Annotated in this window: 53 protein-coding genes (2 of these 53 only partly in view); 44 read left to right on the top strand and 9 right to left on the bottom strand. The window is 63.4% G+C overall.

Annotated elements, in window-relative coordinates; all coding sequences use genetic code 11:
- On the top strand, positions 1–21 hold the 3' portion of the coding sequence (locus PLO63_12310; protein ID HOI74917.1) for a hypothetical protein. It extends 2,439 nt beyond the left edge of the window; only the last 21 of its 2,460 coding nucleotides appear in the window; its start codon lies off the left edge, out of view; the stop codon is at positions 19–21.
- Positions 1–1,030: the 3' portion of a phosphatidylserine decarboxylase gene (locus tag PLO63_12305; protein ID HOI74916.1), read on the top strand. It extends 56 nt beyond the left edge of the window; the window shows 1,030 of its 1,086 coding nt (coding positions 57–1,086); its start codon lies beyond the left edge, outside the window; its stop codon occupies positions 1,028–1,030. The genes PLO63_12310 and PLO63_12305 overlap by 77 nt, the downstream gene beginning before the upstream one ends.
- On the top strand, positions 1,027–1,533 hold the full coding sequence (locus PLO63_12300) for a TraR/DksA family transcriptional regulator (protein HOI74915.1): 507 nt from the start codon (positions 1,027–1,029) through the stop codon (positions 1,531–1,533). The genes PLO63_12305 and PLO63_12300 overlap by 4 nt, the downstream gene beginning before the upstream one ends.
- The gene (locus PLO63_12295) at positions 1,530–2,588 is read left to right on the top strand and encodes a prolipoprotein diacylglyceryl transferase (GenBank protein HOI74914.1); all 1,059 of its coding nucleotides are present in this window, start codon (positions 1,530–1,532) and stop codon (positions 2,586–2,588) included. The genes PLO63_12300 and PLO63_12295 overlap by 4 nt, the downstream gene beginning before the upstream one ends.
- 94 nt (positions 2,589–2,682) lie before the next feature.
- Positions 2,683–4,560: a bifunctional diguanylate cyclase/phosphodiesterase gene (locus PLO63_12290; GenBank protein HOI74913.1), complete on the top strand. Its 1,878-nt coding sequence runs from the start codon at positions 2,683–2,685 to the stop codon at positions 4,558–4,560.
- Positions 4,557–5,330, top strand: a complete 774-nt coding sequence (locus PLO63_12285; GenBank protein HOI74912.1) for a DUF3047 domain-containing protein — start codon at positions 4,557–4,559, stop codon at positions 5,328–5,330. Before PLO63_12290 ends, PLO63_12285 begins: the two co-directional genes overlap by 4 nt.
- Positions 5,331–5,341: 11 nt before the next feature.
- Positions 5,342–6,316 (top strand): alpha/beta fold hydrolase, encoded by a 975-nt coding sequence (locus PLO63_12280; protein ID HOI74911.1) that lies wholly within the window; start codon positions 5,342–5,344, stop codon positions 6,314–6,316.
- 73 nt (positions 6,317–6,389) lie between these two features.
- Positions 6,390–7,448, top strand: a complete 1,059-nt coding sequence (pstS, locus tag PLO63_12275) for a phosphate ABC transporter substrate-binding protein PstS (GenBank protein ID HOI74910.1) — start codon at positions 6,390–6,392, stop codon at positions 7,446–7,448.
- A 71-nt stretch (positions 7,449–7,519) separates the two neighbouring features.
- The gene (locus tag PLO63_12270; protein ID HOI74909.1) at positions 7,520–9,520 is read left to right on the top strand and encodes an ATP-binding protein; all 2,001 of its coding nucleotides are present in this window, start codon (positions 7,520–7,522) and stop codon (positions 9,518–9,520) included.
- Here PLO63_12270 and PLO63_12265 read toward each other — a convergent pair.
- Both PLO63_12265 and PLO63_12260 read right to left on the bottom strand, forming a co-directional pair.
- Positions 9,476–10,480: an inorganic phosphate transporter gene (locus tag PLO63_12265; GenBank protein HOI74908.1), complete on the bottom strand. Its 1,005-nt coding sequence runs from the start codon at positions 10,478–10,480 to the stop codon at positions 9,476–9,478. The two genes, PLO63_12270 and PLO63_12265, sit on opposite strands and share 45 nt — an antisense overlap.
- Positions 10,477–11,217 (bottom strand): hypothetical protein, encoded by a 741-nt coding sequence (locus tag PLO63_12260; GenBank protein HOI74907.1) that lies wholly within the window; start codon positions 11,215–11,217, stop codon positions 10,477–10,479. The genes PLO63_12265 and PLO63_12260 overlap by 4 nt, the downstream gene beginning before the upstream one ends.
- A 270-nt stretch (positions 11,218–11,487) precedes the next feature.
- Between PLO63_12260 and PLO63_12255 the strand changes: the two genes are divergently transcribed.
- The 3 genes from PLO63_12255 (at position 11,488) to PLO63_12245 (ending at position 15,461) form a co-directional block, all read left to right on the top strand.
- Positions 11,488–11,829: a hypothetical protein gene (locus PLO63_12255; protein HOI74906.1), complete on the top strand. Its 342-nt coding sequence runs from the start codon at positions 11,488–11,490 to the stop codon at positions 11,827–11,829.
- Positions 11,830–11,981: 152 nt separating this feature from the next.
- A complete protein-coding gene (locus PLO63_12250) occupies positions 11,982–14,564 on the top strand; it encodes a GAF domain-containing protein (protein ID HOI74905.1) in 2,583 nt (860 codons plus the stop codon).
- Positions 14,565–14,576: 12 nt separating this feature from the next.
- Positions 14,577–15,461 (top strand): DMT family transporter, encoded by an 885-nt coding sequence (locus PLO63_12245; protein ID HOI74904.1) that lies wholly within the window; start codon positions 14,577–14,579, stop codon positions 15,459–15,461.
- Positions 15,462–15,474: 13 nt separating this feature from the next.
- On the opposite strand, the gene PLO63_12240 is transcribed toward PLO63_12245, so the two are convergent.
- Together PLO63_12240 and PLO63_12235 are read right to left on the bottom strand one after the other, a co-directional pair.
- On the bottom strand, positions 15,475–16,083 hold the full coding sequence (locus PLO63_12240) for an SOS response-associated peptidase (protein ID HOI74903.1): 609 nt from the start codon (positions 16,081–16,083) through the stop codon (positions 15,475–15,477).
- Positions 16,084–16,094: 11 nt separating this feature from the next.
- Complete coding sequence (locus PLO63_12235; protein ID HOI74902.1) at positions 16,095–17,102, bottom strand: tRNA 4-thiouridine(8) synthase ThiI; 1,008 nt, start codon at positions 17,100–17,102, stop codon at positions 16,095–16,097.
- Between the two features lie 233 nt (positions 17,103–17,335).
- On the opposite strand from PLO63_12235, the gene PLO63_12230 reads away from it, so the two are divergent.
- A complete protein-coding gene (locus PLO63_12230; protein HOI74901.1) occupies positions 17,336–17,749 on the top strand; it encodes a hypothetical protein in 414 nt (137 codons plus the stop codon).
- A gap of 22 nt (positions 17,750–17,771) precedes the next feature.
- A complete protein-coding gene (locus PLO63_12225; GenBank protein HOI74900.1) occupies positions 17,772–18,560 on the top strand; it encodes a hypothetical protein in 789 nt (262 codons plus the stop codon).
- A gap of 8 nt (positions 18,561–18,568) precedes the next feature.
- Here the strand turns inward: PLO63_12225 and rpmB are convergent, their stop codons facing one another.
- The 4 genes from rpmB to purM all read right to left on the bottom strand — a co-directional run bounded on the left by rpmB (position 18,569) and on the right by purM (position 22,206).
- Entirely contained in the window at positions 18,569–18,766 is a 198-nt protein-coding gene (gene rpmB, locus PLO63_12220; protein ID HOI74899.1) for a 50S ribosomal protein L28, read from the bottom strand.
- 275 nt (positions 18,767–19,041) lie between these two features.
- On the bottom strand, positions 19,042–20,358 hold the full coding sequence (locus tag PLO63_12215; GenBank protein ID HOI74898.1) for an ATP-dependent 6-phosphofructokinase: 1,317 nt from the start codon (positions 20,356–20,358) through the stop codon (positions 19,042–19,044).
- Positions 20,359–20,408: 50 nt separating this feature from the next.
- A complete protein-coding gene (purN, locus tag PLO63_12210; GenBank protein ID HOI74897.1) occupies positions 20,409–21,071 on the bottom strand; it encodes a phosphoribosylglycinamide formyltransferase in 663 nt (220 codons plus the stop codon).
- Positions 21,072–21,156: 85 nt separating this feature from the next.
- The gene (gene purM / locus PLO63_12205) at positions 21,157–22,206 is read right to left on the bottom strand and encodes a phosphoribosylformylglycinamidine cyclo-ligase (GenBank protein HOI74896.1); all 1,050 of its coding nucleotides are present in this window, start codon (positions 22,204–22,206) and stop codon (positions 21,157–21,159) included.
- A gap of 107 nt (positions 22,207–22,313) precedes the next feature.
- Here purM and recG point away from each other — a divergent pair, with 107 nt between their 5' ends.
- The 10 genes from recG to PLO63_12155 all read left to right on the top strand — a co-directional run bounded on the left by recG (position 22,314) and on the right by PLO63_12155 (position 34,937).
- Positions 22,314–24,776, top strand: a complete 2,463-nt coding sequence (gene recG / locus PLO63_12200) for an ATP-dependent DNA helicase RecG (GenBank protein HOI74895.1) — start codon at positions 22,314–22,316, stop codon at positions 24,774–24,776.
- A gap of 64 nt (positions 24,777–24,840) precedes the next feature.
- Positions 24,841–25,482: an HAD-IA family hydrolase gene (locus PLO63_12195; protein HOI74894.1), complete on the top strand. Its 642-nt coding sequence runs from the start codon at positions 24,841–24,843 to the stop codon at positions 25,480–25,482.
- Positions 25,483–25,525: 43 nt separating this feature from the next.
- Complete coding sequence (gene tilS / locus PLO63_12190; protein HOI74893.1) at positions 25,526–26,938, top strand: tRNA lysidine(34) synthetase TilS; 1,413 nt, start codon at positions 25,526–25,528, stop codon at positions 26,936–26,938.
- A gap of 106 nt (positions 26,939–27,044) precedes the next feature.
- On the top strand, positions 27,045–28,871 hold the full coding sequence (ftsH, locus tag PLO63_12185; GenBank protein ID HOI74892.1) for an ATP-dependent zinc metalloprotease FtsH: 1,827 nt from the start codon (positions 27,045–27,047) through the stop codon (positions 28,869–28,871).
- Between the two features lie 159 nt (positions 28,872–29,030).
- Positions 29,031–30,266 (top strand): dihydropteroate synthase, encoded by a 1,236-nt coding sequence (folP, locus tag PLO63_12180; GenBank protein ID HOI74891.1) that lies wholly within the window; start codon positions 29,031–29,033, stop codon positions 30,264–30,266.
- Positions 30,263–30,682, top strand: coding sequence for a holo-ACP synthase (acpS, locus tag PLO63_12175; GenBank protein ID HOI74890.1), 420 nt, complete (start codon positions 30,263–30,265; stop codon positions 30,680–30,682). Before folP ends, acpS begins: the two co-directional genes overlap by 4 nt.
- Positions 30,669–31,157 (top strand): tRNA (adenosine(37)-N6)-threonylcarbamoyltransferase complex ATPase subunit type 1 TsaE, encoded by a 489-nt coding sequence (gene tsaE, locus PLO63_12170; protein HOI74889.1) that lies wholly within the window; start codon positions 30,669–30,671, stop codon positions 31,155–31,157. The genes acpS and tsaE overlap by 14 nt, the downstream gene beginning before the upstream one ends.
- Positions 31,158–31,195: 38 nt before the next feature.
- Positions 31,196–32,416 (top strand): aspartate kinase, encoded by a 1,221-nt coding sequence (locus tag PLO63_12165; protein ID HOI74888.1) that lies wholly within the window; start codon positions 31,196–31,198, stop codon positions 32,414–32,416.
- Between the two features lie 391 nt (positions 32,417–32,807).
- Complete coding sequence (locus PLO63_12160) at positions 32,808–33,467, top strand: helix-hairpin-helix domain-containing protein (GenBank protein HOI74887.1); 660 nt, start codon at positions 32,808–32,810, stop codon at positions 33,465–33,467.
- Between the two features lie 303 nt (positions 33,468–33,770).
- A complete protein-coding gene (locus PLO63_12155; protein HOI74886.1) occupies positions 33,771–34,937 on the top strand; it encodes a methyl-accepting chemotaxis protein in 1,167 nt (388 codons plus the stop codon).
- 213 nt (positions 34,938–35,150) lie between these two features.
- On the opposite strand, the gene PLO63_12150 is transcribed toward PLO63_12155, so the two are convergent.
- Complete coding sequence (locus PLO63_12150) at positions 35,151–35,756, bottom strand: lytic transglycosylase domain-containing protein (GenBank protein ID HOI74885.1); 606 nt, start codon at positions 35,754–35,756, stop codon at positions 35,151–35,153.
- A gap of 230 nt (positions 35,757–35,986) precedes the next feature.
- Between PLO63_12150 and PLO63_12145 the strand changes: the two genes are divergently transcribed.
- From PLO63_12145 to PLO63_12050, 20 genes are all read left to right on the top strand, one after another.
- Entirely contained in the window at positions 35,987–37,447 is a 1,461-nt protein-coding gene (locus PLO63_12145; GenBank protein HOI74884.1) for a biotin carboxylase N-terminal domain-containing protein, read from the top strand.
- 63 nt (positions 37,448–37,510) lie between these two features.
- Entirely contained in the window at positions 37,511–39,460 is a 1,950-nt protein-coding gene (locus PLO63_12140) for a biotin/lipoyl-binding protein (protein ID HOI74883.1), read from the top strand.
- A 259-nt stretch (positions 39,461–39,719) separates the two neighbouring features.
- Positions 39,720–40,628, top strand: coding sequence for a M23 family metallopeptidase (locus tag PLO63_12135; protein HOI74882.1), 909 nt, complete (start codon positions 39,720–39,722; stop codon positions 40,626–40,628).
- Between the two features lie 81 nt (positions 40,629–40,709).
- Positions 40,710–43,235: a preprotein translocase subunit SecA gene (gene secA, locus PLO63_12130; GenBank protein HOI74881.1), complete on the top strand. Its 2,526-nt coding sequence runs from the start codon at positions 40,710–40,712 to the stop codon at positions 43,233–43,235.
- Between the two features lie 37 nt (positions 43,236–43,272).
- On the top strand, positions 43,273–44,469 hold the full coding sequence (argJ, locus tag PLO63_12125; GenBank protein ID HOI74880.1) for a bifunctional glutamate N-acetyltransferase/amino-acid acetyltransferase ArgJ: 1,197 nt from the start codon (positions 43,273–43,275) through the stop codon (positions 44,467–44,469).
- Positions 44,470–44,691: 222 nt separating this feature from the next.
- Positions 44,692–45,522, top strand: coding sequence for a 30S ribosomal protein S2 (gene rpsB / locus PLO63_12120; protein ID HOI74879.1), 831 nt, complete (start codon positions 44,692–44,694; stop codon positions 45,520–45,522).
- 31 nt (positions 45,523–45,553) lie between these two features.
- The gene (gene tsf, locus PLO63_12115; GenBank protein ID HOI74878.1) at positions 45,554–46,159 is read left to right on the top strand and encodes a translation elongation factor Ts; all 606 of its coding nucleotides are present in this window, start codon (positions 45,554–45,556) and stop codon (positions 46,157–46,159) included.
- Position 46,160: 1 nt separating this feature from the next.
- Positions 46,161–46,877: a UMP kinase gene (gene pyrH / locus PLO63_12110; protein ID HOI74877.1), complete on the top strand. Its 717-nt coding sequence runs from the start codon at positions 46,161–46,163 to the stop codon at positions 46,875–46,877.
- A gap of 4 nt (positions 46,878–46,881) precedes the next feature.
- The gene (frr, locus tag PLO63_12105) at positions 46,882–47,439 is read left to right on the top strand and encodes a ribosome recycling factor (GenBank protein HOI74876.1); all 558 of its coding nucleotides are present in this window, start codon (positions 46,882–46,884) and stop codon (positions 47,437–47,439) included.
- 346 nt (positions 47,440–47,785) lie between these two features.
- Positions 47,786–48,523, top strand: a complete 738-nt coding sequence (locus PLO63_12100; GenBank protein HOI74875.1) for an isoprenyl transferase — start codon at positions 47,786–47,788, stop codon at positions 48,521–48,523.
- A gap of 32 nt (positions 48,524–48,555) precedes the next feature.
- Positions 48,556–49,365 carry a phosphatidate cytidylyltransferase gene (locus PLO63_12095; GenBank protein HOI74874.1) on the top strand — a complete coding sequence of 270 codons (810 nt, stop codon included), beginning with the start codon at positions 48,556–48,558 and terminating at the stop codon, positions 49,363–49,365.
- Positions 49,362–50,522: a 1-deoxy-D-xylulose-5-phosphate reductoisomerase gene (locus PLO63_12090; GenBank protein HOI74873.1), complete on the top strand. Its 1,161-nt coding sequence runs from the start codon at positions 49,362–49,364 to the stop codon at positions 50,520–50,522. The genes PLO63_12095 and PLO63_12090 overlap by 4 nt, the downstream gene beginning before the upstream one ends.
- Positions 50,519–51,628: an RIP metalloprotease RseP gene (rseP, locus tag PLO63_12085; GenBank protein HOI74872.1), complete on the top strand. Its 1,110-nt coding sequence runs from the start codon at positions 50,519–50,521 to the stop codon at positions 51,626–51,628. Before PLO63_12090 ends, rseP begins: the two co-directional genes overlap by 4 nt.
- Positions 51,628–52,308: a tRNA (adenosine(37)-N6)-threonylcarbamoyltransferase complex dimerization subunit type 1 TsaB gene (gene tsaB, locus PLO63_12080; GenBank protein HOI74871.1), complete on the top strand. Its 681-nt coding sequence runs from the start codon at positions 51,628–51,630 to the stop codon at positions 52,306–52,308. Before rseP ends, tsaB begins: the two co-directional genes overlap by 1 nt.
- A gap of 100 nt (positions 52,309–52,408) precedes the next feature.
- Positions 52,409–53,050, top strand: a complete 642-nt coding sequence (locus PLO63_12075) for a phosphatidylserine decarboxylase family protein (GenBank protein HOI74870.1) — start codon at positions 52,409–52,411, stop codon at positions 53,048–53,050.
- A complete protein-coding gene (pssA, locus tag PLO63_12070; GenBank protein HOI74869.1) occupies positions 53,047–53,844 on the top strand; it encodes a CDP-diacylglycerol--serine O-phosphatidyltransferase in 798 nt (265 codons plus the stop codon). The genes PLO63_12075 and pssA overlap by 4 nt, the downstream gene beginning before the upstream one ends.
- Before the next feature lie 90 nt (positions 53,845–53,934).
- Positions 53,935–54,948, top strand: coding sequence for an aspartate-semialdehyde dehydrogenase (locus PLO63_12065; protein HOI74868.1), 1,014 nt, complete (start codon positions 53,935–53,937; stop codon positions 54,946–54,948).
- 57 nt (positions 54,949–55,005) lie between these two features.
- Positions 55,006–55,578 carry a 16S rRNA (guanine(966)-N(2))-methyltransferase RsmD gene (gene rsmD / locus PLO63_12060; protein HOI74867.1) on the top strand — a complete coding sequence of 191 codons (573 nt, stop codon included), beginning with the start codon at positions 55,006–55,008 and terminating at the stop codon, positions 55,576–55,578.
- The gene (coaD, locus tag PLO63_12055; GenBank protein ID HOI74866.1) at positions 55,575–56,072 is read left to right on the top strand and encodes a pantetheine-phosphate adenylyltransferase; all 498 of its coding nucleotides are present in this window, start codon (positions 55,575–55,577) and stop codon (positions 56,070–56,072) included. Before rsmD ends, coaD begins: the two co-directional genes overlap by 4 nt.
- An 11-nt stretch (positions 56,073–56,083) precedes the next feature.
- Positions 56,084–57,277 carry a pyridoxal phosphate-dependent aminotransferase gene (locus tag PLO63_12050; GenBank protein HOI74865.1) on the top strand — a complete coding sequence of 398 codons (1,194 nt, stop codon included), beginning with the start codon at positions 56,084–56,086 and terminating at the stop codon, positions 57,275–57,277.
- Positions 57,278–57,671 lie beyond the last annotated feature (394 nt).

The raw sequence follows: 57,671 nt of genomic DNA, 5'->3' as shown, positions 1-57,671 counted from the left end.
CCCGTCGCATCAGTATATTGACCGGGACAGCCGCGCCGTTCAGGCGGAGAGACTCTATGGAGACCGGGTCATTCGTTTTCTCTATTCGCCCCTCCGGGAGCATGCTCCCTTCCTGTTCCGCGCCCTGACGGGCCGGCGCATGTCGTCGCTCCTGGGATTCTTCAACTACGAGGGATTCCTGACCGGGAGACTGGCCGATCCGGAGGAATTCATGAAAAGAGCCGGAATCGATCCGCGGGAATGCCTCGATCCGCCCCTCCGGCTCGATACGCCGAAAAAAATCTTCGAGCGGAAGATCCGCTACTGGGAGTGCCGACCGACGCCGAACGATCCCGCCGCCGTCGTTTCACCGGCCGATTCGAGAATGCTGGTGGGATCCCTCGACGAGAACTCCAGTCTCTTCATCAAGGGCAAGTTCTTCGACCTGGAGGAGCTGCTGGGAAAGCGGCGATGGCGGGAGACCTTCGAGGGGGGATCCTTCGCCGTTTTCCGGCTCACCCCGGACAAGTATCACTACAATCATGTCCCGGCGGCGGGAACGGTCCTGGACGTCTATCCGCTCGAAGGGCATTACCACGCCTGCCATCCCGAGGCGGTCGTCTCCGTGGTGCGCCCCTTCTCGAAAAACAAAAGGGTCGTCACCGTCATCGACACGGACGTGCCCGGCGGGACCGGAGCGGGCAAGGTGGCCATGATCGAGGTCGTCGCCCTGATGATCGGGGACATCGTCCAGTGTTACAGCGAGGAGCGATACAACGCTCCCCTGTCCGTCGGTGCGGACCGGTTCCTGAAACGGGGCCGCCCGAAAAGCCTCTTCCGCCCCGGCAGCAGCACCGTGGTGCTTCTTTTCGAGCGGGACCGGGTCCGCTTCGACGATGACATCGTCTGGAACATGAAGCGACCCGGCATTGACAGCATTTATACCCGCGGATTCGGACAGCCCCTCACGGAGACGGAGATCCCGGTCCGCGTCAGGATCGGCACGGCATGCCGTTCGTCGCACACGTTCCATAAGGAGGCGGATGAATGAATGCTTCCCGGATCAAGCAGATCAGGAATCAGTTGCTTGCCAGGCTGGACAGGCTCCAGGGAACCGCCAGCCGCACCGTCTCCGACATGAAGAACAACGGTGTACACAGTGCCGACCCGATCGATCATGCGGCCCTCGAACACGACCGCCAGGTGGAGTTGACCATTCGCGGAAGGGAATGGAACGCGATTCAGGAGATCCAGGAAACCATCCGGCGGATGGACCAGGGGCTTTTCGGCACCTGCGTCATCTGCGGGTCGACCATTACGGAGAGAAGGCTGCTTGCCGAACCGACGACGCGTCTTTGCCGGGAATGCCAGGAACTCGCGGAATTGCACATCGGATCGAACGGGGATTCTTCGCGGATTTTGTCCCGGTCGCGTACGGCATCCGACTCCCGTCGGGTCCCCCGCGGGGAGGGAATGCCGGAGACGGGCAAACCGGGCCCGGGAGGCCCGGGGAGGGCCAAAGATCGCAGTGGCCTGGGGGGGAACGCGGGATGAACGGCAACACGGTCTTTGTCCTCGGCCTGGGAGGTGCGCTCTATTCCCTCCTGTTCTGGGGCTTCCGGAAGCTTCCCGCGGAAACCTGGCAGATCGCCGCCTGCATCCCCGGGAACCGGATGGCCGACGGCCGCTGGAGCGGCCTGAACCTGACCTGGTACGGATTCTTCACGGCGACGGCGTACGTCCTCGCCGTGGCGGTCATGCTGGTCCTGATGGCCTCCGTGGGGGTGACACCACCGCTGACCGTCTGCATGGTCCTGGCCGTCCTGATCGTGTGCGTGCCCGCATCGCGCATGATTGCGACATGGGTCGAAGGCAAGCGGCATACCTTCACCGTGGGCGGCGCTTCCTTTGTCGGGATGCTGGCCGCGCCCTGGGTCGTCCTCATGGCCGGCGCCGGATCGGAGCGCCTGCTGGGCCGGCCGGTCGACGTCATGGCGGTTCTCGCGGCGATGTCGATCTCCTATGCCCTGGGAGAAGGAATCGGCCGGCTGGCCTGCATCAGTTTCGGCTGCTGCTATGGGAGGCCGCTCTCCGACGTTCCTCCCCTTGTCCGGAAGATCCTCGGGCCTTTCCGTTTCACATTCCGGGGGGAGACGAAGAAGATCGCCTATGCACACGGGCTCGAGGGATGCCCCGTGGTCCCCGTCCAGGGAATGACGTCCCTGCTGTACACGACGGCGGGACTCATCGGGATCCTCCTTTTCCTGGACGGGCACGGGACCGCCGCGTTCCTCCTGACCCTGTCGGTCACCCAGGTCTGGCGGGTCCTGTCCGAGTTCCTGCGGGCCGATTACCGGGGCGGACAATCCTTTTCCGCCTACCAGGTCATGGCCCTCGCCGGTGTCTGCTATGGCCTGTGCCTGGCGTTTCTGTTCGCCGCCGAAGCCCCACCCGGCCGGGCGGACATCCTGGCGGGGCTGGAAGCGCTCTGGCAGCCGTCGATGATTCTCTTCCTGCAGGCCCTCTGGACGGTCCTGATGGTTCTCACGGGCCGGAGCAGCGTGACGGCCTCCCATATCTCTATCCATGTGCTGAAGGATCGAATCTGAATCGCATCCCCGGCGGGAACGGATGCGCCGTTCCATGTGCATCCGGCGGTTCCGCCTCCGGATCCGGGATCCGGGAAAGGCAAGACGAGGGAAAATGGAATCCATGACAAGCGTCCGCCGGCATGTCCGGCGCGGGAATACCCTGGAGTCGCCGGACGAGAGCCGGATCGCCGAATTCATCGGCCGCGTCGCCCCCCGTCCCCACTTTCATCCCCTCCTCGACCTCCTGACGGGAAGCGTCCTGGGGTTTGAGGTCCTGTCCCGGGGAAATCCCCCCTTTGCCAGCCCCGGATCCATGTTCGGCGAGGCCGCAAAAAGGGGCTGCACCTGGGAAATGGAGAGGGCCTGCCGGATCGCCGCCCTGGAAAAGATCGCTGCCCTGCCGGAGGATTATCGCTCCGCCGTCTATTTCATCAACGTGAGCCCGGACATCTTCAGCGATCCCCGCTTCCTCGAACGCTTCACCCAGGTCCGGCTGAGCGAGTACGGCCTCGACCAGGGGCAGATCGTCATCGAGATCACCGAAGAGAAGGCCTTTGCGGACGTCGAGCACTTTGCCGGTCTGATCCGGCACTATGTGAACCAGGGCTTCCGGATTTCCCTGGATGACTTCGGCTCCGGCTATTCGGGGCTGATCTCCCTGGTCGCCTCGACACCCCATTATCTCAAGCTGGACATGGCCATCGTCCGGGACGTCCACCTCCACGACTACAAGCAGAAGCTTCTGAAATCGATGGCGTCCTTTGCCAGCAGCGTAAACGCCAAGCTCATCGCCGAGGGGGTCGAGTCGTGGGAGGAGCTGGACGTCCTCCTGAAATTCGGCGTCCGCTATGCCCAGGGGTTTCTCTTCGGCCTGCCCGAAGCGGAGCCGTATCTACCCACGGAGGAAATGAAGAGGACCATCGCCTCCCTGGTCAAGCGTTACGACTCCGCGAAAGTGGACCTGGACGAGGTGATCGGCAGCCTCGTCATCCGGCCGATGACGATAGCGAAACGAACGGTCGACTGCCGGGCGATGGACGGCATGTTCAAGAATTCCCTTCACCTGGATCACGTGGTGGTCCTCGACGGGGAGGAAATCGGCGGGCTCGTCACCCGGCAGCACTTCTACATCCAGACGGGAGGGGCCTTCGGCTACCAGCTCTTCCAGAAGAAGCCCGTCGAAACAGTCTGTAAGCGGAACCCCCTGGTGGTGGAGGACCGGATCACCGTGACCACCCTGGCCAAGCTGGCCATGGACCGCTTCCAGGAGGATCTCTACGACCCGGTGCTGGTGGTGGACCGCAACCAGCGATTCGTGGGCAGCGTCACCATGAAGCAGATCATCACGAAGGCCGTCGAGCTGGAAGTCCGCTGCGCCATGGGGGCGAATCCCCTGACGAACCTCCCCGGGAACGAAATGATCCGCAACTGGATCCACGACGCCCTGCTCTTGCCGGCCTACTCCATCCTGTACGCCGATCTGGACAACTTCAAGGGATTCAACGATGTATACGGCTTTCTCATGGGCGACGAAATGCTGCGCCTGACCGCGAAGGTCCTCTCGGAAAGCCTCCCGTCGCTTCCGGCTGGTTCCCGGCTCGGGCACATCGGCGGAGACGATTTCGTCATTGTGTGTCCCGGGATTGTGGATGACGACGCGGTTCGGAGGATGTGCGAGGCCTTCGACCGGGAGAAGATGGCGCTGTTCCGGGAGGAGCATGTCCGGCAGGGATACATGGACATCCGGGACCGGCAGGGGAACTCCTTCCAGGCGCCCCTGTCGACGATCAGCATTGCCATCGTCGACAGCCGGCGCGTCTGGGTGGATCCGCACCCGGCCCTGTTTTCCGTCGTGGCGGCGTCCCTGAAGAAGAAGGTGAAGGAGATGACCCGCGAGGCCGGCCGGAGCGGATTCCTCTTCGAACAGCGGATCTACGGCGGCGCGGACACCCTGCACTATGAGGGATACGGAGGCCGAGAGGCGGGATGATCTTGACCCCGCGCCTCGGACTCCGGGAGCGACTGCGGAGAAGCCCGTCCGGGCTGGTCTTCTGGGCTTCCGTGGCTGCTGTCGTCCTGCTTGTTTCCCGATGGGAGCCTGCATCGGCCGGGCCGCCGCGGGACTCCCGGGAAACGCAGAAGCTGGAAATCCGGATGGTTCCGGATCCGGCCGGGCCGAGGGGGGTCCCCGCGGGCTGGCAGGTCCAGCGTTACCGGGGAGAGCCGGAGCCGGTCCTGGAAGAGCAGGGCGGACGATTCCGGCTGCGCCTGGCGAGCCGGGGCGACATGGCCTGGGGCATCCGGAAGAAAATCAACGTCGACCTCCGGGAATTTCCCTGCCTGCAATGGACCTGGATGGCCACCCGCCTTCCCCGGGGTGGGGATGTCCGGCACCGCGAGACGGACGACCAGGCCCTTCAGTTGTATGTCGTTTTCCCGGGGAGAGGTCTCAACGGGCGGCTTTCCAGGACCGCCCTCGCCTATGTGTGGGAGAACCAGGCGCCGAAGGGCCTCGTGACATCCAGCCCCCAGCCGTCGATGAAGCGGGTCCGGTACATCGTCCTGCGCAACCGGACGGACCCGCTCGGAGCCCGGGTGACGGAAAAGCGGGACGTCCTGAAGGATGCGTCGGCGCTGTACCGTGACCTGGGACTCGGCGAGCCGCCGCCCGCGGAAGGGATTCTTCTGTTCATCAACACCCACAAGACCGGCAGTGAGGCGGAGGGGCACATCGGCGATATCTTCTTTTCCACCCGATGAGGGAGTCCGGTGTGCGCGCATCGTTGTGCATTCTCCCGGCGGCGGCCGTCGTTCTCGTACTTGTCTCCGTGTTCGTTTTCTGCCGGGAACCGTCCCACGACCGACTTCCCGGGCGGATGACCCCTCCGGATACGCAGCAGGCGCAGGACGATCGGGATCGTTCCTCCGGCTGGTTTCTGAAAGAGCGCTTCGTGAAACGAAGGGGCGTCGCCGTCGTCATCCACGGCCTCAACCTGAAGCCGGAGCGCATGGGATACATTATTGCGGCCCTGAATCGCGCCGGCATCGACGTCCTGAACGTTTCGCTCTCCGGACACGGCGACAATTATGAACCCTCCGGCGGCCTGACCGCGGAGGCGGCCCGCCTGGAAACCTTCCGCACCGTTTCATACCCGGTCTGGCAGCGGGAGGTCATGAACGCCTGCCGGAAGGCGGGGATCCGGGCCGACCGGAACAGGGTTCCCCTCTTCCTGGTCGGTTATTCCCTCGGCGGCCTCCTGGGCTGCGATCTCGTCCTGACGAATGCCGGTTCGGACGTCCGGCGGATGGTTCTCTTCGCTCCCGCACTGTCCGTCAAGATCGAGGCCCACCTCCTGAAATTCCTGACCCCCTTTCCAAGCCTGGTCATCGACAGCCTGTCTCCCCGGTGGTACCGGGCAAACGACGGCACTCCCATGGCCGCCTACAGGGCTCTCTTCGAGGCGATCGGGCGCGTGGAAGCTGGCGCCGGCCCCAGGTTGAACGTCCCGACCCTGGTCCTGATCGACCCGGGGGATGAGTTCATCTCCACGGAAAAGATCCGGGAATTCATGACCGTCAGGGGGCTCAGCCGCTGGCGCGTTCTCGCCGTCGCGAAAGACGGGAACGTGGCGGCTGCGACGTCCCATCATCTCGTCATCGACGAGGCGGCCATGGGACGGAATGCCTGGAGAGAAGTCGAGAAGGCCGTCATCGGTCACATCCTCAAAAGGGAAGCGGATTCATGAAACGTTCACAGCAGTGTCTCCTGGAGGTCACAATCCTCTGGTATTCGGTAAGGACAAATCGGGAGGCCCTTTCATGAACCGTCGAAGCGTGTGCGGAATCCTGCTCCTTTTGGCCTTTGCGCTCCTCTCTCCGGGAAGCGTCTCCGGCGCCTCCGTAACGCTCAAGGGTGCGGGCGCAACGTTCCCCCTGCCGTTCTACCTGAAGATTTTCGAGCAGTACCAACTCCAGACGGGGGTTGAAATTCTCTATCAGGGAACCGGTTCCGGCAAGGGCGTCCGGAAGCTCCTGGCCCGGGATGTGGATTTCGCCGGTACCGACATCGCCTCCTCCGGGGAGGAGGGGATATCCGGAGAAAAGTTCGTCCGGATTCCGACCTGCATCGGCGCCGTGGCCGTCGTCTACAACCTTCCGGGGAATCCGCAGCTCCGGTTTACAGCGCAGGTTCTGTCGGGCATCTTTCTCGGTCGTATCACCGCCTGGAACGACCCGGGGATTGCGGCCCTCAACCCGAACGTTCCTCTTCCGAATCTGCCGATCCAGGTGATCCACCGGTCGGATGAGAGCGGGACGACGTACATCCTGAGCGAATACCTGTCGAAAGTCGACACGGCCTGGCGAGCGGCCATGGGCACCGGAAAAATCCTCCGCTGGCCCGTCGGGCGCGGCACCGGCGGCAACGCCGGCGTCGCCGGCCTGGTGAGGGAGGTGTCCGGCTCCATCGGTTACGTCGAGCTGATCTACGCGATGGCCAACAGCATGACCATCGGGCACCTGGCGAACCGGTCCGGCCGGTTTGTCGCACCGACCATGGCAAGCATCTCCCTGGCCGCCGAGGCGGCGAAAAGCTCCAACGGCAGCCGGTCGCTGACGGACACCCCGTCCCGGGAGGGCTATCCCGTCGTCGGATATACCTGGCTCATGGTCTTCCGGGACCAGTCCCACCCGGCCGGGAAGAAACGGAAAGACGCCGAGGAGCTGGTAAACCTGCTTTACTGGGTGACCCATGAAGGGCAGAAGTATGCGGAGGAGCTTCAATATGTCCCCCTGCCCGGGGCGGCCGTGATCCAGGCCGAGGCGGACCTCCGGAAAATCACCTGGAAGGGAATCCCCCTGCTGAAGCGTAGACGGTAAAGGCGGGCGGGTGGAGCAACCCCGATCCTTCTCTTCGATCTCATCCTGAAATCTCCCCCGAGGAATGTCTTGTGAAGCTCAGAAACATCCCCATCGGAATGCGTCTCGGGCTGGGTCTCGGCCTGATCGGCATCATCCTGATCCTGCTCATCCTCCTAAGCGCGTGGGTCATCAACCGGGACCATGAGACCATGGATTCGTTCGTGCAGAAAAACCACCGGCAGATCTGGTGCGCCAGCGTTGTCAGCGATTCCATCCATTCCGTCCGGGAGGTTCTGACAACCTACCTGCAGGTCCGCGACGGAGGGAGATGGACCCTGCTGGGCGTCCAGTTTCTGACGGCCCGGGCCACCGCCGGCAATGCCCTGGAGGAGATCGAGCGGATCGAGACGTCGGACCGGGGGCGGGAGATTCTCTCCAGGCTCAGGAGAGAGCTGGCACTCCTGGATCGGGGTGGCGAGCGGGTCATGAAGATGCAGCGCATGGGGATGAATCGGGACGCCCAGACGGAGTTCGTGCTGCGCATCCATCCGCTTCTCATTTCCCTCCATCAGCATTGCCGGGAGCTGATCACCCATCAGGAACAGCAGACGCTCCTGGAGCGCAGGGCTGTGGCGGACCGGCACGCCGACATCCGGGCTTCCTTCATCCTATTTGCCGTCGTCGCCGTCGTCATCGCCGTCTGGACGGGTGTCCACATGACCCGGAGCATCACCGTGCCGATTCGGAACGGGGTTTCCATCGCCGACCGCCTGGCGGAGGGAGATCTATCCATGGAGATCCGGGTGGATCGGAGGGATGAGGCGGGCAAGCTCCTGGAGGCCATGAAGAACATGGTGGCCCGTCTCCGGGAGGCCAGGGACCTGGAGCAGCAGCTCCGCCAGTCGCAGAAGCTGGAGACCCTCGGCCGCCTGGCAGGAGGAATCGCTCATGATTTCAACAATGTTCTTGGGGCTATCCTGGGGGATGCCGAACTCATGAGGGTGAGCCGTCCCCTGGATGCGACCGTGACGAGGCACAGCCGCTCCATCGAAAACGCCGTCAGGAGGGCCTCCGGCTTCGTAAAACCTCTGCTTGCCTTCAGCCGGCAGCAGACCCTGAACCTGGAGACCGTGGACATTCATTCCGTCCTGGCGGAGTTTCACCAGATGGCGCAGCGAATGATCGGAACGAACATCGAGCTCTCCATGTGCCTTCATCCGTCTCCGCTCTGGATCCGTATCGACGTTTCCCAGTTCAACCAGGTCCTTCTCAACCTGCTGGTGAACGCCCGGGACGCCATGCCCGAAGGGGGAGCGATCAACGTCGAGACGTTTCCCCTCACCATGGACGGCTCGATCCTGGCGCCCTTTCCGGATGCCGAGGCGGTGGATTATATCGTACTGTCGATATCCGATACGGGCGCCGGAATTCCCGTCGAGATCCGGGAGAAGATCTTCGAGCCGTTCTTCACGACCAAAAAGGGTGGAACGGGCCTCGGGCTTTCCATCGTATACGGAATTGTCAAGCAGCATCGCGGATTCCTCGATGCCCGCAGCAATCCGGGCGGGGGGACGATCTTCCGGGTGTTCCTGCCGGCGATGCCGGCCGGGGCCGGGACAGCGCCTGCTTCCGGACAGCGTGCAGCGGCGGAGACAGGGAGCGAATCCATTCTCCTGGTCGAGGACAACGAGGATGTCCGGAGGACCACGGAGGAGATCCTTGTTCTGCTGGGATACTCGGTGACCGTTGCCGCCGACGGGGTGGAGGGGGTGGAGGTCTTTCGCAGGGAGCAGGAAAGAATCGATCTCGTCCTGATGGACGTCATGATGCCCCGGATGGGCGGCCTGGAGGCGTACGCCAGGATGAAGGAAATCCGGCCCGGACTGTCCGTCCTCTTCATGACCGGCTGTGGAGCCGGAGACCTTCCTCCGGACATCCGGGAGGGCGGCCCGCCGGCCCTGATCCAGAAGCCTTTCTGCATGGATGAGCTTGCCGCCAGGCTGAGGAATGTGCTCGACAGGCAGCCGGAGGGCGAGCGGGCCGGGTTATTCGAAGATCGCCGTCAGCAAGAGGTACAGGCCGGCGGATAGAACGCCCGAGATCGGGATGGTCAGGATCCAGGCCCAGATGATGTTTCCGGCGACTCCCCAGCGGACGGCGGACAGCCTTTTCGTGGCCCCCACGCCCATGATCGCCCCGGTGATCGTGTGGGTCGTGCTCACGGGAATCCCCGCCAGGGAGGCGCCGATGATGGACACGGCCGCGGCCGTCTCGGCGCAGAATCCGCCCATGGGCTGGAGTTTCGTGATTTTGGTCCCCATCGTCTTGACGATCCGCCACCCCCCCGACATGGTTCCCAGGGCGATGACCGTGTAACAGGCGATGATCACCCAGAGGGGAATGCGAAAGGTCGGGCCGAGATAGCCGCCGCTGAACAGGACCAGGGCGATGATGCCGATGGTCTTCTGGGCGTCGTTCATGCCGTGGCTGACGCTGTAAATCGCCGCGGAGAGGAGCTGCAGCCTCCTGAACAGCATGTTGGATGTAGTCACGCTGCCGAAGCGGGTGAGGTTGAGGACGATGATCATCAGGACGAGTCCCAGGATCAGGCCGATCACCGGGGAGAAGACGATGAAGCTCGCCGTCTTTGCGATTCCCTTCCAGACCAGAACGTCGAAGCCCCCCCTGGCGAGTCCGGAGCCGATGAGGCCTCCGATCAGCGCGTGGGAAGAGCTGCTCGGGAGGCCGAACCACCAGGTCAACAGATTCCAGATGATGGCGCCTCCCAGGGCCGCTATGATCAGCGTGTTGTTGACGATGGACGTGTTGATGATGCCGGTTCCTATGGTTTTCGCCACGTGCGCGTCGAACAGGAAGACGGCCACAAAGTTGAAGAAGGCGGCCCAGACAACCGCCTGGTGGGGCTTGAGGACCTGCGTCGAGACAATGGTGGCGATCGAATTGGCGGAGTCGTGGAACCCGTTGATGTAGTCGAAAATCAACGCAACGATGACGATGGAGATGACGACCGCCAGGGAGACATCGATCATGGCTGTTCATTCTCTCGATCTGCGTTTTCGTCTTCGTTTTCGGGCGGCAGGTCGCGGGTGATCGACATGGCGTTGTAGATCCCGAAGCCGACGGCCGCCAGGACGAGGAAAATCAGGAAGACGGAAAAGCTCCGGTACGCTTCCATCTGCGTTTTCGCCATCGTTTCCGCGGCGTTCAGCCGGTCCTTCGCCTGGACCTTGATGAGATCGACAATGGCGTCGATCCGGTCCGTCGGTTCGCGGTCGATTCCCCGAACCATCTTGTCGACGAGAACGGCGCTCTTGAGGTCGGACTGGTTGTAATTTGCCAGGGCGTCCCGGTACTGGTGTCCCAACTGCTGGTGAACCCGGATCGCCTCCGAGATCTCCGGAACCGGAAGTCCCAGGGCCGGCGCCATGGTCAGCAGCGACTGCAGGTGCTCGCGGGCAAGCTTCTCTTCCGCCTCGAAGGCCCGCACGTGCGATTCATAGAGCCGCGGGTCGTTGCCCCGGAGGAGGATGTCCTTCCATTCCTGCACCTGCTTCTTGAAATGGACCTCCGCCTGGCGTCCCGCGTCCACGGCCCGGATCAGCGCCTGTCCCTCCTGTGAGGTCTGATGGAGGCGCTTGTTGGTCTCCATGATGGCGATGAGGCCGTAGAGCCCGGTGACGACGGTCAGGACCGTGAAGATCCCGACCGTGATGATGACCCGGCGGCGTATGGAAATGTCCTGAAATGAAGTGTTCGGACCGTTCATGACCATCACCTCGGTTTCCGCGGTCGTGAGGTGCTTCCACCTCCGCCGCTTGAAAAAATTGGGGGGGCCCTGCGTTCTTGTCCGGCGTGCCGACTCTAAGCGCGGATTGTTACAGAATCATGACAAATGGGTTACAAATCGATGAAGTCATGCCTTCCGGCGTCCGATTCGCCTGCATCCGGACCGCCTCGCACAGGTTGACAGGATGAGTCGAATTTCTATATGACAGAAATACAAAAAAATACAAAGGGTCGACAAGAGGAGGAACGGGTGAGGCGTATCCTGTCGGTGGTTCTGGCTTTCTTCGTCATTCTGGCAATTCCGGGCCTGTCATGTGCGCAGGGCATCGCAGACACGCGGCCGGAGCCGGCGCAGCCGGCACAGCAGGAGCAGCAGCTGGAAGAGATCCCCCCCTTCATCGACGTCGTGATCCTCCGGCCCGTCGGCCTGGTCGCCTGCGTGGCGGGACTGGCGGCGACCATCATTGCCCTGCCTTTCGCCCTGCCGAGCGGAAGCATGGACAAGGTCACCAAGGCCCTGATCGGGGATCCGTTCTATTTCACCTTCAAGAGGCCCATCGGCCAGGGAACGCGTCCGGCCGTCCTGGACTGAAGTAGAGGCACGGGTGCCGGGGCCGTGGGAGGCGGCTTCATCCCCGTTCGATGCCCCTCTTTTCCCTTGCTCAATTTTCCCCCCCGGCTTATAAAGCGTGACAATGCTCACCGCCACAACGTCCTGAACCGAAACCGGAAAGAGGAAACCGCATGCACCTGCAGGCCCTGTTCGACTGGTTTTCCATCGAGAACAAGGGCCTGTATTACAAGCTTTACATCGTCTTCGGACTGTTCTTCCTCGTCCCCGTCTTCGGATTCCTCTATTTTGCCGTCAAATACGACATCCTCCAGGATGAGTTCATCCCCATCTATTTTATCGCACTCCTGATCCTGTTCTTTTTCGGTTTCCTCCTGCTCCGCAAGCTGGCGGACGATATCATCGCCCTGTCCCGGCACGCGAACCGGGCCCTCGAGGAGAACCTGAAAGGGAAGGCGCCGGTGTCCACCCACACCGACGAGATGAAGGGGATCATCTCCTCGTTTCAGACCCTGGAGCAGGAGCTCCGATACAGCTTTCAGAAACTCGACAAGAAGAGCCAGGACATCACGACGCTGAAGGAGCTGGCGGACCTCTGCTACATCACCTTCAACCCGGACGACCTGCTCCACATCACCCTCGAGCGGGCCCTCAAGCTCGTGGACGCCGACATCGGCTCCGTCCTCATTCTGGAGCGTCCCCGGCGGGACATCTTCCAGGTGGTTGCCTCCATCGGCCTCGGCGGCATGGTCAAGAAGGGCGATCGCATCTCCTACGCCGGGAGCATCGCCAAGTACGCCGTCATCAACAAGACGCCCCTCGTGGTGGAGGACATCGAAAACGACACGCGATTCGGACGGATGTCCCGGAACCAGTACGCGACGAAGTCGTTCATCTGCATGCCCCTGAAGACCATCCATGACGTGATCGGGGTCGTCACGATTTCCCGGAGCCGCACGGACCTGGCCTTCCGCCTGGAGGACGCGGAGCTTCTCAGTCCCCTCCTCAGCAACGCCGCCTTCACCTACGACAACCTCCGGCTCATCCAGCGGAGTGAGAGCCAGGACGTTCATCTCGCTTCGCTGCAGAACGTGATCAAGTCCATCAATTCGAGCCTCAAGCCGGCGGAGCTGGTGCAGTCGATCCTGCAGGAGATCCGCGGGGCCGTGCCCTACGGCGTGGCCGTCCTCCTATACCAGGACCGGTCGAATTCCGGGGGCCTTCATGTGAGCGAAGTCCTCGCGTTCGAACCCACGGGCATTGTCGCCGGGCCGCTCTCCGGAGTGGAGGGGTCCATCCTTGAGCGGACCCTCCGCATGAAAAACCTGGTGACCGTCCGCGGGGGGGACGCTTCGGAGCATCCCCTGGACAGGCTGCTGTTCGGAGCCGACCCGGAGGCGGCCTCGATCCTGATCCCCCTTGAAGCGGAGGGAGGCTCCACCGGCGCCCTCGTGCTGCAGGGCGTTCCGCCGGATGCCTTCACCCAGTTCAAGGAATACCTGGAAGCGATCGGCGAGGGCCTGTCCCTGGCCCTGGAGAAGGAGCGGCTCATCTCGGCCACCCTGAAGCGGAACCAGGAGCTCGCGGCCATCCGCCAGATCGGCAGCGCCCTCTCCACGGCGACCTTCGACATGGAAAAAGTCCTGAATTATACGATGGACATGATTCGGGTGGCCATCAACGTGGAGGCCGGAACCCTGTTTCTCGTCGAGGGAGACGACCTCCGGTTCCAGGCGGCCTTCAACACCGATCTCCAGACCGTTCCGGATATCCGCATCAAGCTGGGGCAGGGGATCGCCGGGTACTGCGCGTCCCGGGGGGAAGCGATCCTCGTCGAGGACGTCCAGAACAACCCGCATTTCTATGACGAGATCGACGGGCGGACGAACTTCAGGACCCGCTCGATCCTCTGCGTGCCCATGATCTCCCAGAGCCGCGTCATCGGTGTTATCGAGGTGATCAACAAGATCGGGGCGGCCTTCGACGAGAGCGACAAGCACCTCCTCCAGTCCATCGCCTCCTCGGTGAGCATCGCCATCGAGAATGCCCACCTGTACCGTGAGACCCGAAGCATGGCGGACAAGGAGCGGAGCATCCGCAGCGTCTTCCAGAAGTTCGTGCCCAAGGCGGTGGTGGACGAGATCATCCTGGGCGCCGAGTCGGGGCGGTCCCACGTCGAGGAATTCAAGACCGTGACGCTGCTCAACATCGACATCCGCAATTTCTCGCTCCTCTCCCGGGACATGGGACCTCAGAGGACGGTTGCCCTGCTGAACGAGTTCTTCGCCGTCATGGGGGAGATCGTGTTCCGCCAGGGCGGGATCGTGGACAAGTACCTGGGGGACGGTTTCCTGGCTGTCTTCGGGGCGCCCGTCTCGAGCGCCGCTGACGCGGAAAACGCGATCCGGTCGGCCCTGGAGATGATGTCGCGGCTCGAAGGCCTGAACACGGAGTTCCAGCGCCGCTTTTCGGCCACCCTGGTCGTGGGCATCGCCATTCATACGGGAGAGGTCGTCGTCGGCAACATCGGCTTCGAGAAGAAAATGGACTACACCGTCATCGGCGACGCGGTAAACGTCCTTTTCCGGATCCAGGATCTCTGCCACATCCACCCCGACTCCATCCTCCTGAGCGGCAGGACCCGCCGCTCGGCCCAGTCCAACTACCAGGTCGAGGAGGTGACACCGGCCGAGCCGACGGACGCCATCGGGAGCAACCGGGTGTTCCGTCTCCTGGGACCGCAGGAGAACGCCTGAGGCCTGCTGAAGATGTACCGGGGACTTGCCTTCTCTCTCCTGTCCGCCGTCTGCTTCGCTTCGCTGGCCATCCTGGCGAAGCTGGGCTACCGGGCGGGGCTCTCCGACATGGCGCTCCTCCAGTGCCGCTTTCTCTTCGGCGCGGCCCTCCTCTTTCTTTTCCTCCTCCTCGTGGACCCGTCGCTCCTGAAAATCCGCCCCGCCGTCCTGGGGAAGGCGGCCTTCCTCGGCCTTGCCCTCCACGTCCTCCAGAGCACGTTTTTCTTCAAGGCCCTCAACTACATCCCGGCGTCCACGACGTCGCTCATCCTCTACATCTATCCGGTCACGGTGACGGTCCTCTCGGCGGCCTTTCTCCGCCTGAAGGTGGGGCGGACGCTCGTTCTGTCGCTCCTGATTCTCTCGGCCGGCTCGTGCCTGGTCTTCTACGACGCCTTCCTCCGGGAGATGAATCTCCTGGGGCTTCTGTTCGCCTTCGGCACGACCCTGACCTTCTCCGTCTACCTGATCCTGGTGCAGGTCTTCATGAAAGGGGAAAGGCCCCTCACCGTGGCCTTCTACGTGATCGTGTTCACCGGGCTGGCCTTCCTCTTTCTCCACAATCCGCTTGAAATCCTGAGGATGAACGGAACGCAGCTCCTGATCGCCGTTTCGCTCGGGCTGTTCCCCACGGCGGTGGCCATCGTGTTCCAGTACCGGGCCATCGAGGAGATCGGCAGCACCTACACGTCCGTCTTCTCGACCCTGGAGCCGGCGGCCACGGTCGCCCTGGCCGCGGCGGTCCTGGGCGAGACCGTCGACACCCTGCAGTGGGCGGGCATGGCGCTGATCGTGGCGGGGATCGCCGCCCCCAACCTGGAGGCGATCTGGAGGGAAAGACGCCTGAATCGGGGCTAGGCCGGGCCGGGAGTCAGGGGAGGATCCGCATCCCCGAGGACGGGAAGGGCGCGAGCAGGGCCTGCAGGGTGGAAGGGGAGGTTTGTGCGGGGGCCAGCCAGAGGGCGGCGCCCTCCCGGTCCAGGATCACGGGCATCCGGTCGTGAACGGGCCGGATCAGGTCGTTGGCCTCGGTGGTGAGAATCGTGCAGGTGGCGGCGGAGGGATCTCCCGGGGCGGTTTTCCGGTACTCGTAGAGCCCGGCGAGGGCCATGGGCCGATCCGAGCGCAGGCCGTAGAGGACCGGGCGCGCCGGTTTTCCCGTTCGGTCCCACTCGAAAAATCCGTCGGCAGGGATCAGGCAGCGACGGTGGCGGAAGGCGTCACGGAAGCTCGGCTTGACGGCGGCTGTCTCCGAGCGGGCGTTGAAGAGCCTCCGGCCGATGGAGGGATCCCTGGCCCAGGAGGGCACCAAGCCCCAGTGGAACAGGGCCGGCCGTAGAACCGGATCGCGCAGGATCGCCACGATCTCCTGCCCGGGGAAGTGCTCCCCCGCGGGCAGGGAAAGACCCTGCGGGGCCTCGAAGCCGAAATCCCCGGCAAGGGTGGCCAGGTCTGTCAGGAGGACGAATCGTCCGCACATGGTTCCGTGGATCAGACAAGCCGGCCTGCGGCCTCGTCGGGGGTTGCGGCCGCCACCTCCAGCGACCGGGTGGCTGTTCCCGCCCGGATGTTCACCTCCACCGGACGGTCCTTCGGGGCATCGCTGTACAGCACGCACAGGGAGGCAGCCAGGCGAAGCCCCTCCTCGCTCCAGCCGGGGGACAGGGCCGTCAGGGGGCCCGGATACCCGGCCATGCGGATCAGGGTGTACCGGTCTCCGGCGGCCCGCTCGATGGCCAGATTGTCCCGGTGGTTTCTCCCCACCACGGCCCGGGTCCGCTCGTCGATCCGGAAGTGTCGGCCCTGCTTGAGCATTTCCACGTCCCGGGGCGTGCATCCGGGGTTGTGCGCGAAGAGGTCCCGGAGGCGCCGGGAGAACGAGACGTCCGTGAGCAGGCAGCCGCCGGCGGGGGTCTCGTAGCGGGTGATGCCCATGTCGGCTGCCATCTGCATCTGGATCTTTCTTCCCCGACCCTGGATCGCCAAAAGCCGCTCCCGGTCGACCTTACCCTCCCGTTCCGGCGCTGTTTCCGGCAGGAGCAGGGCGCTCAGGGGGCGGACCACCCGGTCGAGGTACCCCGAGTTCTTCGCCACCACGTAGAGCGACTGCTTTCCCTGCGACATGGGACGCTGTCCGAGGACCTCACCGGTCAGGATGAATGCCGCGCCCGTTTCCTCCATGATCCCGCCGGCCTTGCGCAGCATCAGGGCGTGGCAGTCGATGCAGGGGTTCATGTTCCTGCCATATCCGTACCGGGGGGCCTTGACCATCTCGAGGTGTTCGTCGGCGAAGTCCACGACGCGGAGGGAAAGATCGATCTGCCGGGCCGCCTCCCGGGCCTTCCTGGCGCTGAAGAACGGAGTTTCGAAGCTGACGCCCAGTACGTCGATGCCCTGGAGACGAACGACCTGAACGGCCAGGACGCTGTCCAGGCCGCCCGAAAAGAGGGCGACGGCACGGACGGCACCGGGCTGCGGAAGGGAAGGGGAGGTTGCCATGGGATATGCCGAAACAGGCGGTCCTTTCGGTACGGATCCGCGGATCCGTTGGATTCGTGAAATATTCTGAAGAATTGACGTCGTATACCGGAAGCGGGAGCGGAAGTCAAACATCCGCTTCCCCGGGCGGTGATGCCGGCGGATGCAGGAATAACGGGATTGACAAAGGGGGAGGCCCGTCTTATGGTGGCCCCATCACGCCAAGTCCGGCGGATGCGCCGGCAGGGGGACCGATGCGGAAGCGAATCCTGTCGATCGTCATGGTTCTGGTGGCCGTTCCGTTGCTGATGGGTCTGGGATCCCAGGGGGGGGCGCCGGGCAAGATCCCGAAGCCGGACAAGCAGTATTCCGCCGTCTTCGTGGACCACATGGACGTCGTGACGGAGTGCAGCGAAGTCACCATCGAGGGGATCACGTTTCTGGAGGGGAAGCGGGGCGGGGGAATCGTCACCATTCCGTTCCAGAACATCACCTCCGTCCTGTTCCGGTTGAGCGGGAACAACCTGATCGCCACGGTTCGGCTGGGCGACGGAAAGACGATGGAGCTGACGGCGGACAAGAAGCACCGGGCCTACGGGATGACCAGTTACGGGACGTTCCAGATCCAGCTCGTCGACCTGAAGAAGCTGACCCTCCGCAAATCGTAGCCCTCCGGGCCGGAACCCGCCCATGCTGATGCTCACCCACACCTGGGTTCTCCGGGAACTCTGCCGCCGTATCGGGAAGGATCCCCGGGAGCCGGACGCCTACATCTACAACGTCGCCCCGGACCTCCTGACGATCCATCCGGACATCACCTCCGCCATGACCCACAGGATCCCGCGGCTGGATCCCCTTCCGCCGGAAGACGCCAGGGGGGCCTATGCCCAGTTCCACCTCCTGGTGGACGACATGGCCCACTACGGCCGGGTCGGACAGGATTCGCCCGGGGAATTCGATCCCGGAGCCGACGGCTATTCCTACCGGCAGGGACGGTTCCTCGTCCCGCGCCTGGAGGAGCTCCACCGGCGGATCGGCCGGGAAATTTCCCGGTCCGATGCCGTTTACCAGTCGCACATGATGATCGAGATGGCCTTCGACCTGAACCTGTATCTCCGGGGAAACGGGGGACTCCTGGACCTGTTCCTGGCGGCCCTGGGCTACACCGCCCGAAACGGCCTGGAAGGCTTTTCCGGGACGATGGGAAGGCTGATCGGGGTTGAACCGAACACGGTCGCCGAGGCGGTGGTGCGGGGACGGGATACCTACGACCGGCTGCGCATGGAGGGATTCCTGAGACTTGAAGGACGGACGGCCGGATTTATCGGTAAATTTCGCCTGGATCAGGAAGATCGGGATACCTGGGAGGGAGTCAGGGTGCTGATGGAACTCGCCCTGGATGCGACCGGGGACAGCGGCGGGTTTCTGGAGCCCGTCCTGGATGCCGTCCAGGATACGGGCTTCCGGCTTCCCCTGTAGAGACGGCGTCAGGCCGCCTTCTGAACGACCCCGGAGCGAAGGCAGCGGGTGCAGACCTTCATGTGCTTCACGGCGCCGGTAGCCTTCTCCACGGCGCGGATCTTCTTGAGGTTCGGATACCAGATCCGCTTGGACTTGTTGTTGGCGTGGCTCACGTTGTTTCCGACGACGGGCCTCTTGCCGCACACATCACATACCCTGGCCATTTCGATAATGCCTCCTGAAAGAATGGAAACGCGCTTCTAAACTATCTGTGCCGAAATAGCAAGGAAAAAACCGGCGGCCCTGGAAAATGGCCGGATGCTTCGTTGCGCTTCGCCCTCGTCGGTGCGGCGTACGAGGAGTACGCCTCCCTCCTCGGTCATTGCGCGCCTCGCCTGCGGCCATTTTGCAGGGCCGCCCGTGTGGTTCTGCCGGCGGCGCGGGAAGATGTCGGGATGCTTCGCCCAGCTTCGCAGAGAAAAAGGATCCGGCCCGTCTTTCAGGCCGGGACGTTCTTCATGGACAGCGGCTGGCCCGTCGATTCGAGGACGCGCATCCACAGGTTTCCCGCCGGTTCCACCCGTTTGCCCGACGTGACGGCCTTCAGGGGCAGGTGGACGAATTCGTCTTTCATGAGCCCCACGAGCATGCCCGTCTTGCCCGCCATGCCGGCATGGGCGGCGTACTGGCCCAGGGCGCCGCAGTAGATGCTGTCGCTGGCGCTGGCGGGAACACTCCGCAGGGTGTAGCTGGGGTCGATGTATTTCAGGTTGATGTCCTGCCCCAGGCCCTGGAAGTACCGCTCGATCCGCTCCTTCAGGAACAGGCCGATGTCCAGGAGGCGGATGTTTCCCGATGCGTCCGTTGCCCGTTCTTCCCCGCTGTGGGGCACCAGGTCCTGACCGGCGCCCTCGGCCACGAGGATGACACAGTGCTGGCGTTCCCGGAGCCGCTGTTCGAGAGCCCTCAAAAAGCCCCTTTCCCCATCGAGGTCGAAAGGCACCTCCGGGATCAGGACGAAGTTGGCCTCGTTCTGGGCCAATGCGGCCCCGACGGCGATGTGGCCGGAGAGGCGCCCCATGAGTTTTACCAGGCCGATGCCGAGGGGCGCTCCCTTGGCCTCCGCGTGGGCGCACTGAATGACCCGGACCGCCTCCGAAATGGCCGTATCGTAGCCGAAGGTCTTCTGGATCAGGTTAAGGTCGTTGTCGATGGTCTTGGGGATGCCGATGACCCCGATGTTCAGATGCCTGCTCAGGATCTCGCAGGTGATCTGCTCCGCGGCCCGCATGGTCCCGTCGCCGCCGATGCAGAACAGGATATCCACGTTCATGCGCTTGAGGGCGTTGACCATTTCGCACACATCCTGAAGACCCCGGGAAGACGACAGGAAGCTCCCTCCCAGGGTGTGGATGTCCTTGACCACATCCGGGGTCAGGTCCAGCATGGCATGTCCGTATTTCGGGATCAGGCCCTGGAATCCGTAGCGGATTCCCTGAATATTGCGGACGCCGTAGCGGTGATGGAGCTCCATCACAACGGCGCGGATGACGTCGTTGATGCCGGGGCAGAGTCCCCCGCAGGTTACAATGGCAACCTTCGTTTTCGACGGATCGAAAAAGATCTTCTCCCGGGGGCCGGCAACTTCCATGGACAGGGGCGATCCGTCCGGGGCCTTCCATTCGGCGAAGTGCAGCGGATCGATATTGAAGAGGATCCGCCGGTCATCCGGGGTGTAGTAGTTCGCGATGACCGGGGAGGGAATCGTGCGCTCACCGAGGTTTGTGATGCTGAAATCGTAGCCTGTCTCGTTCATGGAATCCTTTCCTTCTGGAAATCTCGGATGCCGTTTCTCGGCAGCGGTATTCAGAAATTCGTGACGGGAGGATTGTGAAGGGCCTCGTCGCCGCCGGCCGGATTGTCGACGACGATGACCCGCCGCCCTTCGATCCGGAGCCTTCCCTCGGCATACAACTGGACGGCCTGCGGGTAGATCCGGTGCTCCTGTCTGAGGATCCGCGCGGCCAGGGTGTCTTCCGTGTCGTCGTCGAGGACGGGGACGACCGCCTGGATGATGATGGGGCCGGTGTCGACGCCCTCGTCGGCGAAGTGGACCGTGCAGCCGGAAAACCTGACCCCGTGGAGAACCGCCTGCCGCTGGACGTGCAGTCCCGGAAAGGCCGGGAGCAGCGCCGGGTGGATGTTCATGATCCGCAGGGGGAATTCCCGGAGGAACCACGAGGACAGGATGCGCATGAACCCCGCCATGACCACCAGCTCCACCCCGCTGGCCTTGAGGATCTCCGCCATTTTCCGGTCGAAGGATTCCCGGTCGGGATAGTCGGCGTGCCGGATGACCGCCGTCCGGATACCGTGCTTTTCACAGCGTTTCAGGGCAAAGGCGTCCGGGTTGTTGCTGATGACGATCCGGATCCGGGCGTCCAGCGTTCCCTCCTCGATGCGGTCGATCAGGGACTGCAGGTTGGAGCCGCTTCCGGATACCAGGACGCCGATGGGCACTTGATTCATCTGGATTCACCGTTCGTTCGCTCGAAGACGCCGGGAGGCCCGGAACAGCGGACGGGCTTGCCGGCGGAGGGAGCGGAGAGTCGCCTCAGGGGGAGACCATTTCCAGCGGAGGCTGATCGTCCTCCCGCCGGTCGATGTGGCCGATGGGCCACGCCGTCTCGCCGAGCTGGTGCAGCCGGTTGAGGATCTCCGGCGCGTCCTGCTCCGGCACGACGAGAATCATGCCGATGCCCATGTTGAAGACCCGGAACATCTCCCCCTCCTCGACCCGGCCCAGCTCCTGGAGAACCCTGAAAATCGGGGGAATGATCCAGGAATCCCGCCGGACGACGGCCCGGATGGAGCCGCGGACAATGCGGGGGATGTTGTCGTAGAAGCCGCCGCCGGTCACGTGGACGAGACCGTGGACCGGAAAGTTCTTCAGGACGTTCAGGACCGACTTGACATAGATCCGGGTCGGCTTCAGGAGCTCTTCGCCCACGGTTCCCTCGAGGCCGGCCACCCGGTCCTGGACCGACAGACCCTGCCGGTCGAAGAAGACCCTGCGGGCCAGGGAGTAACCGTTGCTGTGGAGTCCCGTCGAGGCGATCCCTATGAGGACGTCGCCCACCCTGACTTCGGAGCCGTCGATCAGCCGGTCCTCCTCGACGGCGCCGACGCAGAACCCCGCCAAGTCGTATTCGCCGTCGCCGTAAAACCCGGGCATCTCGGCGGTCTCGCCGCCGATGAGGGCGCATCCCGCGTCCTGGCATCCATGGGCGATTCCCTCGACGACCTTCACGCTCGTCTCCACGTCGATCCGGCCGGTGGCCAGGTAATCGAGGAAAAACAGGGGCTCCGCACCCTGTACGAGGACATCGTTGACGGACATGGCCACGAGGTCGATGCCGATGGTATCGTGCCGGTTCATCCAGTGCGCGATGCGGAGCTTGGTCCCGACCCCGTCGGTGGAGGACACGAGAATGGGCTTGCGCCAGCGGGTCAGGTCCATCCGGAAGAGGGCCCCGAATCCCCCGATGCCGCTCATGACCTCCTTCCGGAAGGTGTTCCGGACGACTGGCTTGATCCGGTCTACAAAAAGATTGGCCTTGTCGATGTCGACACCGGCCTCACGATACGTTGCTGAATTGGACATGCGCACCCCCTGGAAATGCCGTCCTGTGTAGCGTGAAACCGCTGAAAAGTCAATCAGCCCGGATTCTCCCTTGAGGTGCGGTTCCCCTTTTGATATCCACGGGAATCATGGAATCCGTGGAAGAAATCCTCCAGCGCATGGAAAGCCCGCTCCGGTTCGCCTCCCGGGAGGGATACCGGCACGTGTCCGCGCTGCGCGACCTGGAGCCGCTCATGGCGGGCCATGTGGCGGCGCTGAAGGGAAAGGACTGGGAGTCCGTCTCCCCCGGACAGCCGCCGCCCTCGGGCCTCCTGGACGAGTTCGGGGAGATCTTCCGCGGGTATGACGCGCTGCCGGACGAAGAGAAGAAGGGGCGCATCGTCCGGGCCGTGCGGCTCCTCGACGAAATCCGGCGCTGGATCCCCCGCCGCACGGCCGCAGCCCCCGATGCGACGCCCGCCCTGCCCGGGACGGAGGATGTCCGGCTGTCCCTCTACCAGTTGTCCACCCCCGCCCGCTATGTCCGGGGCGTCGGCCCCCGAATCTCATCCCTCCTCGAAAAGAAGGGTCTCGTCACGGTGGAGGACCTGCTCTACTTCCTGCCGCGGCGCTACGAGGACCGGCGGGAAATCCGCAAAATCGCCGCGGCGATCTTCGGCCGCCGGGAAACCGTGGTGGGGAGGGTCACCGCCGCCGGGTTCCGCCAGTACGGACGCCGGCGCGTCTTCGAGGCCGCCGTGGAGGACGGGACGGGGACGCTCCTGTGCAAGTGGTTCCGGGGCGGATCGGCCTACCTCAAGCGGGTTTTCCGGGAGGGGGGAACGGTCATCCTCACGGGCGAGGTCCGCGGCTTCCTGGGGGGCAAGGAGATGATCCACCCCGACTACGAGGTCATCGACGAAGAGGAGGGGACCGACAGCCTCCATTTCCGGCGGATCGTCCCCGTCTATTCCGAGACGGAGGGGCTCTACCAGAAGGTCCTGCGGCGGATCCTGGCTGAGGTCCTGGAGGAGTATGCGGGCCACCTGATCAGCCCGATCCCGCCTTTCATCCTGCAGAGCCGCCGCCTTCCGGCGATGGTTGAGGCCGTCCGGGAGGTTCACTTTCCGGGGCCGGAGTCCGACCCGGACGACCTGAACCGGTTTGCCTCCCCGGCCCACCGGCGACTGATCTACGACGAATTCTTCTTCCTGCAGCTTGGAATGGCCCTGCGCCGGCGCGGCCAGGCCATCGAGGAGGGCATCGCCTTCCGGACCGGCGGTCCGCTGGTGAAGCGGTTCCTGAACGGGCTTCCGTTCCGTCTCACCATGGCGCAGAAGAGGGTCCTGGGCGAGATCGCCGGCGACATGGAGCGGCCGCACCGGATGAACCGCCTGCTCCAGGGAGACGTCTGCTCCGGCAAGACCGTGGTTGCCTTTGCGGCCATCGTGGCGGCCTGTGAAAACGGTTTCCAGGGCGCCTTCATGGCCCCGACGGAGATCCTCGCCCGGCAGCACTTCCGCAACATCGAGCGGTGGGCCGGGGACCTCGGCCTCCGGGCGGGGTTCCTCTCAGGCGGACGGAAAGGAAACGACCGGAAGGAAACCCTGGAGGCGGTCGCCCGGGGGGAGGTGCAGGTTGTGGTCGGGACCCATGCCCTGATCCAGGAGGGCGTGGAGTACCGGCGGCTGGGCATGGTGGTGATCGACGAGCAGCACCGGTTTGGCGTCCTCCAGCGGGCCACCCTCCGGGACAAGGGGGGCAACCCGGACGTCCTGGTGATGACGGCCACCCCGATCCCCCGGACCCTGGCCATGACGGTCTATGGCGATCTCGACGTATCGGTGCTGGACGAGATGCCGCCGGGGAAGAAGCCCGTGGATACCCGCGTCGTGTATGAGCATCACCGCGCCCGGGTCTACGATGCGATCCGGCGGGAGATCCGGAAGGGGAACCAGGCCTTCATCGTCTATCCCCTCGTGGAGGAGTCGGAGGCCCTGGACCTCAAGGACGCCACCCGCATGGCCGGGCACCTGCAGGCGGAGATCTTCCCGGAATACAGGGTGGGCCTGGTCACGGGGCGGATGAAGGGAACCGAAAAGGACGCCGTCATGGCGGATTTCGCCGCCGGGAGCATCCACATTCTCGTCTCCACGACGGTCATCGAGGTGGGGATCGACATCCCGGAGGCCTCGGTGATGGTGATCGAGCATGCCGAGCGCTTCGGCCTCTCCCAGCTCCACCAGCTCCGCGGACGGGTGGGACGGGGGGAGGCGGAGTCGCTCTGCATCCTTCTGGCGGGGCACGCCGGCTCCCCCGACGCCCGCCGCCGGCTCCGGGTGATGGAGGAGACCCAGGACGGATTCCGGATCGCCGAGGAGGACCTTGCGATCCGGGGGCCCGGCGAGTTCCTGGGGACGCGGCAGTCGGGCCTCCCGGACTTCCGGGTGGCCGACATCGTCCGGGACGGGAGGATCCTGGCGGAGGCGCGAGCCGACGCCTTTGCGCTGGCCGAACGGGATCCGGCGCTGGTGAGGCCGGAGCACGCCCTCCTGAAGGAGGTGCTCCTGAAGCGCTGGCACGGCCGGCTAGAACTGGCCCGGGTCGGGTGACAAACGAAAGGAAAGGAGGGGGACCGGTTTCCGCCGGTTTCCCCGCGGGAGAGATATGCGAACCATGGAAGCGGACCTTTTGATTTTTGACCTCGACGGCACACTCGTGTCTTCCGGGGGAGACATTGCGGCATCGGTGAACGCAACCCTGCGGCGCCTGAGCCTGCCTGAGCGGCCCGTTGAGGAGATCCTCCGGTTCGTCGGCGACGGGGTGCGCGTGCTGATCGAGCGCAGCCTGGGCGGGTTGGACGGCGGACGCTTCGACGAGGCCCTCGAGTATTTCGGCACCCATTACCGGGAGCACATGCTGGACACGACCCGCCCGTACCCCGGCATCGAGGAGGCGCTCCGCCACTTCGCGGGCAAGCGCAAGGTGATCCTGACGAACAAGCGCCATTCCTTCGCGCTGCCCATCGCCGAGGCCCTGGGCCTGACGGGGCATTTCGACGAGGTGATCGGCGCCGACAGCACCCCCTTCATCAAGCCGGACCCCCGCCTGCTGGACCTGGTGACCCGGCGGTTCGGCGTTTCCCCCGGCCGGACCGCCGTGATCGGAGACGGCGTCAACGACGTGCTCCTGGCTCAAAACGGCGGTGCCTTGAGCTGTGCGTACCTGAAGGGGCTCACGCCCCGGGAGAAACTCCTGGCCCTCCGTCCCGACCGCACGTACGAGGATCCGGCGGAGCTCGTGACGCTGATCCGCTGAGACCCGCGGCGCCGGCCCCGATCCGCCGCAACAAGGACAAGGCATGGACCCGTTCCTGCGCAGGATTTCCCGGACCATCGACCGCTTCTCCATGATCGGGGAAGGGGAGCGGGTCCTTGCGGCCGTCTCCGGCGGGGCCGATTCGGCGGCCCTCCTGGAGGTGCTCTGCCGCCTGGCCTCCGGCCGGAAGTGGGTCCTGTCGGCGGCCCACTTGAATCACGGTCTCCGCGGCGAGGAGGCGAACCGGGACGAGGCTTTCGTCCAGTCCCTGGCGGACCGGCTGCGCGTGCCCCTGGCCTGCCGCCGCCTGGAGCAGGGGGCCCTGCGGGACCGGGACGGGAAGTCCCTCGAGGAGGCGGCCCGGGACGCCCGCTATGATTTTCTCCGGGAAGCCGCCGAAAACGCGGGCGCCGGCCGCATCGCCCTGGGCCACAACCGCGGGGACCAGGCGGAGACGGTGCTCATGAACATGGTCCGGGGAACCGGCCTCGATGGCCTGAAGGGAATGCTGCCTGTCCGGGACTGCCTCTTCGTGCGGCCGCTTCTTTATGCATCCCGGCGGGAGATCGCGGAGTTCCTGAAGAGAGAAGGGCTGTCCTTCCGGGAGGACGCGACGAACCGGGACCAGCGGTTTTTCCGGAACCGGCTCCGGCAGGACCTCCTGCCACACCTCTCGTCCCAGTACAATATCCGGGTGGAGGAGGGGCTGGCCCGGCTGGCGGACATCGCCCGCCGGGAGAACGATTTCCTGGAGGAGACGGTCCGGGAGGTCCTGGGGCGGCTTGTCCCGGCCCGGACGGGTTCCCGGATCGAGGTGCCCTTGGACGGCCTGGCGGGCCTGCACGAAGCGGTCCGGTTCCGGGTGGTGAAGGCGCTCCTGGACGCCCTGGCCCCCGGCCGGAGGGTCGGGTACGGTCACGCGGAGTCGGTCCTGGCCCTGGCGGCGGGAGACCGGCCCCAGGGGGCTCTCCACCTTCCCGGCGGTGTCACGGCCGTCCGGGAATACGGCCGGCTGATCCTCCTGACCCGGGTTCCGGAAACCGCCGGATACGAATATCCCGTGGACGTGCCGGGACGGACCGCCATTCCCGAGGCGGGATGCCGCCTCGAAGTGTCCCAGGTCGAGCCTCCATGGGGGATGGGAACCGGCCGGGTCGCGCTGTTCGATGCGGACAGGCTTGCCTTTCCGCTGACAGTCCGGTCCGCCCGTCCGGGGGATCGCATCCGCCCCCTGGGGCTCGGTGGAACGAAAAAGCTGCAGGACATTTTCACCGACCGGAAGACTCCTCGGTCCCGGCGATCCATCCTGCCGGTTCTTGAAGATCGAGGAGGGATCCTCTGGGTGGCGGGCGTCTGCCGCGGTGACCGGGCCCTCGTGACGGTGGACACGCTCCGCGTCCTCCGGGTGGAAATCGAGGAGACACCCCGGGAGGAGGCGCCGTCGCAAAGTGTTTGAAATGGCGAAACGGTTATTGTAAGGAAGGGGCAAATTCAGGGATGCGTCCTTGTGGCGCATCCACACTTTTCCCAAGGCCGGAAACGGCAAGAGAGGAACGAACCCTTTGAATCCCCTGCAGAAAAACATTGCCCTCTGGCTCATCATCAGCCTCGTCTTCGTGCTGCTGTACCACATGTTCAGCCAGCCCAAGAGCGGACAGGAGACGCTGATCTACAGCCGCTTCATCGCCCAGGTGGAAGCCGGCAACGTCTCCGAGGTGACCGTCCAGGGGGATAACATCACCGGCAAGTACAAGGACGGCAAGACGACCTTCAAGACGTTCGCACCGAAAGACGAGAGCCTGATCCCCCGGCTCCAGGCAAAAGGGATCCAGATCGCCGCCAAGCCGGTGGAGGACTCTCCCTGGTACATGACGATCCTGATCTCCTGGTTTCCCATGATCCTCCTCATCGGCGTGTGGATCTTCTTCATGCGCCAGATGCAGAGCGGCGGCGGCAAGGCCATGGCCTTCGGCAAAAGCCGGGCGCGCCTCGTGACGGACAAGACGAAGAAGGTCACCTTCGCCGATGTGGCCGGCATCGACGAGGCGAAGGAGGAGCTCACCGAGGTGATCTCTTTCCTGAAGGATCCCAAGAAGTTCACCCGCCTGGGCGGCCGGATCCCCAAGGGCCTGCTCCTGGTGGGCTCCCCCGGGACGGGAAAGACCCTGCTGGCCAGGGCCATCGCCGGAGAGGCGGACGTGCCCTTCCTGAGCATCAGCGGCTCCGACTTCGTGGAGATGTTCGTCGGCGTCGGGGCCTCCCGGGTGCGGGACCTCTTCGACCAGGGAAAGAAGCACGCCCCCTGCATCATCTTCATCGACGAGATCGACGCCGTCGGGCGGCACCGCGGGGCGGGCCTCGGCGGAGGCCACGACGAGCGGGAGCAGACCCTCAACCAGCTCCTGGTCGAGATGGACGGATTCGAGTCCAACGAGGGGGTCATCCTGGTCTCCGCCACGAACCGGCCCGACGTCCTGGACCCGGCCCTGCTCCGGCCGGGGCGGTTCGACCGGCAGGTCGTGGTGCCCCTGCCCGACATCAAGGGGCGGGAGATGATCCTGCAGGTGCACACCCGCAAGACCCCCATGGGCGACGACGTCGACTTCGCCATCCTGGCGCGGGGAACCCCCGGCTTCTCCGGGGCGGACATCGAGAACCTGGTCAACGAGGCGGTGCTCCGGGCCGCCCGGCTGGACAAGGAGAAGGTTTCCATGGCCGACTTCGAGTTCGCCAAGGACAAGGTCCTGATGGGGACGGAGCGCAAGTCCATGGTCATCAGCGACTCGGAGAAGCGCATCACCGCCTACCACGAGTCGGGGCACGCCCTGGTGGCGAGGCTCCTGCCGGGAACGGACCCGATCCACAAGGTGACCATCATCCCGCGCGGGCGGGCGCTCGGACTCACGCAGCAGCTGCCCATCGACGAGAAGCACACCTATCCGCGGGGCTACCTGCTCAACAGCATCGCCATCCTGCTGGGGGGGCGCGCGGCGGAGGAGCTTGTTCTCAAGGAGTTCACCACCGGTTCGGGGAACGACATCGAGCGGGCCACCAACCTGGCCCGGAAGATGGTCTGCGAGTGGGGCATGAGCGACGTCATGGGGCCGTTGAGCTACGGCAAGAAGGAGGAGCAGATCTTCCTGGGCCGGGAGTTCGCCACCCACAAGGACTACAGCGAGGAAACCGCCCGGCGCATCGACGGGGAAGTGAACCGGATCGTCATGGACGGCTACGACCAGACGCGAAAGCTGCTCCAGGACCACTTGGACATCCTGCACCGCCTCGCCGCGGAGCTGCTGGAGAAGGAAGTCCTCAACGCGGTCGAGATCGACGGCATCCTGACGGAATACGGCGTTTCCATTCCCGAATCCGGTCAGTTGGCATCCTGATCCCGTTCCGGCCGGACGCACGAAGTGAGGCGGCGGGCCTTTGCGCCCGAGCCGGAGCGGTGGCGCCGCTCCATTTCCGTTGTCCCAAGGAATTCCCGGAAGAAACCAGCCTGTGAGACCTGCAGGCCGTTTCCGGACGGCCCGCGGCGGGTGAAACGTATGCGGAATCCCAGAATGCTCCACTGTCCGACCCCCGCGGACGCCCGGGAGATCCTCCGGCGCACCGGCTGTGACCCTTGGGGGATCGATGCGATGGCGCCCAAAATGGCCGGGCTGGCCGTTCTCCTGGAAAAGGTGTCCTGCCGGGACGCCAACATCCTCAAGCAGGAGATGCTTTCCGCGGGCGGCGACGCGGCGGTGGCCCGGGGAACCGTTGCCTGCAGCCTGCCTTTCACCGATGTGGTCCTCATGGGCACGGTCAAGCAGCTCCGGCGGTTCGCGGAAAAAATGGCCTTCCAGCCCTTCGGCCTGAAGACGCTGGCGGAAGCAATCCCGTCGCTCCTGGGGCGGCACTTCCGGGACCGACACGTACTCAGGGCGGGAAAGTGGGAGATGGCCCTGGGGGAGCGGACCCTTGTCATGGGCATCCTGAACGTCACCCCCGACTCCTTCTCCGACGGCGGCCTCTGCCTGGCTCCGGATCAGGCCGTGGCCCGGGCACTGCAGATGGTGGAAGAGGGGGCGGATTGGATCGATGTCGGCGGGGAATCGACCCGGCCGGGATCGGATCCCGTTTCCCTGGACGAGGAGCTCCGGCGGGTGATTCCCGTCGTCGAGACCCTGGCGCGGCAGCTCCCCGTCCCCCTGTCGGTGGACACCACGAAGGCGCAGGTGGCCCGGCGGGCCGTCGAGGCCGGCGCGGCGATGGTCAACGACGTCAGCGCCATGACCTTCGACCATGATATGGCCGGGGTTGTGGCGGAGACCGGTGCTGCCGTGTCGCTCATGCACATCCGCGGTGTGCCCCGCATCATGCAGTCCGAATACGTTCCCTATGGCTCGGTGCCGGGGGACATGATCGCCTTCCTTGAGGAGCGAATGGAGGCGGCCTCCGCGGCGGGTGTCCCGGAAGAGCGGATCCTGGTGGATCCGGGGTTCGGCTTCGGCAAGAGCGACCGCGACAACTGGCGGATGCTCCGCCACCTGGAAGAATTCCGGTCCCTCGGCAGGCCGATCCTGGTGGGGGTGTCCCGGAAGGCCTCCATCGGCCGGGCAACCGGGGGTGACCCCCCGGCGGAGCGGCTCCCGGGAACCGCCGCCGCCGTCACGGCGGCCATCCTGAACGGGGCCGCCATGATCCGGGTTCATGACGTGAAGGCCATGAAGAAGGTCGCCGCCGTCGCCGATGCGGTCCGCCGGGGAGGTGAAGCGGAGGCGCCGGAGGGGGCTACGTGATTGCCGGTACGGGCATCGACCTGGTGGAGGTCCGGCGCATCGACCGGCTCCTCCAGAAATGGGGGGACCGCTTCACCGGCCGGTTCTTCGCCCCCGGGGAGGCCGCCTATTGTGGAGCCAAGGCCCGCCCGGCCATCCATTACGCGGCCCGTTTCGCCGCCAAGGAGTCCTTCCTGAAGAGCCTGGGCATCGGCCTGGGGATGGGCGTGCACCTGCGGGAGATCGAAGTTTCCCGGGACCGGCGCGGCAAGCCGGTCCTCGTGCTGCACGGGAAGGCCGCCTCCATGCTGAGAGAGCGGGGCATTACAGCGGTCCACCTGAGCCTGACCCACACGGCGGATCACGCGGCGGCCGTGGTGATCCTGGAGACGGAAGCGACAAGGCCGACGGAGAAGAAGAGCCATGTCCGGGAATGAAACGCTGATCCTGGAAACGAAGAGCGCCGGCATGACCCGGGCCCTGGGACGGGTGCTCGGCGGGATCCTGAAGGCCGGCGACGTGGTGGCCCTGGCGGGGGAACTGGGGACGGGCAAGACCTGCCTGACCCAGGGAATCGCCGAGGGGCTGGACGTATCCGCGGATTACCGCATCACCAGCCCCACCTTCACGCTGGTGAACGAATACCCGGGGCGCCTGCCCCTGTACCACGTCGATGTTTATCGCCTGGCCGGGCGGGCGGACCTGTACGACCTCGGTTTCGACGAGTTTTCCGAGGGGCGGGGGGTGGTCGTCATCGAGTGGGCCGAGAAGATCCGCGAGGCCGTCCCGGAGGGAGCGCTCTGGATTTTCCTCTCCTATGTAGACGACGAGACGCGGCGGATCGAGATCGACGCACAAGAGGAAATCCCTTGCAAAAATGAACTTGTTGAAATATGTAACCGCACCCCCTGAGGGGGCATCAAACGGAATGCCGGAGGGCGTTTTAGGGTATGGGGCTGATCGTTCATAAATATGGCGGCACATCGGTGGCCGACCTGGAAAAGATCGAAAACGTGGCCCGGAAGGTGATCCGGACGAAAGAGGCGGGGAATGAGATCGTCGTGGTGCTGTCGGCCATGGCCGGTGAAACGGACCGATTGATCGCCCTGGCCCAGAAGGCGTCGGACGACCCGGATCCGCGGGAGTTTGACTCCCTGATCTCCACGGGCGAACAGGTGACCGTGACACTCCTGGCGATGGTCCTGAACCGCCTGGGGTATCGCGCCAAGTCCTTCCTGGGATCGCAGGTGAAGGTCCACACGGACCAGGCCTTCAAGAAGGCCCGGATCGTCGAGATCGACCAGAAGGTCCTGAAGGATGAACTCCGGCAGGGGACGATCTGCGTCGTCGCCGGCTTCCAGGGCGTCGACGACGAGGGGAACATCACGACCCTCGGGCGGGGCGGCTCGGACACCAGTGCCGTGGCCCTGGCGGCGGCCCTCCGCGCTGACGCCTGCGACATTTACACGGACGTGGACGGCGTCTACACGACGGATCCGAACATCTGTCCCCACGCCAGGCGGCTCAGCAAGATCTCCTACGACGAGATGCTGGAAATGGCCAGGGCGGGCGCCAAGGTCCTGCAGCCCCGGTCCGTGGAGATGGCAAAGAAATTCAACGTTCCCGTGTACGTGAAATCAACATTCACCGACGAGGGGGGAACCCTGGTGACGAAGGAGGACAAGGACATGGAAAAGGAAGTGGTCTCCGGGGTCACGTACGACCGGGATCAGGCCAAGATCACCGTGGTCCGCGTGCCCGACCGGCCGGGCGTTGCGGCCAAGCTGTTCACGCCCCTGGCGGACAAGAATATCGTCGTGGACATGATCATCCAGAACGCCAGCGTCGAAGGCTTCACGGACCTGAGCTTCACCGTTTCCCGCAAGGAGGTGAAGGCGGCCCGGGAAATCGTCGAGAAGGCGGCCCGCGACGTCGGCTCGGAGCGCGTGGAAGTGGACGAGAGCGTCTCGAAGATCTCCATCGTCGGCGTCGGCATGATCAGCCATTCCGGCGTTGCCGCGAAGATGTTCGCCACCCTGGCCCGGGAAGGCATCAACATCGAGATGATCAGCACCTCGGAGATCAAGATCTCCTGTGTGGTGCACTCGAAATACACCGAGTTGGCCGTGATGGCGTTGCATGAGGCTTTCCAATTAGAGCAGCGCTCCTAGGGCTGGCGACCCTTGAAAACGGCCGGATGCATCGTTGTGCTTCGGCTCTCGTCGCTGCGACGTACGTGAAAAGTACGTCTCCCTCCTCGGGCCTCGCACGCCTCGCCTGCGGCCGTTTTGAAGGGTCGCCGGCGATCGGGATCTTTATGGTGCGGCGTACGAAGGAGTACGCCTCCCTCCTCGCGATTTGCGCTCCTTGCCTGCGGGCATTTTGCGGAGCCACCCGGGGTGGAAAAGCGGCGGCAAAGCGACCGATTCTTTGCCCCGATCCGGCTTCGATCCGTCTAAGCCGGGCCGGTGATAAACTGTTGAATCACCTCCCGGTGCCGGTTCTCACAGGCACCAGGAGGCTGTCATTCCCCTCCCGACAGCACAGCCGTTCCCGGAACCCATGTGCATCCCGCGGATGCTCCGGAGATGGTGCGAGATCCCCTTTACGGACGGCCAGCGCGACGGTACGACGGCACTCTTCCTGATCGCCGTGGCGGTCATCCTCGTTTTCCATTTCACCCCTCCTGCACAGGGCCTGCGAACGGCGTCCGACACGGATGAGCGGTCCGGCCCCATCGCCGTCGTTCTCGAAGGCGGATCGATGGTGGACGGCGTGTACTTCCTGAAGCCGGGAACCACCCACAGGACTTTAGGGGAGCGGATCGGCGTTCCGGCGGAGGCATGGCGGTGCGGTTCATGTCCAGACAGAGTTCTGGCAACCGGCACGTTCGTCCTTTGGAAAGGCCCGGGATCCGGCGAGACGCCGCGGTTCGGTCCCCTGGATGCAGCTCGCCGTCTCGCCCTGGGACTGCCCATCGACATAAACCGCTCGAAAGACTGGGAGTTGGCTATGGCTCCGGGCATCGGTCCGAAGATGGCGGAGAAGATCGTCCGGTTCCGGGAGAAACGGGGCCGGATCCGTCGCCTGGAGGAGTTGACGGGCATCCGGGGAATCAAGAAAAAGCGGCTGGAGGCGCTTCGGCCTTACCTGGCGGTCCTGCCGGACGGGTGCTGGTCTTGCGAAGACGGTTTCCTCCCGGATCGAAAGGGATCCCGTTGAAGGAAGCCATCGGGACGGGATCCGCCATGAGAAATCCTCCATCCGAGGTGATGGATTCCTCCGGCACACTCTTTGCGAATTATCCCCGTGCAATGGCGAGGCGGATTTTCATAAACCGCCTCAATATCGATATGTTAAGCATGAATGATGCTTTACCTGGTGGATTGGTGTGCGATCCTTTCTTGACAGGGAGTCAATCCGTTGACGACGGCCCTGTCACCCTCTCCGTTCTGCAGGTTTTACCAATCCGGAATATGCAGTTTTGAATAACGAATATGCTTGAAGGAGGCTGTTATGGGGTACATGTCCGAAGCAATCGGCTTTGGCGGATTCATCGTTGGCCTGCTGGTCATCGTGCTGGGCGGGTTGAGGATCATCTACGGGAAGAACCGGCCCACCAAGATGTACGGGGTTGTCGTGCCGGTGATCGTGATCGTGGCGCTGATGTTTTACGTGTTCGGCCGTCTGGCCGTTTTGTCGTCGTGGGTGAGTGCGCTGACGGCCGTCTTTCTGGCGGGGGTTTTCGTGCTGGCCTGCTTCATCCTGATTGCCAGGAAGAAGGCGATTCCGATCATCGGCTCCATGTACGGCATCGTGACGGGGGTTGACGACATCGTGGCGGGGACGGAGCAGATGGCCTCCACGAGTGCGTCCCTGGCGGAAGGGGCCAGTGCGCAGGCCGCGGCCATCGAGGAGACCTCGGCGTCCCTCGAGGAGATGACGTCCATGACCGCCCAGAACGCCGAGAATGCGGGACGGGCGAGCACGATGATGTCAAAGGAAGCCAGGGAGAGCTTCGGCATCGTGGAGAAAAAGATGCAACAGACGCACGACGTCGTGATGGCCAGCGTCCGGGCGGGCGAGGAGACGGCCAAGATCATCAAGACCATCAACGAGATCGCCTTCCAGACGAACCTCCTGGCCCTGAATGCGGCCGTCGAGGCGGCCCGGGCCGGTGAGGCCGGGGCCGGCTTTGCCGTTGTGGCGGAGGAGGTCCGCAGCCTGGCCATGCGTTCGGCCGCGGCAGCCCGGAACACGGAGGAACTGATCGCCGATTCGACGGGGAAGACCCGCCAGGCCTCGGCCCTGTTCGACGAGATGAGCCGGGAGCTCTCCCGGAACCGGGACATCTCCATGAAGGTGACGGACCTGATCGGCCAGGTCGCGGAGGCTTCCAAGGAACAGGCCCAGGGGATCGATCAGATCAGCCGCGCCGTGGTGGAAATGGACAAGGTCGTCCAGCAGAATGCCGCCAGCGCCGAGGAATTCTCGGCCGTCACGCAGCGGATCCGGGATGAGCTGGTCGGCATCAGCGGGAGTGTCGACAGGGTCAAGCCCATCATTGGGGAAGAGATCATCATGGCTATGGGAGAAAGGAAGGGAGCTGTGCGACAGGCGTCATTCGCCCATTCCTCGAGCTACCCGGCACACGCAGGGTCCGGTCCAGAGCGCCTTCCGGCGAAACTCTGAAAACCCGGGCGTGACGGAGGTCCGGAAAGGCTCGTCTGCCGAACGGCCGCACCTGGAGCGCGGAGACTGTCATCCGGCAGTGGGCGACCGGCGGGCTGCCCATTAATCAATAGTCGGGAATAAAAGAGAAAAGGGGACCGGCTTCATGCCGATCCCCTTTTCTGCGTTTTTCGACCCCGGCGGGAACCTCCATCGGGTTCCGTCGTTTTACCGCTATTTCTTGTAGCCGTTCAGGTAGGACAGGACGCGCTGGACGTAGTCCTGGGTCTCCCGGTAGGGGGGAATGCCGCCGTAGCGCATGACCGCCTTTTCGCCGGCGTTGTAAGCCGCCAGTGCCAGCCGGAGGTCGCCGTTGAAGAGCCGGATCAGGTAGCGGAGATATCGGACCCCGCCGTCGATGTTCTTCTCCGGGTGGAAGGAATCATCCACCTGGAGGGACGACGCCGTGGCCGGCATGAGCTGCATCAGACCACGGGCCCCTTTCGGGGAGACCGCCTGGTGGTTGAAATTCGACTCCGCCTTGATGACCGCCTTGATGAGCGCCGGGTCCATTCCGTGCTTCTGGGCCGACTTGGTGATGATCGGATCGAACTTGTTGATGTCCCGGGCGATCTTGCGGTTGAAGATGACCCGCGGCTCCCTCATGATCAGGGTGTACTTCTTGGTCGCATCGGTGGGGACGTTCGTCAGATGGATGACCCCTGTCTCGTCCTCGTACTTGTATATGTCCGCCGCGACGTATCCCGGCACGGCAGTCAGGATCAGGAGCAGGGCCAGAGCCAGGACGGCGCCCCGCAGCATGTGCGTAATTACCGGCATATCCACCTCTCAAGACGGGTATCCTATGGGACCGCGGAAGGGAATGCAAGCATTTTCAATGGGAATATCGGGATGATATCCCTCTTGACTTATAAATCGTTCATGAGTATAAGGTCACGCTCCATAATCAGCGGGTCCAGATCTCTCCGCGTTTCTCCAAATGTCGTAGTATCTATCCGTTGCAAGGGAACAAAAAAGGGGAAAGGGGCTTTCCTTCGGAAAGGCGGAATATGAAAGTGACTGTGCGGCAGATCAGGCGAGTGATGATTGCGAACCGGGGAGAGATCGCCCTCCGGATCCTGAGGACGGCCAAGGAACTGTCTCTGGATGTCGTGGTTGTTTTTGAAGGTCCCGACAGCGATGCCTACTACATCCGGCTGGCCGAAGATGCCGTCATGATCGGTGACGGGCCCCGGAAGGACTACCTGGACATCGACAAGATCATCTGGGCGGCCAAGAAGAGCGGTGCCGATGCGATCCATCCCGGGTACGGCTTCCTGGCGGAGAATCCCGATTTCTCGGCCGCCTGCGACAAGGCCGGCATCCTCTTTATCGGCCCCCCCCCGGGGGTCATCAGCAACCTGGGGAACAAGGTGGTGGCCCGCCAGATCGCCCAGAAGGCGGGGATTCCGTGCGTTCCCGGGACGAAGGATCTGCTCCGCGGAGAGGCGGGTGTCCGGGAGGCCGTCGATTTCGGGCGGATGTACGGATATCCCCTGATGCTCAAGGCATCCGCCGGCGGCGGCGGCCGGGGCATCCGGAAGGTGGTCGACGAGGCCGACCTCCTCAAGCAGATTCCCCAGGCCCGGGCTGAGACGCTGGCGGCCTTCAACGACGAGAACATCTATGTGGAGAAGTGCATCGAGGCGCCGCGCCACGTGGAGGTGCAGATCCTGGCGGATAAGCACGGCAACGTGATCCACCTGGGAACGAGGGACTGCTCGATCCAGCGGCGCCACCAGAAGCTCCTGGAGATCGCCCCGGCGGACCTGCCGCCGGATGTCCTGGAGGCGATGTGCGACTGCGCCATCCGGTTTGCCCGGGAGTCCGGATACGTCAACGCCGGCACGGTGGAGTTTCTCGTCGACTCGAAAACGAGCGAATTCTGGTTCATGGAGATGAATACCCGGCTCCAGGTGGAGCACACCGTGACGGAGGAGCTCTCCGGGGTGGACATCGTCCGTGAGCAGATCCGCATCGCCGAGGGCCATGTCCTGAGCATTCCCCAGGAGCTGGGGCTGCTCAGGGGCAAGGCTATCCAGGTTCGGATCAACGCGGAAGACCCGAAGAACAATTTCATGCCCGAGGGGGGCAAGAGGCTGGAGGTCTACCAGTCCTCCGGAGGCCCTGGCGTCCGGCTGGACGGCGTGGTCTACCAGGGATTCAAGATCCCCACGGAGTACGACTCGATGATGGTCAAGATGACCGTCCGGGGGCTGAACTGGGAGCAGGCCATCCAGCGACTGAAGCGGGCCCTCCAGGGTTTTCTCATCGTTGGACCCAAGACGACGATTCCCTTCTACCTGGCCATCTGTGACGAGCCGGATTTCCAGGCGGGCCGGTTCGATACGAGTTATCTCGAGACGCATCCCGGGGTTTTCGATTACCCCGAGCCGGAGCGCGAAGTGGCGAAACTGGCGGAGCTGATCGCGGAGATCCACGCCCGCAAGATCAACCCTTATGCATACTGAGTCTCCCCGCGCCGGTGTCGGAAACCGGAAGGGCCGGCCGGAGAAGGGAGACAGGGAGGACCCATGCTGAAGAATATTTCCCAGAACCTGCTCGACGAACGGATCACCCCGAGGGATCTGCGGGAGCACGGGGTCCGGTTCTTGCTGGACAAGATCCGGCAGGCCGACGGGTACTATCTGACCAATACGGAGAGGGATCAGTCACAGTCCGATTTCAAGAACCGGATCATGCCCCATACCCAGCTTCTCGTGGCCCGTCCGCGCAACGACGCGGGCTACTTCTCCCTGGAAATCACCGGCGGGGCCTCGGTCCACGTGGACATGCTGCGCAAGCAGATCAACCCCCTGGAGAAGCTCCAGGTGCTGAGCGAGCGCATGCCCGACACCATGTTCCAGACGCTCTGCCGGGGAATCAACCTCTTCGGCTACCGTCCCTACCCGGAAAACGTGGTCCGCCTGACGGTGCGCACCTTCGCCCGGTATGTCCACGTGTGGCGGGTGTTCGACTTCCTCAACTATATTCCCAACATGCGGGCGGTCTTCGAGGAGGTGATGGCGTCGGGATGCATCCTGGAGCCGTCCATCTGCTTCTCCACGGGGCCCGAGCACACCGATGAATACTACGTGGGAAAGGTGGGGGAGATCCTTGATGTCACGGGTCCGGACATCCTCCTGTGCATCAAGAACCACGGGGGGCTCGGAACATCAAAGCGCATCGGGGACCTGGTGCGGGCGATCCTCGACAAGTACCCGGATCTCATCATCCACTACCACGGCCACAACACCGACGGCAACGACATCGGCCGGATCGTCGAGGCGGTACGCAACGGGGCGAAGATCGCCGACGCGGCGGACCATGCCTTCACCGGGTTCTATGGACCCCCGCCGCTGCTCACAGTCATCGAGACCCTGGAAGAGTACGGACAGCGGGCCATGGGCATCGACAAGCAGTCCGTTCTGGACACCTCCAGCATGCTGCGTCCGGAGCGGGAGTACTACAAGGACCTCGAGTCCCAGTTTCTGGGATTCGATCCCTCCGTCCAGGTTCACAAGCTCCCCGGCGGGGCCACGGGATCGAGCTTCGAGCAGGCTGTGAAGGGCGGGTTCCTCCACCGGATGCCGGAGATCCTCCAGCATGAGCTTCCCCGTGTCCAGACGGAGCTGGGGAACTGGTGGAGCGTCACCCCGGGCTCGCAGATCCTCTGGACCACGGCGGTGAACAACGTCCTGAAGGGCGTCCGTTACAAGGACGCCAACGACGACCTGAAGAGCCTGATGCTGGGGAGGTACGGCGACCTGCCGTTCTACTGGCCCTCCGACGAGATCTACCGGGCCGTCTTCGGGCCGGACTGGAAAGAGATCCGGGAATGCGACACCTGCTACCAGCGCATCGAGGACGTTGACCTCGACGTGGAGAAGAAGGTCCTGGAAAAGCGCCTGGGCCGCCACGCCACGGAAGACGAACTGGTGCTCTACCTGCAGCACCCGAACGACGCCGTCAATTTCCTCAAGTTCGAGACAAAATTCGGAAAGACCTGGGTCCTGTCGCCCAAGATCTGGTTCAACCGGGGAGGATTCTCCCAGGGCGAGAAGTTCGATTTCCCCGATGCCTTCGGCCGGCTCCACACCATCGAGATCGGACCGCAGCGGAAGACCAAGGGGGGCGACATGGTGACCTACATGGTCATCGACCATCACACCGAGCCCGTCCTCACCGTACTGGAGGAAGAGGCGACGGGGCAGGCGAAGAAGAAGATGGCCCTGTCGGCCAAGGAGATCGGTGAACTGGCCAAGAAGGGCGACATCCGCTCCCATATTACCGGAACGGTCAACGAGATTCCCGTGACGGAAGGCGCCCAAGTGGAGCCGGGGCAGGTCCTGATCATTCTGGAGGCCATGAAGATGCTCAACAACGTGGCTTCCGACCTGAAGGGACAGGTCGTGGAGATCCGGGTGTCACCCGGCGACAAGGTCGAGGTGGGGGATCCCCTCATGACGGTCCGGAAGGAATAGGGCTGCACCGGCTCCGATCACCGTCTGCCGGACCGTAACAGGTTGATAGAAAAGGAGAAACGAACGGATTCGGGATTTCCGTCTTGACTTTCCCGGCATGCGTGGTACTGTTTCGTGCCTTTTTTCAATCCCGGTATCCAACGGTTCCAGTCTCATTCCGCTCGCGCCCCGGTGATCCGTCCACATCCGACCCGATAGAGGCGTGTTCATGTGCCCCCGGGCGGCACCGTGAGGAAACGCATAACAGCAGGGAGTCAGGATGGCGAAACGCGGCTTTACGCTCTTGATCATTCCCCGAAAGGACGGTCCCGTCCATACCTTCGGGATTCCCGGATCCCTCCTGAAGAGGCTGGCCGCGGTTCTGGCCGTCGTCATTCTCGCGTCGCTCTATTTCGCCTATGATTACATTTCCGTCCGCCGGGATGCCGCCGAGTTGGCGCGCCTGCGGGCAGTCACGGGCAACCAGGAGAAGCAGATCGTCGAGCTCGCCGGACGCCTGGAGCGGTACAGTGCCAGGATGAACGAGTTGAGCGAGTTCGACCGGAAGATCCGCATTGCCGCCAACATCGAGGGCAGCCGCGACAAGCAGGTGATTCTGGGCATCGGGGGCGCCGTGCCGGAGGAGGGGCCGGTCCCGTCGCGCCTGGATGGAGACCGGCAGGCCATCCTGACGCAGGTCGTGCAGGGCGTCGACCGGCTGGAGCAGGAGGCGGCCGCCCGGGAGAAGAGTTTTGTCCAGATCCTGCATTTCCTGAACCGCCAGCGTTCGGTCGTCGCGGCGACACCGTCTCTCTGGCCGGTACGGGGACTGGTGACCTCCGAGTTCGGTACCCGCTCGTCCCCCTTCGGCGGAGGCCGGGAATATCATGAGGGTATCGACGTTGCCACGCAGCACGGAACGCCGGTCCGCGCGCCAGCGGACGGGGTCGTTCTGGAGGCGTCCATGCAGAGCGGCTATGGGAATGTGGTCAAGCTTGATCACGGCCGGGGGCTCTCCACGCTCTACGGGCATTTGTCCCGGATCGCCGTCCGGAAAGGGACGATCGTACGGCGGGGCGAGGTCATCGGGTACGTCGGGAACACCGGCCGAAGCACCGGCTCCCATCTTCACTACTCTGTTTATTTCAGCGGAGTCGCCGTGAATCCGAGGAATTATCTGCGCCGATAGGGAGGATCTCCTTCCTTTTTTTCCCACGGCGCCTACCGTCCGACACCGGTGCGACACCGGTTTTTTTATTGGATATGCGATATGATGTTTGAATCCATTTTGAAGAAAATCGTGGGCAGCAAGAACGACCGCGACCTGAAGCGCCTTTCCTTTATCCTCGATGAAGTCAACGATCTGGAACCGGCGATGCTGGCCCTGAGCGACGCCGAACTCCAGGCGAAGACCCCGTATTTCAAGGAGAAGCTGGAAAACGGAGCCACCCTGGACGACATCCTCCCGGAGGCCTTTGCGGTCGTGCGGGAGGTGTCCCGGCGGACCCTCCTGATGCGCCCCTTCGACGTGCAGGTCATCGGCGGCATCGTCCTCCACGAGGGAAAGATCGCCGAGATGAAGACGGGCGAGGGGAAGACCCTGGCGGCGACCATGCCGATGTACCTGAACGCCCTGACGGGCCGGGGCGCCCACCTGGTTACGGTGAACGACTACCTGGCCCGCCGCGACGCTTCGTGGATGGGGCCCATTTACAACTTTCTCGGCCTGACCGTGGGCGTCATCGTCCACGGCATGGACGACGCGGAGCGCAGGAAGGCCTACCTGTCGGACATCACGTACGGAACGAACAACGAATTCGGCTTCGACTACCTTCGGGACAACATGAAGTTCACCCTGGACGATTACGTCCAGAGGGACTTCCACTACGCCATCGTCGACGAGGTGGACAGCATCCTCATTGACGAGGCCCGGACGCCCCTCATCATCTCCGGGCCGTCCGACGAATCGACGGACAAGTACTACCGGATCAACCAGATCATCCCGCGCCTTCGCAAGGACACGGACTACACGATCGAGGAGAAGAGCAAGACCGTGGTGTTGACGGAGGAGGGCGTCGCCCGGGTGGAAAGCCTCCTGAAGGTCCAGAATCTCTATGAACCCGGGAACATCGAGATCGTCCATCACGTCAACCAGGCCCTCAAGGCCCACACCCTGTTCAAGCGGGACGTGGATTACATGGTGAAGGACGGCGAGGTCATCATCGTCGACGAATTCACCGGCCGGCTGATGCCGGGGAGGCGCTACAGCGACGGCCTGCACCAGGCCCTGGAGGCGAAGGAGAAGGTCAAGATCGAGCGGGAGAACCAGACCCTCGCGTCCATCACCTTCCAGAACTACTTCCGCATGTACGACAAGCTGGCGGGCATGACCGGCACCGCCGACACGGAGGCGGAGGAGTTCAAGAAGATCTACGGCCTCGAGGTGGTGGTCGTCCCGACGAACATGCCCATGATCCGGGAAGACCATACGGACGTCGTCTACAAGACGGAGGAGGAAAAGTTCAAGGCCGTCATCGAGGAGATCAAGGAGATGCACCGGAACAGCCGACCCGTCCTGGTGGGCACCATCTCCATCGAGAAGTCGGAGTACCTGAGCAAGATTCTCTCCCGGACGGGGGTCAAGCACCACGTCCTCAACGCCAAGCAGCACGACCGGGAGGCGGAGATTGTCGCCCAGGCGGGCCAGCGGGGCATGGTGACCATCTCGACCAACATGGCGGGTCGCGGAACCGACATCAAGCTGGGCGAGGGAGTAGCGGAACTGGGGGGCCTCCACATCCTGGGAACGGAGCGCCACGAGAGCCGGCGGATCGACAACCAGCTCCGCGGCCGCTCTGGACGCCAGGGGGACATGGGTTCCTCCCGATTCTACCTGTCCCTCGAGGACGATCTGATGCGCATCTTCGGGGGCGAGAAAATCTCCTCGATCATGGACAGGATCGGCCTTGAGGAGAACCAGCCCATTGAGCACCGGATGATCTCCAAGGCCATCGAGAACTCCCAGAAGCGCGTGGAAGGGCAGAACTTCGAGATCCGCAAGCACCTCCTGGAATACGACGATGTCATGAACCGCCAGCGGCAGGTCATTTATGAGCAGCGCCGCAAGGTCCTACGGGGAGGCGAAGGCCTCTGGTCGGACCTGGAAGAAATGCTGGGGGACGTCCTGGACGACCTGATTCCGGACTTCATCGACGAGAAGGGGAATCCGGTGGACGGGGATCTGAAAGGGCTGGAGGACATGGTGTTCAAGCAGTTCTCCCTGAAGATGAACTTCTCCGACCGGGAAGACCTGAGGCCCGCCGTGATCCAGGAGGAGATCCACGAAGCCGTGATGGGGCTCCTCCGGGGCAAGGAGGCGGAGTTCGGGAAGGAGCTGATGGAATACCTCCTTCGTGTCATCATGCTCAATGCCATCGACACGCAGTGGAAGGACCACCTGCTGGCCATGGATCATCTCAAGGAGGGGATCGGGCTTCGGGGATACGGACAGAAGGATCCCGTTCGGGAGTACCAGAAGGAAGGGTACGACATGTTCATGGAGATGATCGAGCGGATCAAGATGGACAGCCTGGAGAAGCTCTGCATGATCCGGATCCAGCGGGAGGACGAGGTCGAGCGGATCCAGCGGCGGCAGGAGCAGGAGTACGTCATGAGCCGGGGAGGCGACGGGGCGGCGGCCGCCCCGGTCAAGCGGACCGGGGAGAAGGTCGGCCGGAACGATCCCTGCCCCTGCGGGAGCGGGAAGAAATACAAACGATGCTGCGGTGCAAATTGAAAAGCGGCGACGTGACATGCAGCCGGTGAAGAATGACATGAAAAGGGATGTGAACTGGACCGTACCGGGTTTCCGGGCGGCGGGGATCGCCTCGGGGATCAAGGAGGACGGGCGCAAGGACCTGGCCCTGATCGTTTCAGAGGAGCCGGCCTCCGCGGCGGGCATGTTCACCACCAACGCCTTCAAGGCGGCCCCGGTGATTGTGGACATGGAGCGCATCCGGTCCGGCCGGGCCCAGGCGATCCTGACCAACAGCGGCAACGCCAACGCCGCCATGGGGCCCGAGGGCATCGAAGACGCCCGGGCGTCCTCCCGGGCGGTCTCGGGGGCGCTGGGCATTCCGGATGACATGATTCTAGTGGCCTCCACGGGAGTCATCGGCCGGCGCCTGCCTGTCGGGAAGATCCTGGCCGGCGTCGGGTCGCTGGCCGGGAGACTGCGTCCTGACGGGATGGAAGAGGCCCAGGAGGCGATCCTCACGACGGACCGGTTTCCCAAGATGGCTCTCCGCGCGGAGAGCATCGACGGCCGGCCCGTGACGGTCCTAGGGATGGCCAAAGGCGCCGGTATGATTCAGCCGGACATGGCGACCATGCTGGCCTACGTTCTCACGGATGCGGCCGTCGAGCCCCGCCTCCTGGGAGAGCTGCTCCGGGAAGGGGTGGCCGGGAGCTTCAACGCCATTTCCGTGGATGGATGCATGAGCACCAACGACACCGTCCTCGTCCTGGCCAACGGCCGGGCGGGGAACCGCCCTTTCCGGAAAGGGGACCGTGACGGCCGTACCTTCCGGGGGATGCTGGCGGCGGTCCTGGAGGAGATGGCCCTGGCCATGGTCCGGGACGGGGAAGGGGCGACCAAGGTCGTCACGCTGGAAGTGTCCGGCGGGAGGACGAAGGCGGAGGCCCGGAGGGTGGCCTATGCCGTGGGGAACTCAAACCTGTTCAAGACGGCCTGTTTCGGGGGAGACCCCAACTGGGGGCGCGTGATCGGGGCAGTGGGCGCCGCCGGTGTGCCGGTGAATCCCGATGCTGTCAATGTGTCTTTTGGTGGGGTGACGGTCTTTGCGGGTGGCCGGGGCATTCCCGCGGCGACGGCGGAGCTGGCCCGCGTCATGGCCTCGGACCGGATCCATGTCCGGATCGATCTCGCCGGAGGCAGGGGGGCATTCGTCCTCCACACCTCCGACCTGACCTTCGACTATGTCAGGATCAACGCCCATTACACGACCTGAGCGGGGACCACTTTTTTCCCTGGGCGCGGGGGCTGTCACGGGGGCATGCCGCCCCGGCGGAGGAATTGAGAGAAGGCAGGGTTTTCCCTTGCCAAGGGGAACCCATTATGCTAATGGCCGGCAGATTTCGCACATCCCCGGACCGGCAGGGGGTTGCTTTTCCTTGGAAAAGTTCCCTGGCGGGGTGATGGGGGTGGAGGAAAAAACAAAAGGAGAAAGACTATGGCAGCACTGATTTCCATGAAGCTCCTGCTCGAGGCGGGAGTCCACTTCGGTCACCAGACCAACAAATGGAACCCGAAGATGAAAACCTACATCTTCGGCGCCCGAAACGGCATCTACATCATCGATCTCCAGCAGACCGTCGAGATGTTCCACAAGGCTTACGACTTTGTCGTGAACACCGTGGCGAACGGCGGAACCATCCTGTTTGTGGGAACGAAGAAACAGTCCCAGGAAGCGATCCGCGAGGAGGCCGGGCGCTGCGGCATGCCTTACGTCAACCAGCGCTGGCTCGGCGGTATGCTGACCAACTTCACGACCATCAAGAAAAGCATCGACCGCCTCAACATGCTGGACAAGATGTTCCAGGATGAAAGCGTGCGGGCCTTCCCGAAGAAGGAGATCATGAAGCTCCAGAAGGAGCGCGACAAGCTCCTCAAGGTTCTCGGAGGAATCCGGACACTCAAGGGGCATCCGGGCGGCCTGTTCATCGTGGACCCGAAACGGGAAGACATCACCGTGCAGGAGGCGCGAAAACTGGGAATTCCGATCACGGCCATCGTGGACACCAACTGCAACCCCGACCTGATCGACTATGTGATCCCCGGCAATGACGACGCCATCCGGGCCATCAAGCTCTTTTCCTCCCGCATCGCCGATGCGGTCATGGAGGGGAAGAAGCGTTACGAGGAAAAGATCCAGGCGGAGAGCGACAAGGACGCCCGCGCACAGGAGGCTCCCGTCGAGGAGGCCGAGCCGGACGTTCCGGAGAGCGTGGAGAAGAAGGAGAGTCCCGAGGGACAGGCCGGATCAACGGAAGCAACTGCTTGATTTCAACGATACAAGGATGGAGGTTTGAACATTGGAAATTACATCCGCAATGGTAAAAGAGTTGAGGGATAAAACAGGCGCCGGTATGATGGACTGCAAGGAAGCCCTGCAGTCCTCCAGCGGCGATTTTGAAAAGGCCATCGACTTCCTGCGCAAGAAGGGCATGTCGGCGGCTACGAAGCGCTCCTCCAAGGCCGCCAAGGACGGTGCCGTCGGCTCCTACATCCACATGGGCGGAAAGATCGGCGTCCTCGTGGAGATCAACTGCGAGACCGACTTTGTGGCGAAGACGGACAACTTCACCGGTTTCGTCAAGGACATCGCCATGCATGTGGCGGCATCGAACCCCCTGTACCTGAAGAGCGAAGAGATCCCCGCGGCCGACCTCGAGCGGGAAAAGGCCATTTATCGGGATCAGCTTGCCCAGGAGAAGAAGCCCGAGAAGATCTGGGACAAGATCATCGAGGGGAAACTCAGGAAGTATTACGAGGATGTGTGTCTCCTGGACCAGAAATTCATCAAGAATCCCGACATCACGGTGAAGACGCTTCTGAACGAAATGATCGCCAAGACGGGAGAGAACATCATCATCCGTCGCTTCGCCCGGTTCCAGCTGGGAGAAGAGTTGAAGGGCTGATTTGGAAAAGCCGGTATTTCGCAGGGTACTCCTGAAGCTCAGCGGGGAAGCCCTTGCCGGGGGCCGGGGCTTCGGCTTCGATTTCGAGGTGATCGAGGGAATCGCCCGGGAAATCAAGTCGGTCGTGGCCCTGGGAGTCCAGGTCGGTCTGGTCATCGGCGGCGGCAACATCTGGCGGGGCGGCATCGCCGCCGCCCGCGGCATGGACCGGACGTCGGCGGACTACACGGGGATGCTGGCGACGGTCATCAACGGACTGACCATGCAGAGCGCCCTGGAGGCCCAGGGCGTTCCGGCCCGTGTTCTCTCCGCCCTGGACGTGAAAGGGGTGGCCGAGCCTTATATCCAGAGGCGCGCCATCCGTTATCTGGATGAAGGCAGCGTCCTTCTCCTGGCCGGAGGGACGGGAAATCCTTTTTTCACCACCGACACGGCGGCGGCTCTCCGGGCCATCGAGATCAAGGCCGAGGTACTGCTCAAGGCCACAAAGGTGGACGGCGTCTACGACCGGGACCCCGTCGGCCAGCCGGATGCGATCTTCTTCGATCGCATCGGCTATGCGGATGTCCTGGTGAAGGATCTGAAAGTCATGGACGGCACAGCCGTTTCCCTCTGCCGGGACAACGGCATGCCGGTGATCGTCTTCAACCTCCAGAAAAGTGGAAACATCAAGCGGGTACTCTGCGGGGAACCGGTAGGGACCCGGTTAGGAGCGTAAAATCATGAAAGAAAAGGTATTTGCCACGCTGAAGGAAGATATGGACCGGTCCACCAGCGCCTTGGAGAAGTCATTCAGCAAGGTGCGGACGGGACGTGCCTCCCTGGCGCTCCTGGACGGGATCAAGGTCGATTACTACGGGGTGCCAACGCCGCTCAACCAGGTGGCCAATCTCTCGATCCCGGAGAGCCGGATGATCCTGATTTCCCCTTGGGACACCAGCGTCATCGGGGCCATCGAGAAGGCGATCCAGAAGGCGGACATCGGCCTCACGCCCACGAACGACGGAAAACTGGTGCGGCTGGCCATTCCGGTCCTCACGGAGGAGCGCCGGAAGGAACTGGTGAAGGTTGTCAAGAAGATGACCGAGGAATGCAAGGTCAAGCTCCGGAACGCGCGCCGCGATGCCAATGAGGAGTTCAAGACGCTGAAGAAGGACAACAAGATCTCCGAGGACGAGATGTTCACCCAGCAGGAGGATGTGAAAAAGCGCATGGACAAGGCCATCGAGAAGGTGGATGCCCTCCTGGCGGCGAAGGAAAAGGAGATCATGGAGATCTGACGGGGTGTGCTTCGAGCGCATCACTCCGGGACAGGCTTCCGGCGGTCAGGGATCAAACGGATTACAGGCCCGACAGGGCCGGCACGATAAAGGGAGCGGAGGCTCCCTTTTTTTTCGGGCTGTCGAAAAAGGGTCTGACGGCGGCGTTTCCCTCATCCCACTCAGCGAGACATGGGCAGGGATTGCAGATCCCTCACCCCTGCACCCTGCAGCTCTGGATTTCGGGGACCTTGCGTCCAGACCGTATCGCCGTCCCGGAGCAGTGAAGGAATCCCGGCAGGGGTGGGAGATTGCAATCACCCCGGGGATGTGCTACGGCCAGAAAAAAAGGAAAACGAGTCCAACTGTGAGCGATTTCAACGGGATTGATAGAGAAAATCTTCCCCGGCACATTGCCGTGATCATGGACGGCAACGGCCGCTGGGCAAAGAAGCACGCCCTGGGGAGAATCGCCGGCCATCGGAAGGGGGCCGAAGCGGTTCGGACCACCGTGCGGACTTGCCGGGAGATCGGCATTCAATACCTGACGCTGTACGCCTTCTCGGTGGAGAACTGGATGCGCCCTGCACGGGAGGTTTCGGCACTGATGGACCTCCTGATCGACTATCTCCAGTCGGAGGCCCGGGAACTCCGGGAGCGGGGGATCCGCCTGCAGACCATCGGAAATACCGCGGCGCTCCGGGAGCCGGTACAGCGATTCCTCCGGGAGACCATGGAGGAAACGAAGGAGGGCCGGGACATGGTCCTGATCCTGGCGCTGAGCTACGGCGGCCGGGACGAGATCCTGCAGGCCGCCCGTGCCCTGGCGGCGAAATGCTCGGCCGGGCTCCTGCCCCCCGAAGGCATCTCGAAGGAGGTGTTCGAAGAGCACCTCCAGACCGCCGGAGTGCCTGATCCGGACCTGCTGATCCGGACCAGCGGCGAGTTCCGGATCAGCAATTTTCTCCTCTGGCAGATGGCCTACACGGAATTCTTTTTTACCGACGTCCTGTGGCCCGATTTCGACCGCGCCGAGCTCCTGAGGGCCATTGCCGCCTATCGGCAGCGGGAGAGGAGGTTTGGGTTGACGTCCGAGCAACTCTAATAATGGGCGTTTTTCAACAGACCGGAGGTGTCATGGCAAGCTCACACTTACAGCGCTGGCTCACGGCGATCGTCGCCGTGCCGATCCTGTTCGCCCTGGTCCTGTTCGGTGGGGAGATCCTCTTTTTCCTCCTGATCCTGGCCGTTGTCCTCCTCGGCATGGAGGAATACACGCGCATGTCCTTCGGGGAGGGGCACCCCTGGGAGCGGTGGGAGGGCCTTCTCTTCGCCGCGGCGATCTGTCTCGCCGCCCGGACGGGCGATCCTCGGATCCTCATGGCCGTGACCGTCTTTTCGGTCCTGATCGTATTCATGACCTACCTGCCCCGGATCCGGGAGGACCATTTCGACATCCTGCCGGTACAGAAACTGGCCTTCGGCATCCTCTATATTCCCCTGATGATGTCCCACATCATCCTGATCCGGCAGGCCCCGGACGGCGTCCTGTGGATCTTCTTCGTCCTTGTCCTGGCGTTTTCGGGAGACGTGGCGGCATTTTACGTAGGCCGGACCTTCGGGCGCAGCAAGCTGCTTCCCCTGGTGAGCCCCGGAAAGACCGTCGAGGGGACCCTGGGCCTGTTCGCCGGGAGCGTCGTGTGCTGCCTGATCTACCGGTATTTTCTCCTCCCGGACCTCCCGGTGGTCCACACGGTAGCGCTGGCCCTGGCGGGGAGCGTAATCGGGCAGCTCGGCGATCTCTGCGAATCGGCCCTGAAGAGGGCCTCGGGAACGAAGGATTCGGGAACGCTCCTCCCCGGCCATGGAGGCTTCCTGGACCGCCTGGACTGCCTGATCTTTATCGGGCCTTTTGTCTACTACTACAAACTCTTCCTGCTTCCATGAGAAAACTCTCGATTCTCGGATCCACCGGCTCCATCGGAACCAGCGCCCTGGATGTGGTGCGGCGCAACCGCGCCCGCTTTGAGGTCGTTGCCCTGGCCGCGGGGCGAAACCTGGACCTCCTGAAAGAGCAGATCGTTGAGTTCGACCCGGAGGTGGTCTCCGTGATGGACGAGGAGCATGCCCGGCGGTTGCGGGAGATGACCGGCCCTGTCCGGGCGGACATCCTTTCCGGCACGGAGGGCTGTTGCCGGTGCGCCTCGCTGAAAGGCGCGGACATGGTCCTGTCGGCCATGGTGGGGGCTGCGGGGCTTCTGCCGACCCTGGCGGCCATCGAGGCGGGAAAGGCCATCGCCCTGGCCAACAAGGAGACCCTCGTTACAGCGGGATCCCTCGTCATGGAGCGGGTCCGGGCGAAGGGGGTCATGCTGATTCCGGTGGACAGTGAGCACAGCGCCATCTTTCAATGCCTAGAGGGACAGCAGAGAGGGGCCGTGCGGCGTATCGTCCTGACAGCGTCGGGGGGGCCTTTTCTCCGCCATACCCGGGAGCAGATGGAGGCAGTCACGACCGCGGAGGCCCTGAAGCACCCGAACTGGACCATGGGCCGGAAGATCACCATCGACTCGGCTTCCATGATGAACAAGGGGCTGGAGGTCATCGAGGCGCGGTGGCTCTTCGACGTGGACTACGACCGGATCGACGTGGTCATTCATCCCCGGAGCATCGTTCATTCCATGGTGGAGTTCCGGGACGGCTCCATCCTGGCCCACCTCGGGGTGCCGGACATGCGGATCCCCATCGCCTATGCCCTGACCTGGCCGGAGCGGATCCCGCAGCCCGGCTCGCTTCTGGACCTGACCCGGGCGGGAGCCCTGGAGTTCCTGGAACCCGACAGGGAGCGCTTCCCGAGCCTGGATATGGCCTATGCCGCCGGGCGTGCTGGAGGGACTGCCCCGGCCGTCATGAACGGGGCGAACGAGATCGCCGTGGAGGCCTTCCTTAAGGGAAGAATTCGCTTTACAGACATGGCTGCGACGATTAAAGAGGTTCTCTCCCGTCATGACAGGGAGGATATCCGGTCCGTCGAGGACGTCCTGCGGGCGGACCGCTGGGCGCGGGAAGCGGCCCAAACCATCATCGAGAGGCAAGGCGCTTGATCGGCATCAGCATCGTATCGGTCATCATCCTCCTGGGCGTTCTCATCTTCGCCCACGAGCTGGGGCACTTCCTGGCGGCCAAGTGGTCCGGCGTCGGGGTCCTGAAGTTTTCCCTGGGCTTCGGCAGGAAGATCTACAGCCGGAAAATCGGGGAGACGGAGTACCTTCTTTCCCTCATCCCCCTGGGGGGATACGTGAAACTCCTGGGGGAATCGGAGGCGGAGCTCCTGCCGGTGGACGAGCGCCACCGCTCCTTTTCGAACAAATCCGTCTGGGTCCGGATGGGCATCGTCCTGGCCGGCCCCGTCTTCAATTTCATCCTCGCCGTTCTGATCTTCGCCGGTGTTTACATGGCCGGTGTCCCGACCCTGACCGGCACGATCGGGACGATCCAGGAGGGCTCGGCGGCCATGGAGGCGGGGATGCACCCGGCGGACACCGTGGTGGCCATCGACGGGAAGAAGATACGCAAGTGGGAGCACCTGGCGGAGATCATCAACGCCAGCGGGGGCAAAACGCTGCAGATCACCGTGGATCGGGCGGGCGCGAAGCACGAGCTGTTCGTTACGCCCCGGTCCATGAAGGGAAAGAACCTCTTCGGGGAGGAGATCGATACCTGGAAGATCGGCATCAGTCCGGATCCAAAATTCGTGACGGAGCGGCTGAATCCGGCCGAGGCGCTCTGGGTCAGCCTGCAGAAGACCTGGATGCTGAGCAAGCTCACGCTGGTGAGCATTGTCAAGATCTTCGAGGGGGTGCTTTCGCCCAAGACGCTGGGAGGCCCGATCTTCATCGCCCAGCTTGCGGGCACTCAGGTGCAGGAAGGCCTGGTTCCCTTCTTCCTGCTCATGGCCCTCCTCAGCATCAATCTGGGGGTCCTCAACCTGCTGCCGATCCCGGTCCTCGATGGCGGGCACCTGCTGTTCTACGTCATCGAGGCGGTCATGCGGCGGCCGGTCAGCGTCAAAATCCGCGAGTTCGCCCAGCAGGTGGGCTTCGCGTTCCTCATTCTCCTGATGCTCTTCGTCTTCGGACTCGACATCGACCGGCTCCTGGCGGACAACCCGATTTACGAAGGCTTCGTGCGTTTCTTCACCGGAAAATAATGCATATCCTGGCCCTGGATACGGCAACCAAAACGGTCTCTGCGGCCCTCCTGGAGGATGAGCGGATCCTTGCGGAGGGGTATGCGGACCTGGACCGTCATCACGCCACCTCCGTCCTTCCTTTCGTACAATCCATCCTCGACCTGGCGGGCGTTGACGTCGGGAAGATCGACCTCCTGGCCGGGACGGGCGGGCCCGGTTCGTTCACGGGGCTCCGCATCGGCGCCGGGACCCTCAAGGGGCTGGCCCTGGCCACGGGGAAACCGATCGTACCGGTCTCAACCCTGGAGACTCTGGCCGTGAATGCCGCCGGATGCGGGATTCCCGTCTGTCCGCTCCTCGACGCCCGGAAGGGACAGGTCTACGGAGGCCTCTACCGCTTTGCCGGGAACGGGGTTCCCTGCTCCGTCATTCCGGACGCTACCATAAACCTGTCGGATCTCCTTGAAAAGATTCACGAGTCGGTTCTCTTCCTGGGAGAGGGGGCCGTCGTCTACGGGGAAACGATTCGGGAGGGACTCGGGGAAAAGGCGTGCTTCGCCCCGCCCCCGTTAAACGGCATCCGGGCCTCCGCAGTGGGCTGGCTGGCGCTTCATCATTACCGGGAAGGGCGGTCTGCCGACCCCCTCACGTTCATCCCCGCCTACCTGCGGAAATCCGAGGCCGAGACAAGTGGGTAAGGCCCCGCCGGGCGGGAACTCCGTTGACATCCGGACCGTTCTCGGATATTAGGCAAATCATAGTCCGGGGTCGGCCGACGCCCGCCGGGAGAATAAATTCATGAGCCGAAACAGCATCATCGTACCGGAAGGCATCCCTTTCATCGCCATCCCAGCCTTCTTCGCGCTGACCTCCTGGTTTGCCGGCTATCCCGTCTCCGCGACGATCCTGGCGCTCATCACCCTTTTCGTGCTCTGGTTTTTCCGGAATCCCGAGAGAAAAACACCGGATGCGGCGGGCCTTGTCATTTCCCCCGCCGACGGGAAAGTCATCTTCATCGGCGAGGCGGAAGAGGCGGATATCCTGCAGGGAAGGGCCAGGAAGATCTCCATTTTCATGAATGTCTTCAACGTCCACGTGAACCGCGCACCCTGCTCTGGGACGGTGGAGCAGATCCGCTACTACAAGGGAAAGTTTCTCGTGGCGAGCCTGGACAAGGCGTCGTCCGACAACGAGCGCAACGCCGTCCTGATCCGGACGGAAGACGGAAAGAAGATCCTGACGATTCAGATCGCCGGGCTGGTGGCCAGGAGGATCGTCTGCTGGCTGAACGAGGGCATGACCGTAACCCGGGGCGAGCGATTCGGGCTCATCCGATTCGGTTCGCGCCTGGATGTCTTCCTGCCCCTGGAGTCCACGATCTCCGTTAAGGTCGGAGACGTGACCCGGGCCGGGGAGACCCCCCTGGGGGTGCTTCCGTGAGCGAGAAAACCGGTCGCATGCGCGACGGCATGAAGAAGGGAATCTACGTTCTTCCGAACCTCTTTACGACGGCCAGCATGCTGTGCGGCTTCTACTCGGTGGTGGTCTCGACCCACGGCCATTTCGAGACGGCCGCCTGGGCGATCATGGCAGCCCTCGTCCTGGACGGCCTGGACGGCCGGATCGCCCGGATGACAAACACGACCAGCAAGTTCGGGGCCGAGTACGATTCCCTGGCGGACCTGGTGGCCTTCGGGGTTGCACCGTCCATCCTGGCCTATACCTGGTCGCTTCACGCCTTCGGCAAGTGGGGATGGCTGGCGGCCTTCCTGTTCGTCACCTGCGGGGCCTTGCGGCTCGCCCGGTTCAATATCCAGATCGGCATCATCGAGAGCAAGGTGTTCAACGGGCTGCCGATTCCGGGGGCGGCATCCGTGATCGCCACAGGGGTTCTCCTCTACCATTACATGGGCTTCCAGGGGTTGTTCCCCAATACGGGGGTACTGGTCGGCGTCATCTGCCTGTCGCTGTTCATGGTGAGCAGCATCAAGTACTACAGCTTCAAGGATCTGAATTTCTTCGCCCGGAAGCCGTTCATATCCTTCGTGCTCATTGTATTCATCCTGGTCATCATCGTTGCGGAGCCCCAGATCATGGTGTTCACGTTCTTTGCCGGGTATAGCCTCTCCGGTCCGGCCTGGCTGCTCTACAAGCTGATCCGGAGGGCGATTTACGGCGCAGAGGGAAAGAATTCGGCCGGTCATGCCGATACGCATCCTATGACCAAGAAGTAACCGCCATCAGGAAGGGTAGGCGCAAAGGAATGCGGCGACATGCCCCGCTCCGGAGCTCTGCCCTTTTACTTTGTTCGGAAAGGGTTTGTCATGAATTCATGGAGTGTCGCAGTGGTCGGCGCCACCGGTGCCGTGGGCAATGAAATGATCCGGATCCTGGAGCAGCGTGACTTTCCCGTCGGGAAGCTCAAGCTGCTGGCATCCGAGCGATCCCTGGGCAAGTCCCTGGAGTTCCGGGGGAAGTCTTACCCCGTGGAGGTCCTGAAAGAAGATTCCTTCGGCGGCGTCCAGATCGGGCTTTTCTCCGCCGGTGGGAGCATCAGCGAGAAGTTCGCCCCGATCGCGGCCCAGGCGGGCTGTGTCGTGGTGGACAATACGAACGCCTTCCGCATGGTGCCGGAGATCCCCCTGGTCGTTCCGGAGGTCAATCCGGAGGCCATCGCCCGGTACAAGAACCGGGGAATCATCGCGAATCCGAACTGCTCCACCATCCAGATGGTGGTTGCCCTCAAGCCGATTCACGATGCCGCCCGGATCAGGCGGATCATCGTCTCCACCTACCAGGCCGTCTCCGGAACCGGCAAGAAGGCCATCGACGAGCTGGAACATCAGACCCGGGCGCTCCTGGCCTGCCAGGAGCCGGCGGTGAAGGTCTATCCCCACCAAATTGCCTTCAACTGCCTGCCCCAGATCGATGTCTTCATGGAGAACGGGTACACCAAGGAAGAGATGAAGATGGTCAACGAGACGAAGAAGATCATGGACCCCTCCATCGCGGTGACGGCGACGACCGTCCGGGTGCCCGTGTTCTACTGCCATTCGGAATCGGTGAACATCGAGACGGAGCGGAAGATCACCGCTGCGGAGGTCAGGGAGATTCTTGCCAAAGCGCCGGGTGTGAAGGTGGTGGACGATCCGGCGAGCCGGCAGTATCCCCTGGCAATCCATGCCGCCGGAAAGGACGAGACCTTTGTGGGGAGGATCCGGGAAGACGAGTCGATCGCCAACGGGATCAACCTGTGGGTGGTTTCGGACAACCTTCGAAAGGGAGCGGCCCTGAATGCCGTCCAGATCGCCGAGATCCTGATCCGGAAGTACCTGTGAACCATCGGGAGTTGTCGGCGGTGGACCGGAAGGCCCGGTGATGCGGGAGGCGGGCGAATGAGGGTGATCGCCGGAACGGCCCGGGGGAAACGGCTCTTCGCCCCGAAGGGAAACCGTGCCCGGCCCACGTCCGACCGAATCCGGGAGGCCCTGTTCAACATCCTCCGGGATGTCCGGGAATTCGCCTTCCTGGATCTCTACGCCGGCTCCGGGGCGGTCGGCATCGAGGCTCTGAGCCGGGGCGCCGCCCGTGTGGTCTTCGTGGAGCAGGACCCGAGGATGGCCGGGTTCCTGAGGAGAAACATCCGGGAGTGCGGTTTCGACGGATCCTCGGAGGTCCTGGAAACCGATGCCTTCACGGGCATCCGGCGGCTCTCCCACCGGGGGGAGCGCTTCCATCTGGTATTTGCCGATCCGCCCTACGCCGGGAAACGGACCGGCGGGATCCTGAAGGAGACGGCCGAGTGGCCGCTCCTGGTCCCGGAGGGACGACTGGTGATCCAGCATTCATCCAGGGAGGAAAGGGCGGCCGGGACGGCGGAAGGCTGGCGCATGGCGGACACGAGACAATACGGCGACACGATTTTATCTTTTTACGAAAAGAATGCGCGCGGAGAAGAATACGCATGAAAAAGATCGCTGTTTATCCTGGTTCTTTTGATCCCATCACAAACGGCCATATCGACATCATCGAGCGGGGGCTCCGGATCTTTGACGAACTGGTGGTTCTCGTGGCGTACAACCCAAACAAGGCATCCCTCTTCACGGTCCAGGAGCGGATGGAGTTGATTCACCAGGTTCTCAAGGAATCGGTGCACGACTGGGAGCGGGTCCGGGTGGACAGCTTCGCGGGGCTGCTGGTGGATTACGCCCGCAATACGGGAGCCGGCATCATCCTGAGAGGCCTCCGGGCCGTGTCCGACTTCGAGTACGAGTTCCAGATGGCCCTCATCAACCGTCGCCTCAACCGGGACGTGGAGACGGTATTCCTCATGACGGGCTACAAGTGGTTCTACACCAGTTCCAACCTCATCAAGGAGGCGGCAAGCCTCGGCGGCTCCGTCCGGGGCCTGGTACCCGATCTCATCCACAGAAAGCTGCAGGAAAAATTCGACAAGAAATAGGAATGGAAATCATGAAGCTGTCACCTCGAGCAACCCTCATCAAGCCGTCTCCGACCCTGGCCGTGACGGCAAAGGCGGCGGCCCTCAAGGCGGCCGGCAGGGACATCATCGGCTTCGGGGCCGGAGAGCCGGACTTCGATACGCCGGAGCACATCAAAAAGGCCGCCGAGGAGGCCATCCGGGCGGGCTTCACGAAATACACCCCCGTCGGGGGGATCGATGACCTGAAAGACGCCGTCATCGCCAAGCTGAACCGCGACAACGGCCTCGCGTACAGCCGGCCCGAGGTCATGGTCTCCTGCGGGGCCAAGCACAGCCTGTACAACCTGGCCCAGGTCCTCTTCGGCGAGGGGGACGAGGTGATCGTCCCGGCGCCCTACTGGGTGTCCTATCCGGACCTGGTTGTTCTGGCAGGGGGGACGCCGGTGATCCTGGCGACGGAGGAGAAGGACGGGTTCAAGGTTCGCCCGGAGGCACTCCGGAAGGCCGCTACGGGACGGACGAAGGCCCTCATTCTGAACAGCCCTTCCAACCCGACGGGGTCTGCCTATACGGAGGCGGAGCTGAAGGCCCTTGCGGAAGTCGTCCTGGAAACGGGGATCCTGGTGATCACCGATGACATCTACGAGAAGATCCTCTACGACGGCCGGAAGTTCGCCAACATCGTCAGCGTCGACGGCCGGCTGAAGGACCAGGCCGTCGTCGTGAACGGCGTGTCCAAGGCCTATGCCATGACGGGCTGGCGGATCGGCTATGCCGCCGGTCCCCGGGAGGCCATCAAGGCGGCGACGGACCTCCAGAGCCAGAACACCTCGAATCCGACCTCCATCGCCCAGAAGGCCTCCGTGGCGGCCCTGAACGGCGACGAGTCCGTCGTAAAGGCCATGGTCGTGGAATTCCAGAAGCGGCGCGACGTCATCACGGCGGGTTTGAATGCGGCGCCGGGCGTATCCTGCCGCCTGCCCGAGGGCGCCTTCTACGTCTTTCCGAACGTGGAGGGGCTGTTCGGGCGCAAGTGGCGCGACAGGGTTCTCAGCGGTTCTGCGGACGTGACGGAATTCCTGCTGGAGGAGGCGAACGTGGCGGTTGTTCCCGGCGGCGCCTTCGGCGACGACCGGTTCATCCGTCTCTCCTATGCCACCTCCATGAAAAACATCGAAGAGGGGCTGCGCCGGATCGCCAAGGCCGTCGCGAACCTGGGCTGAACAAACACGGAGGACAGGCGTTCGCCTGTCCTCCGCTACCTTTCCCCTCTTTTTTCTCCCTTCCAGACGCAGGCATTCGCTCTATACATCGTATATTTTGGCTCTGCTGTCTCCCGGTGCTTTCCCTTGATTCAAGCATCATAGCACGGGGGCTGCCACGGGGGCTCCCGCCGTCGCGAAAACGTTTCCGCTCTTCGCCTTCTGAAACGGAAGAGCCTGGGGTCCGGAAACGTTTTCCAATTGCTCCTCTGGGAACCCCCGGTCGCGCCCCCGCGAACGTCGGCCGGCACAAACAGGGACATTTCGCCTGTCTTTACTTGCGAACGTCGGTCGGGTAGAGGGGCTTCCCGGAGCGCGAATAGCGGCTTTTTCGGGGTACCCTGCCGTCGCAGCG

It is taken from the genome of Syntrophales bacterium, from assembly GCA_035363115.1.
GTDB lineage: Bacteria > Desulfobacterota > Syntrophia > Syntrophales > PHBD01 > PHBD01.
Note: the sequence above shows the minus strand (reverse complement) of the source record. Positions and strands in the feature narration are given on the sequence as shown.

What these genes read in the sequence shown, in the direction of transcription:
- PLO63_12140 (HOI74883.1), top strand. Translation starts at nt 37,511, where the DNA reads ATGCTGAAGAATATTTCCCAGAACCTGCTCGACGAACGGATCACCCCG.
- argJ (HOI74880.1), top strand. Translation starts at nt 43,273, where the DNA reads ATGAAAAGGGATGTGAACTGGACCGTACCGGGTTTCCGGGCGGCGGGG.
- frr (HOI74876.1), top strand. Translation starts at nt 46,882, where the DNA reads ATGAAAGAAAAGGTATTTGCCACGCTGAAGGAAGATATGGACCGGTCC.
- PLO63_12095 (HOI74874.1), top strand. Translation starts at nt 48,556, where the DNA reads ATGGCAAGCTCACACTTACAGCGCTGGCTCACGGCGATCGTCGCCGTG.
- recG (HOI74895.1), top strand. Translation starts at nt 22,314, where the DNA reads ATGGAATCCGTGGAAGAAATCCTCCAGCGCATGGAAAGCCCGCTCCGG.
- PLO63_12160 (HOI74887.1), top strand. Translation starts at nt 32,808, where the DNA reads ATGTGCATCCCGCGGATGCTCCGGAGATGGTGCGAGATCCCCTTTACG.
- coaD (HOI74866.1), top strand. Translation starts at nt 55,575, where the DNA reads ATGAAAAAGATCGCTGTTTATCCTGGTTCTTTTGATCCCATCACAAAC.
- PLO63_12225 (HOI74900.1), top strand. Translation starts at nt 17,772, where the DNA reads ATGCTGATGCTCACCCACACCTGGGTTCTCCGGGAACTCTGCCGCCGT.
- PLO63_12230 (HOI74901.1), top strand. Translation starts at nt 17,336, where the DNA reads ATGCGGAAGCGAATCCTGTCGATCGTCATGGTTCTGGTGGCCGTTCCG.
- PLO63_12240 (HOI74903.1), bottom strand. Translation starts at nt 16,083, where the DNA reads ATGTGCGGACGATTCGTCCTCCTGACAGACCTGGCCACCCTTGCCGGG.
- PLO63_12215 (HOI74898.1), bottom strand. Translation starts at nt 20,358, where the DNA reads ATGAACGAGACAGGCTACGATTTCAGCATCACAAACCTCGGTGAGCGC.
- PLO63_12050 (HOI74865.1), top strand. Translation starts at nt 56,084, where the DNA reads ATGAAGCTGTCACCTCGAGCAACCCTCATCAAGCCGTCTCCGACCCTG.
- PLO63_12150 (HOI74885.1), bottom strand. Translation starts at nt 35,756, where the DNA reads ATGCCGGTAATTACGCACATGCTGCGGGGCGCCGTCCTGGCTCTGGCC.
- PLO63_12260 (HOI74907.1), bottom strand. Translation starts at nt 11,217, where the DNA reads ATGAACGGTCCGAACACTTCATTTCAGGACATTTCCATACGCCGCCGG.
- purN (HOI74897.1), bottom strand. Translation starts at nt 21,071, where the DNA reads ATGAATCAAGTGCCCATCGGCGTCCTGGTATCCGGAAGCGGCTCCAAC.
- PLO63_12135 (HOI74882.1), top strand. Translation starts at nt 39,720, where the DNA reads ATGGCGAAACGCGGCTTTACGCTCTTGATCATTCCCCGAAAGGACGGT.
- PLO63_12285 (HOI74912.1), top strand. Translation starts at nt 4,557, where the DNA reads ATGATCTTGACCCCGCGCCTCGGACTCCGGGAGCGACTGCGGAGAAGC.
- PLO63_12265 (HOI74908.1), bottom strand. Translation starts at nt 10,480, where the DNA reads ATGATCGATGTCTCCCTGGCGGTCGTCATCTCCATCGTCATCGTTGCG.
- PLO63_12075 (HOI74870.1), top strand. Translation starts at nt 52,409, where the DNA reads ATGAGCCGAAACAGCATCATCGTACCGGAAGGCATCCCTTTCATCGCC.
- purM (HOI74896.1), bottom strand. Translation starts at nt 22,206, where the DNA reads ATGTCCAATTCAGCAACGTATCGTGAGGCCGGTGTCGACATCGACAAG.
- PLO63_12250 (HOI74905.1), top strand. Translation starts at nt 11,982, where the DNA reads ATGCACCTGCAGGCCCTGTTCGACTGGTTTTCCATCGAGAACAAGGGC.
- PLO63_12090 (HOI74873.1), top strand. Translation starts at nt 49,362, where the DNA reads ATGAGAAAACTCTCGATTCTCGGATCCACCGGCTCCATCGGAACCAGC.
- PLO63_12290 (HOI74913.1), top strand. Translation starts at nt 2,683, where the DNA reads ATGGAATCCATGACAAGCGTCCGCCGGCATGTCCGGCGCGGGAATACC.
- tsaE (HOI74889.1), top strand. Translation starts at nt 30,669, where the DNA reads ATGTCCGGGAATGAAACGCTGATCCTGGAAACGAAGAGCGCCGGCATG.
- tilS (HOI74893.1), top strand. Translation starts at nt 25,526, where the DNA reads ATGGACCCGTTCCTGCGCAGGATTTCCCGGACCATCGACCGCTTCTCC.
- PLO63_12245 (HOI74904.1), top strand. Translation starts at nt 14,577, where the DNA reads ATGTACCGGGGACTTGCCTTCTCTCTCCTGTCCGCCGTCTGCTTCGCT.
- PLO63_12165 (HOI74888.1), top strand. Translation starts at nt 31,196, where the DNA reads ATGGGGCTGATCGTTCATAAATATGGCGGCACATCGGTGGCCGACCTG.
- rpsB (HOI74879.1), top strand. Translation starts at nt 44,692, where the DNA reads ATGGCAGCACTGATTTCCATGAAGCTCCTGCTCGAGGCGGGAGTCCAC.
- rpmB (HOI74899.1), bottom strand. Translation starts at nt 18,766, where the DNA reads ATGGCCAGGGTATGTGATGTGTGCGGCAAGAGGCCCGTCGTCGGAAAC.
- rsmD (HOI74867.1), top strand. Translation starts at nt 55,006, where the DNA reads ATGAGGGTGATCGCCGGAACGGCCCGGGGGAAACGGCTCTTCGCCCCG.
- pstS (HOI74910.1), top strand. Translation starts at nt 6,390, where the DNA reads ATGAACCGTCGAAGCGTGTGCGGAATCCTGCTCCTTTTGGCCTTTGCG.
- PLO63_12300 (HOI74915.1), top strand. Translation starts at nt 1,027, where the DNA reads ATGAATGCTTCCCGGATCAAGCAGATCAGGAATCAGTTGCTTGCCAGG.
- PLO63_12145 (HOI74884.1), top strand. Translation starts at nt 35,987, where the DNA reads ATGAAAGTGACTGTGCGGCAGATCAGGCGAGTGATGATTGCGAACCGG.
- PLO63_12155 (HOI74886.1), top strand. Translation starts at nt 33,771, where the DNA reads ATGTCCGAAGCAATCGGCTTTGGCGGATTCATCGTTGGCCTGCTGGTC.
- PLO63_12295 (HOI74914.1), top strand. Translation starts at nt 1,530, where the DNA reads ATGAACGGCAACACGGTCTTTGTCCTCGGCCTGGGAGGTGCGCTCTAT.
- PLO63_12065 (HOI74868.1), top strand. Translation starts at nt 53,935, where the DNA reads ATGAATTCATGGAGTGTCGCAGTGGTCGGCGCCACCGGTGCCGTGGGC.
- folP (HOI74891.1), top strand. Translation starts at nt 29,031, where the DNA reads ATGCGGAATCCCAGAATGCTCCACTGTCCGACCCCCGCGGACGCCCGG.
- PLO63_12195 (HOI74894.1), top strand. Translation starts at nt 24,841, where the DNA reads ATGGAAGCGGACCTTTTGATTTTTGACCTCGACGGCACACTCGTGTCT.
- PLO63_12235 (HOI74902.1), bottom strand. Translation starts at nt 17,102, where the DNA reads ATGGCAACCTCCCCTTCCCTTCCGCAGCCCGGTGCCGTCCGTGCCGTC.
- secA (HOI74881.1), top strand. Translation starts at nt 40,710, where the DNA reads ATGATGTTTGAATCCATTTTGAAGAAAATCGTGGGCAGCAAGAACGAC.
- tsaB (HOI74871.1), top strand. Translation starts at nt 51,628, where the DNA reads ATGCATATCCTGGCCCTGGATACGGCAACCAAAACGGTCTCTGCGGCC.